Below are 56,437 nucleotides of genomic sequence, written 5' to 3' on the forward strand. Positions count from 1 at the left end.
GTCCGGGCGGTGGAGCGCAACTCCGCGGTCGTCCCGGTCACGCCGGAGGCCCGCGGGGCGCGGCTGCTGTCCCGGCTCTCCCCCAAGACTCTGCGGGCGCTGGCCCGCGTGGACCCGCCGCTGTAGCCCCGCCGCCGGCTCACCACCGGCACCCTGCTGGCAGCACCGATCCCCACGCCGACACCGCCGATCTTCTCCGAAGGAGGACGCACCGCCATGAGTTACGCGATCAAGCCGCGCCGGGTCACGTTCGACTGGAAGCAGACCCCTCTGCACTGGATTCCGGGCGAGCCGACCGCGACGCACGTCATCAATGTGCTGCATCTGCTGCTGCCCGCGGGGGAGCGGTGGTTCGTGAAGGTGTTCAAGGAGGCGCTCCCCTACGTCAGTGACGAGCAACTGCTCAAGGACGTCAAGGGGTTCATGGGCCAGGAGGCCACCCACAGCGTGCAGCACGCGTATGTACTGGAGCACCTGGCCGAGCAGAATCTCGACACCAGCGGCTACACCAAGCACGTGGAGTGGATGTTCGACGTGCTGCTCGGCGAGAAGCCGCCGTGGGGCGCGCCGGTCACCCGGCGCGAGTGGCTGCGGTTCCGGCTGTCGCTGATCGCGGCGATCGAGCACTTCACCGCCGTCCTCGGCGACTGGATCCTGGACGCCGACGCGCTGGACGAGGTGGACACCGACGAGGTGATGCTGGACCTGCTGCGCTGGCACGGCGCGGAGGAGGTCGAGCACCGGGCGGTCGCGTTCGACATGTACCAGCACGTCGGCGGGGGCGGCGTGGGGCGGTATCTGCGGCGCGCGGAGGGCATGGCGTTCGCGTGGCCGACGCTGTTCTATCTGTGGGTGGTCGGGGCCCGCTACCTGATGCGGCACGACCCGGGGCTGGTCAAGGGCAAGTACCTGTTCAGGAACCACCGCGCCGCCGCCCGCCGCGGCCTGCTGCCGTCCTGGGCCGCGCTCAACGGGGCGATGCCCAGGTACCTGCGCCGGTCGTACCATCCGTCACAGGAGGGGTCGCTGAGGAAGGCCGTCGAGTATCTGGCCATGTCCCCCGCGGCCAGGGCCAGCGAAAGACCGGCGGGCCGCACCGCGGCCTCCTGACCACCGAGGAGTACGGAGGAGTGTGGGCGTGACCACCGCCGCCGAGCAGCGCGCGTACCGGATCGAGGACCTGTCCCATCTGAGCGGGACGACGGTCCGTACGATCCGCGCCTACACCGATCGCGGGCTGCTCCCGAAGCCGGAGCGCCGCGGCCGGGCCAATGTGTACGACGACACGCATCTGGCTCGGCTGCGGCAGATCGCCGATCTCCTGGAGCGCGGCTACACGCTGGCCAGCATCAAGGAGCTGCTGGCGGCGTGGGACGCGGGCACCGGCCTCGGCGGAGTGCTCGGCCTGGTCGGGGAGGTGGACCGGCCGTGGTCGGACGAGACGCCCGCGCGCATCAGCCTGGCCGAGCTGATCGAGGCGTTCGGCGGGACGGCGGATCTGACGGCCGTCGAGGAGGGCCTGCAACTGGGCATCCTGGAGCCGGTGCCGGGCAGCGACGAGGAATTCCTCGTACCGAGCCCCCAGGAGCTGGCGGTCGCCGCGGAGCTGCACGCCGCCGGTGTGCCGCTGCCCGCGATCACCGGCCATCTGCGGGAGCTGCGGGTCCAGGTCGAGCACATCTCGGAGCGGTTCCTGGAGTTCACCACGGAGTACGTCTTCGAGCGGTTCCTGCGCCACCCGCCGACCGACGAGGAGGCCGAGGAGGCGGCGGCCCTGGTCCGGCGGCTGCGCCCGCTGGCCCAGCAGACCGTGGACGCGGAGCTGGCACGCGCCATGCGGATGCTCGCCACCGAGCACGTACGCCGTCACCTCGGCGACGCCGTGCTCCCCGCGCCGCCGCCGCGCCCGGCCGCCGAGCCGCCCTCGCACGTCCCGGTGCCGCTCCCGGCGGCCACGGTCGCCGCGGTCCGGGAGCTGGTCGGGCCCGACCACGTACCGGAGTTCGTGACGGCCGCCGCCGACCGGGAGATCGCGGCCCGCCGCATGGACGCCCTGACCGACCGGCGCCCCGACGACCCGACGCACTGACGACCTTGCACACTGACCACCCGGCGCGCGGATCAGGCCAGTTGGGCGGGGGCCTCCAGGGCGATCCGCTCGAAGGCGGCGGGGTCGGTGTCGAAGTCGCTGTCGGGGATGGGCCAGTGGATGACCATCTCGTCGATCCCGGCCTCCGCGTGGCGGCCCGCGAAGTCCACGAAGGCGTCCACCGACTCCAGCGGGCGCCCCTGGTCAGGGGTGAAGCCGGTCAGCATCACCTTCGGCACCTTCAGCACGTCCCGCCCGGCCTGCGCACACGCCGCGCCCAGCCGTTCCACCTGCCCGCGTACCGCCGCCAGCGACTCCTCCGGCGTCCCCGTCTCGTACAGCGCCGGGTCCCCCGTCGTCACCCACGCCTGCCCGTACCGCGCGGCCAGCCGCATCCCCCGCGGTCCCGTCGCCGCCACCGCGAACGGAATCCTCGGCCGCTGCACACACCCCGGAATCGTCCGCGCCTCGTGCGCCGAGTAGAACTCCCCCTCGTACGACACCTGGCCGTTCGTCAACAGCCGGTCCAGCAGCCGTACGAACTCCCCGAACCGATCCGCCCGCTCCCGCGGCGACCACGGCTCCTGCCCCAGCGCCGTCGCGTCGAACCCGCTCCCCCCGGCACCGATCCCCAGCGTCACCCGCCCCTCGCTCACGTCGTCGAGCGTCATCAAGTCCTTGGCGAGCGTGACCGGGTGCCGGAAATTCGGCGACGTCACCAGGGTGCCCAGGCGCATCCGGCCGGTGACCGCGGCAGCGGCGGTCAGGGTCGGCACCGCGCCGTACCACGGCTTGTCCCGGAAGCTCCGCCAGGACAGATGGTCATACGTATAGGCGGTCCCGAACCCCAGATCCTCGGCCCGCCGCCACACCTCCCGCCCCTCGGCGGCCCAGCGGTAGATCGGCAGAATCACAACACTCAGACGCATATGAGCGACCCTATGTCGAACTGTGTCCGCGAGCTGGCAGGGTTGACGGCATGGAACCCCCCGCTGGAGCCGTCGACTCGAAAATCCAGATCGCGGACAGTTTCGACGTTCCGTTGTTCGTACGGCACAGTTCACCGCTGGCCCCGGCTCCTCGCCCCAATCCCGTTCAAGTCAGCCATGTACACAGTGCCTGGCCCACCCCTGGAGGGATTGCACCCGACGGCGCCTTTCTCGTCCGTACGACCTGGAGGGATCTCCTGGACGCCGCCACGACAGTGGGCAGGGACATCGCCCCGTGGCTGACCGCCGTGCCACACCTGGCGCGTCACGAGATCACCTCTCGAAGGCATCCTCTAGCGGCCTACTTGATCCGCCAGCGGACCATCGGTTCTCCGGGTCAGGGCTCCGGGCAGGAGATCGTACCCAGCGTTGTCTATACGCACGGAACCGAAGACTCAACGCGTTCGGCGTTCGGTTACCACATCGGCATGACGATGGCCGAATGGGCCTGCCGCGGTCTCATGGGTCTGGGGCCGACGACTCACGCGGAGAGTGCTGTGCCACCGGGGGCCACCGAGGAGTGGAAGAAACAGAAGAGTCTCCCGGATCTCTTTGGAGCGCATCCGGTGACGTCGGAACTCTGGCTGGTGGAGGCGAAGGGCGGCCGTCGCCTCCCGGTGAGCGCACGAAAGAAGGGCGCGCGGCAGTTGGCCGTTGAGGCGGTACTGCCGAGTCCGTACCGCAAGATCCTGTGCGGAACCAGCCTTGAGCGCCGGCTCTTCATGATGATCGACATTGAAAAAGATCTCCGGGCCGATGCCGCAGCCGCAGCCGCCGTGCCATCGAGCAGCGTGGACGAGGCCGATGAGGAGGCCTTGCGGAGGGATGACGACGTGTTGCTCGACCTGGCCAGGTCCAGACTGCTCACTTACCTCGCACTCAGCTCTCTACCCCGCGCCGCGCTGCGGCTGGCTCCGGTCGGAGCGGGAAGCGGTCGACGAAGTACGGCGGCAGCTGGGCTCGTACGACTGCTGGAGCGCGACAGCGGGACCGCGGAGCTTCGGCGGCAACTCGGACCCGACGCCATGACCGAAGCGGGCATTCGCAGGCACGAAGGCGTGGACATGTTGATCGCGAGGCTTCCCGGCTCGGATCTCATGCTCGGTCTGTCGCGACGACTGTACGGTGCCTGCCGCGCAATCGCTGAGGAAGAACGGGCCTTGGTCCGCCGCACCCAGGAGAAATTTCCCGAACTCCGCACGATCGAGGGCCTCCGGCCGGGGCGCAGTGAGATCGCTCTGAGCGACAGTCTCTACGAGCGACGAGTACGCGATCGCTCCGAATACCTGACCATGGCACGCAACCGGGAGCGGAGCAGGCTCGGTCAAGCGGCGCGCCGTGGCTTCGCCGATGGGGAGGAAACGTCGTGGCTGCAACTGACGGACGTGTCACCCCGACTCGTACTCCCGGACGCAAATGGCTACCTCGAGGCCGCCACGCCGGACACCTATCTGGCGGTGGAGCGCGAATCCATTGACGAGCAGACGGCCTGACCGCGTCGGCGGACGGACGCTGTCGCAGAGCCCCACCATGCGCATACCATAGTATGCTCGGACCATGGCTGATACGACGCGCATCACCGTGACTCTGCCCACTGAACAGGTGACAGAGCTGAAGAAGCTCACTGACAACGTCTCCGGTTACGTCGCCGAGGCAGTGGCCCGACAGATCCGGCATCAGCTGCTCGGCGCGGATCTGCGCAACCACGAAGAAGAGCACGGGGCCTTCAGTGAAGAAGAAGTGATGGAGGCCCGCGAACGGATTTTCGGCGCGGCGGAGTCCGCGGGTGGCGCGAGCGCCGCGTGAACCAGCACATCGAGACTGTCGTTCTGGACAGTGAAGGGCTGTCCGCATGGATCGCCCAGGACCGGAAGATCCTGACCCTGTTCAAGGTGTTCCACGAGATGGGCGCGGATCTGGTCATCAGTGCGAACACCATCGTGGAGGTCAGTCACTCGCGCGTGAACATGCCCCGCCTGCAGTGGGCCCTGTCCAGGGTCAAGGTGGAGCCGGTCACCGAGCAGACGGCCAAGGCGGCGGCGAAGCTGCTCAAGGCCGCCGGGCTTCACGGGCACAAATACGCGATCGACGCGACCGTCGCGGAAACGGCCCTACGGCAGACCGGCCCGGTCGCCATTCTCACCTCCGACGTCGACGACATGACCCGGCTCTGCGGTGAGCACGTCAGGCTCATCAGCCTCTGACCGTCGTTTCCGCAGGTCAGCTCGTGATGCATGAACGCGGCTTGGCCGACGTCACCAGGGTGCCCAGGCGCATCCGGGCGGTGACGGCGGCGGCGGCGGTCAGGGTCGGCACCGCGCCGTACCACGGCTTGTCCCGGAAGCTCCGCCAGGACAGATGGTCATACGTATAGGCGGTCCCGAACCCGAGGCCGGGCGCGTCAGGAGGGGCGGGGGCGGAGGGGTTCGTACCAGAGGGTGGACGGACTCTTGGTGCGGGGACGGGTCTGCTGTACAAATATGACCCATGAATCACGATCTTTTGGTGCGACGCCTGGTCATCGACCTGTGCCGACGCCCGGTTTCGTGTTGTCGCTGATCACGCGTCTCTGACGCCGCCCGCCGTTCGGTCCTCGACCCGGCGCGGCCCCTTTCCCGAACTTCGTTGAGCCCACCCCGTCGTGGGGCGTTCGGCTCTGCCCTTTTCCCCTTCTGCTCTCGCTCGGGGACAGTCGCCGCTGTCGCTTGACGTCGACCGCGCCTGCCCTGGCACCCCCATGGAGGCAGTCCGTTGTCCGCCACCTCACGCCTGCCAGAAGCCGGTCCCGCCGCGATATCCGACGAGCCGACCGATCCGGCCGAGCCGCCGGGGCGCGGCCGTCCTCGCGCGAAGGGCGTCTGGGCGCGCGTACGCCGTCTCGCGCTGCCGCTCGGCTCGCTCCTGCTCTTCCTCGTGCTGTGGCAACTGCTGGCGGCGAGCGGGAAGTGGAGCGAGGCGCTGGTGCCGCCCCCGGCCAAGGTGTGGGACGCGTTCATCGACGTGTCCACGACGCACGACGGGGTGCGGGGCTACAACGGCACCACTCTCATCGACCACTTGGCCATCAGCCTGCGCCGCATCGCGATCGGCGGCGGTATCGGCATCGCCCTCGGAGTGCTGTTCGGCCTGCTCATGGGCACGGTCGGCTGGGTGCGCTCGCTGTTCGAACCCTGGATCACCTTCCTGCGGACGCTGCCGCCGCTGGCGTACTTCTCCCTGCTGATCATCTGGCTGGGCATCAACGAGGAACCGAAGATCACCCTGCTGGCCATCGCCGCCTTCCCGCCCGTGGCGGTGTCGACCACCGCGGCCGTCGCCGCCGCGCCGCGCGGCCTTGTCGAAGCGGCCCACGCGCTCGGCGGGTCGCGGTGGGACGTCATGCGGGACGTCATCGCCCCGTCGGCGCTGCCGGAGATCCTCACCGGCGTCCGGCTGGCGGTCGGGGTCACGTACTCCTCCCTCGTCGCCGCCGAGCTGGTCAACGGGCTGCCCGGCATCGGCGGCATGGTCAAGGACGCCGCCAACTACAACAACACGCCGGTGGTGCTCGTCGGCATCTTCACCATCGGCGTCTCGGGGCTCGTCATCGACGGTCTGCTGCTGTGGCTGGAGCGCAGCGTCGTGCCGTGGCGCGGCCGTTCCTAGTTCCCGGCCGCCCGCCCGCCCCCGTCCGTGGCCCGGTCCCTCGCAGCCAGCAGCGAGCAGCCCGCGGCTCCGGGCCCCCGTAACCCGCGACCCGCGACCCGCAACCCGCAACCGGTACCCCGTACGCCCTTCGCCCCGCCCGTCCCCTCCTCGCACAGAAACGGCTCCCCATGTCTGCCTGGAAGCACCGAGTTCCCGTCGGCACCGCCGCCCAAGGACCCTCGCGCCGCCTGCTGCTCGGCGGTGCGCTGGCCGCCGCGGCCTCCGTCGCCCTCACCGCCTGCGGCTCGGACGGCGGCAGCTCGTCCGGCGGTTCCAAGCGGCTGCGCATCGGCTACTTCGCCTTCCCCAGCGGCGACTTGCTCGTGAAGAACCACAAGCTGCTGGAGAAGGCGCTGCCGGACTACAAGATCACCTGGATCAAGTTCGACTCGGGCGCCAGCGTCAACCAGGCGTTCCTGGGCAAGTCCCTCGACATCGGCGCCCTCGGCTCCAGCCCCTTCGCGCGCGGGATCTCCGGCTCCTCGCCGATCCCGTACAAGGCCGCGTTCATCCTCGATGTCGCGGGCGAGAACGAGGCGTTGGTGGCCCGCAAGAGCACCGGCATATCCGATGTGGCCGGTCTCAAGGGGAAGACGGTCGCGACGCCGTTCGCCTCCACCTCGCACTACAGCCTGCTGGCGGCGCTGGACGCGGCGGGCCTCAAGGCGTCGGACGTCAAGCTCGTCGACCTCCAGCCGCAGGCGATCCTCGCCGCGTGGCAGCGGGGGGACATCGACGCCGCGTATGTGTGGCTGCCGACCCTGGACGAACTGCGCAAGACCGGAACGCAGTTGATCAGCAGCAAGGAGATCAGCGCGGGCGGCAAGCCGACGCTGGACCTGGCCGTGGTCTCGGACGCGCTGATCGCCAAGGACCCGCACGCGATCGACGTGTGGCGCAAGGCGCAGGCGCAGGCGCTCGGGCTGCTCAAGTCCGACCCCGAGGGCACGGTCAAGGCCGTCTCCGCCGAGCTGAACATCAGCGCGGACGACGCCAGGAAGCAGCTCGCGCAGGGCGTGTTCCTCACCCCCGACGAGGTCGCCTCCGCCGCGTGGCTGGGTACGGAGGGGCAGCCGGGCAAGCTCGCGACGTATCTCACCGGCACCGCCCGGTTCCTGGCCGACCAGAAGCAGATCGACGCCGCGCCGTCCGAGGACGTCGTCGGCAAGGCGCTGTATCTGAAGGGGCTGCCCGATGTCCTCAAGTGAGACGGCGAGCGGGACCGTTGGCCGGACGGCCGACAAGACCACCGGGCCCGAGGCTGCCGCGGCTGCCGACGCCCCCCGCTCCGACACCACCCGCTCCGACGCCAACCGCTCCGACACCGACCGTGCCGACGCCACACCCGCCGCCGGGGTCATCGCGCTCGACCGCGTCACCCACCGGTACGGCAAGGGCGAGGAGGCGGTGACGGCCGTGGGACCGGTCGATCTGACCGTGCCCGCGGGCGAGTTCCTGGTGCTCGTCGGCGCGTCCGGCTGCGGCAAGAGCACGCTGCTGCGGCTGATCGCCGGATTCGAGCGGCCCGCCCACGGCTCGGTACGGGTGTCGGGCGTCGAGCCGCTGCCCGGCAAGGCGGCCGGCGTGGTGTTCCAGCAGCCCCGGCTCTTCCCGTGGCGCACGGTGAAGGGCAACATCGACCTGGCCCTGCGCTACGCCGGGGTCGACCGGGACCAGTGGCCCCGGCGCCGTGCGGAACTCCTCGCGCGCGTCGGCCTGGAGGGCACCGAGAAGCGGCGGATCTGGGAGATCTCCGGCGGCCAGCAGCAGCGCGTCGCCATCGCCCGCGCCCTGGCCGCCGACCACCCGCTGTTCCTGCTGGACGAGCCGTTCGCGGCGCTCGACGCGCTGACCCGCGAACGGCTCCAGGAGGACGTACGCCTGGTGACCGCGCAGACCGGGCGGACCACCGTCTTCGTCACGCACTCGGCGGACGAGGCGGTCTTCCTCGGCACCCGCATCGTGGTGCTGACCAAGGGGCCGGGCACCGTGGCCCTCGACCTGCCGATCCCGCTGCCGCGCGGCGACATCGACGCCGACGCGCTGCGCGACAGCGAGGAATTCGCCGAGCTGCGCGCCCGGGTCGCGCACACCGTGAAGGCCGCGGCGGCCTGATCCCTGGTCCCCGGTCCTCACGACCTCTCCATCCACGACACCCGCGCTCCGTATCGACGACATCCGCGACATCCGCGATACCCGCGACACCCGCGACACCCACACCATCCGCGACAGAGGAGGAACCACAGGTGAGCATCACCAGCGAGCAGCCCGCCGTAACCGACGCCGACCGTCCGACGACGTCGTCAAGGCCGTCCCCGTCATCAACGCCGTCCCCGTCGTCCCCGTCGCCGAGGGCGACCCCGTCGTCAACGGCGTCCCGTCTGCCGATCACCCCGCTCGGCCCGCGCTTCGGCGCGGAGATCCACGGCATCGACCTCGGCCGGCTGGACGACGGCCAGGTCACCGCGATCAGGGCGGCCCTCGTGGAGCACAAGGTGCTCTTCGTCCGGGGCCAGGACATCGACGACGCGGCGCAGATCGAGTTCGGCCGCCGCCTGGGCGAGGTCACCACCGGGCACCCGATCCACGACTCCGGCGACGTGGCCCCCGAGGTGTACGCCGTCGACAGCCAGGACAACGGCTTCGCGGACGTCTGGCACACGGACGTGACGTTCGTACGGCGCCCGCCGGCGATCTCCGTACTGCGCGCGGTGCTGCTGCCGCCCAACGGCGGCGACACGACATGGGCCGACAGCCAGCTCGCCTACGAGTCGCTGTCGCCGGGGCTGCGGGCGTGGGCCGACTCGCTGACGGCGGTGCACGACGGCACCCGCGAGTTCGGGTACTACCTGGCCCAGCGCAGGAAGGGCCGGGGAAACGTGTGGGAGGGAGAGGAGTACACCGAGCTGAAGCCGGTGGAGCACCCCGTGGTGCGGGTGCACCCCGAGAGCGGGCGCAAGGGGCTCTTCGTCAACCCGGGCTTCACCTCGCATGTTCTCGGGGTGTCGGACCACGAGAGCCGGGGGCTGCTCGACATCCTCTACGCCCACCTCACCAAGCCCGAGCACCTCGTACGCCACCGGTGGAGCGCCGGTGACGTGGCCCTGTGGGACAACCGCAGCACCGCCCACTACGCCAACCGCGACTACGGCGACCAGCACCGCGTCATGCACCGCATCACGTTGAGCGGGGACACGCCGGTCGGCCCCGTAGCAGGAGCCGGAGCAGGAGCCGGAGCAGGAACCGGAGGCGTGGGCTGACGGGCGGCACCGGGAAGTCCGCTCCGGCCCGCGCCGCCCGCGCCTCACCCGCCCCGCTCCCCCGCCCCCGGGCCTCGGACCCCGGGGGCGGGGCTGACCGCGCCGATCACCTCTGCTTATCATCAGGTGTAGACATCACATGTAGACATCGGCTGTAGGCATCGGTCCGCCCCTGTCGGGCGCACGCATCACACGGTGCCTCAGGGCCCGGGCGCGAGGAGCACGATGGAGTCGGCACGGTCGCGGGCACTGGTGCCCTGTCTGGCGTTCATATGCCTGGTCACCGCCGTGATCGGCAGCCTCGGGGCACCGCTCATCCCGTCCATCGCCTCGATGGACCACGTGTCCGTGACCGACGCGCAGTGGTCGCTGACGATCACCCAGCTGGTGGCGGCGGTGGCCACGCCCGTGATGGGGCGGCTCGGTGACGGGCCGCACCGCAGGACCGTCGTCGTCGGCACCCTCGCGCTGGTCGTCGTCGGCTGCGTGCTGGCGGCGCTCCCCCTGGGCTTCGCCGCGCTGCTCGTCGGCCGCGCCCTCCAGGGCATCGGTCTCGGGCTCACGCCGCTGACCATCGCCGTGGCCAGGGACGTACTGCCCGCCGCCCGCGCCGTTCCGGTGATCGCCCTGCTGTCGATCACCGCCGTGACGGGGGTGGGCCTGGGCTATCCGCTCACCGGTCTGATCGCGCAGGGCGGCGGCGTCCGCGCGGCGTACTGGTTCGGCGTGGCCGTCAGCGTGCTCGGCCTCGCCGCCGCCGCGTGGGTCGTCCCGGCCGCGCGGCATCGCGCCCGCGTCCGGCTGGACGGGGTCGGCGCGGTGCTGCTGGCCGTGGCCACCGCGTCGCTGCTGGTCGCGATCAGCGAGGGCGAGAGCTGGGGCTGGGCCTCGGCGCGCGTGGACGGCATGATCGCCGCGTCCGTCCTGCTCTTCGCGGGCTGGGTGTGGTGGGAGCTGCGTACGGATCATCCGCTGGTCACACTGCGGCTGGTACGTGACCGGGCGGTGCTGACCGCGAGCGTCGCGGCGGTGCTCGCGGGCGTCGGCATGTACCTGCTGCTGTCCACTGTCACCAGGCTGGTGCAGACGCCCGCCACCACGGGGTACGGGCTGGGCCGGACGGTGGTCGTGGCCGGTCTCGCCCTGACGCCGTTCTCCCTGGGCAGCTTCCTGGCCAACCGGCTCACCCCGGTACTGGTCCGCCGGATCTCGCCCCAGCGGGTCCTGCCGATGAGCTGCCTGGTGCTGCTCGCCGCGATGGCCCTGTTCACCGCATGGCGCGGGAACATGGCGCAGATCATGGCGGTCATGTTCGTCGCGGGCCTCGGCGTCGGGGTCATCTTCGCGGTCGTGCCGGGCTTCCTCGTCCGCGCGGTGCCCGCGCACGAGACGGGCAGCGCCATGAGCTTCAACCAGGTGCTGCGCTACATCGGTTACGCGGTCGGCAGCGCGCTGAGCGCGGCCGTGCTCGAAGCGCACACCGCGGAAGGCGCGGCGTTCCCCACGTCTGGTGGGTACAGTGCGGTGGGGCTGCTGAGCTGCGGCGTCTGGCTCGCCGCCGCCGTGGTGGCGGTGGCCGTGCCGTGGCGCCGACGCGGTTCGTCGGCACGGCCCGGCCCGTCGGCACGGCCCGCGGTGGCGGCCCAGACGCGCCCCCGGGTGCGGGCGCGGCCCGGCGAACACGACGACCTCCACGAACTGGACGGAACGGCCGCGGAATGAGTGGAACGACACCGGCCGACGAACGGCCCGCCGGGGCGGCCCAGCACCGGCGCGACGCGGCGGGCAGCCGCGAACGCCTGCTGAAGGCCGCGGGCGAGCTGTTCGCCGAGCACGGGTACGACCGCACCACCGCGCGGGCCATCGGCAGCCGCGCCGGGGTCGATCCGGCGATGATCGCCCGCTACTTCGGCGGCAAGGCCCAGCTCTACATCGCCACGCTGCGCACCAACGACGGCCCGGACGACATCGTCGACCTCCTCGACCCCGACCGTCTGGCGACCATCCTCGACCGCACCCGGCGCCACGGGCCCAACCCCGTCTACCAGGTCGCCGTCCGCCCCCACGAGGACCCGGCCGGTCAGCAGGCCACCCGCGCGGAGCTGCACCGCCGTGTCGTGGACCCCCTCCACCGGCGCCTGCTCGCCGAGGGCACCCCCGATCCCGCCCTGCGCGCCGAACTCATCGCCGCCGCCTTCATCGGCGTCGTCCTGGCCCGCGGCTCCGGCGCCTTCACCCGCCTCCCCGCCCTCCCCGACGCCGAGCTCCGCACCCTCCTCCTCCAGATGCTGACCCCCCAAGCCCCGAGCCCGGACCCCGACTCCGACCCGGACCCCGACCCAGATCCCAACGCCGCCCGCTAGGGGAGGGCCGGGAGGGCGAAGAGGCGGGCGGCGTTGTCGTGGCAGACGGCGCGGAGCCAGGCGGCGCCGAGACCGGTGGATTCCAGGGCGTGGAGGGCGTGGGCGTAGGGATAGGGGATGTTGGGGAAGTCCGTGCCGAGCAGGACGCGGTCGGCGAGGGCGGACAGGCGGGGCAGGGCCGCGGGCGGGAAGGGGGCGGCGGACTCGCTGAAGTCGGTGAAGGCCATGGTGGTGTCGAGCAGGACCCGCTCGTGCCGCTCGGCGAGGCCGAGGAAGTCCTCGTACTCCGGCATTCCCAGGTGGGCGACGACGAGCCGCAGCCGCGGGTGCCTGGCGAGCAGGGCGGCGACGGGGGCGGGGCCGGTGAAGGGGCCGGGGACCGGGCCGGAGCCGCAGTGGGTGACGACGGGAACGCCGGTGTCGGCGAGCAGGCCCCAGACGTCGTCGAGCAGCGGGTCGTTGGGGTCGTAGCCGCCGACCTGGAGGTGGCACTTGAAGACGCGCGCGCCCTGGGCGAGGGCGCGGCGTACGTCGTCGGGGGCGCCGGGCTCGGCGAAGAACGTCGCGGTGTGCAGGCAGTCCGGGGTGCGGGCGGCGAAGTCGGCGGCCCAGTCGTTCAGCCAGCGCGCCATGCCGGGCTTGTGCGGATAGAGCATCGAGGTGAAGGCCCGTACGCCGAAGCCGCGCAGGGTCTCGACACGCCGCCGCTCCTCCTCGCGGTACGCGATCGGCCAGGCGCGGCCGACGAGCGGGCCGGCCGCGTCGAAGTACGCCCACACCTTGGCCATGACGCGCTCGGGCATGAAGTGGGTGTGCACGTCGATGAGGGCGTCGAGGCCCAGGGCCTGGCGGAACGCGGCGACCTCGGCCTGTTCGCCGCGCCGGGGCGGCTCCTCGGGAGGGGACACGCCGCCACCTTATCCAGCGCCTCAGGACCGGCCGCGGCCCCGTCGGTGCGGGGCGGCACAGGACCCCCTTGGTCCGAATGAGTGGCGTTTATGTGTATATCCGCGAATCCGGGGTGCGGCTCCCACGATTCCGTGCCGTCTTCCTCATGATCGGAGAAGTCAGATTTCCGCACCAAGGAATCGAGAGGTCATGAACGTCTTCAAGAACGTCACCGCCTTCTGGAGCGCCTTCGTCGGCGTGCTCCTCAAGCTCGTCGCCGGGCTCGGCTTCGCCACTCCGGCCCGCACCGCCCGCGTCCACACCGCCGCCGACCAGGCCGCCGCCGTCCCGGCCGCGGCCGTCGCCGCGGCGAACGGTACGGGCGCCACGCCGACCCCCACCAGGACACCGTCCTGCGCCGCACTGCTGCCGGCCCCGCGCCCCAGCAGCCGCTCGCTGCCGCCCACGATGAAGCAGCGCATCAGGGCCGAGGCGCACGGCTCCTCCCCCTCCGCCCGCAGCATCGCCCCGGACACCGGCGAGGCCCTGCCGTACCCCGCCAGTCCGGCCCTCGCGGACCACGCCCTGACCAGCACCGCGGACGAAGCGGTGCTCGTCCGCTGAGCCGGACCGCGTACGTAGATCCCGTAGGTGGTCCCCGCACGGAGATCCCGCACGGAGATCCCGCAGGAACTTCCGGGACGCAGTCCCCGCACGAACCCCCCTTCCGTACAAGCTTCTTGTACGACCAGCACCGCACCGACCCCACAGATTTCTGCGCCCACAAGCGCAGCGCTCACCCTCGTCGCACCAGCAGCCGCACCAGCAGCCGCGCCGGCGGCCGCACCAGCCAGTCGTACCGTCAGCCGTATCCGCTGCCAGTCCGTCAGCCCGTACCCCTGCCGTGATCGCGTGACCCGCGCCCCTGTGACGCCCCCGGGAGCGATGGGATCAAGCCGGAATCGCGGCCGAAACGGGCTCGGCTGAGCGGGTATCCGCACCTTTGTGCGGGCGGGGCAAGGATGCGCAAGGATGGGCCCGTGACCTCAGCCAATGAGCCCAGCGGGCAGCATCGATCAGCGGACGTGTCGTCCGCCGCCTCCTACACCGCCCCTCCGCCGCGGCTGATCGCCACCGACCTGGACGGCACGCTGCTGCGCGACGACAAGACGGTGTCCCCGCGTACGGTCGCGGCGCTCGCCGACGCCGAGGCCGCGGGCATCGAGGTCTTCTTCGTCACCGGGCGCCCCGCACGCTGGATGGACACCGTCGCGGCCCACCTCGCGGGGCACGGCATGGCCATCCTGGCCAACGGCGCCTCCGTCTGGGACCTGCACAAAGGCGAGTTGATCGAGGCGTTCCCGCTGCCGGAGGACGACGCCCTCGCTGTCGCGCACGCGCTGCGCGCCGCCGTGCCCGGCACGACCTTCGCTGTCGAACGCGCCGACACCTTCTACCGCGAGCCGGACTACCCCCGCGTCATCGAGCCGGACTTCGGCCCCACGGCCCCGATCGAGGAACTGCTCGCCGTGTGCGACCCGCGCCAGCCGCTGCTGAAGCTGCTCGCCAAGCACCCGTCCATCGACCCGGACGAATTCCTCGCCATCGGGCTGAGCGTGGCGGGACAGCACGGCGAGATCACCCGGTCCAGCGACAGCGCGCTGCTGGAGATCAGCGGCGAGGGCGTCAGCAAGGCCACGACGCTGGCGCGATGTTGCGCCGAGCGCGGGGTGTCCGCCGCCGAGGTCGTCGCCTTCGGCGACATGCCGAACGACCTCGCGATGCTCGGATGGGCCGGTACGTCGTACGCCGTCGCGAACGCCCATCCCCGCGTCCTGGCCACGACCACGCACCGCACCGAGTCCAACAACGACGACGGGGTCGCCCGCGTCATCGAGCGGATCATCGCCGCCCGGCACGCGGACAGGCCCTAGCTTGTACGGGGACGGCCAGTCGCACCGCACCGCCCGGTCAGTCCGTACGCAGCGGCGCCTCCCACCGCACCGTCGTGCCCGCGCCCTCGGGGCCCGGCCCGAACTGGCTCGATCCGCCCAGCGATTGGGCGCGGCGGGAGAGATTGCGCAGGCCGCTGCGGCGGCCGGCCGGGGGGATGCCGACGCCGTCGTCGGTGGCGGTCAGGCGGACCGCGTCGCCGCCGCCGGGAAGGGTGGCGGTGGCGTCGAGGGTGATGTCGATGCGCGAGGCGCGGGCGTGCCGGAAGGCGTTGGAGAGGACTTCGCGCAGCGCCGCGACGAGGTTCTTGGCGGTGGGCTCGCCCACCAGCGCGTCGACCGGTCCGATGAAACGTACGGACGGCTGGAAGCCGAGCGGGACGGCGGCGGTGCCGACCTCGCGCAGGACGCGGGCGCGCAGTCCTGAGGGGGCGTCGTCGGGCGCCTGCTGGAGGGCGTAGACGGCGGTGCGCACCTCCTGGATGGTGGCGTCGAGTTCGTCGACGGCGTGGCCGATGCCCTCGCGCACCTCGGGGGTGCGGGCCCTGCGCCCCGCGCCCTCCAGCATCATGCCGGTGGCGAAGAGCCGCTGGATGACGAGGTCGTGCAGGTCGCGGGCGATACGGTCGCGGTCCTTGTAGACGGCGAGGCGTTCGCGGTCGCGCTGCACGTCGGCCAGGACGAGGGCGAGCGCGGCCTGGGCGGCGAACTGGGTGGCCAGTACGCGTTCGGCCTCGGTGAACGGACGGCCGCCGGGCTCGCGCGGCAGCGCGAGGATGCCGATGACACGGTCGTTGCTCCGCAACGGGAGCATCATGGTCGGCCCGAAGCGTTCCGCCAGCCGCGTGGTGGTGCGCGGGTCGGAGGCGGCGTCCGCCACGAAGACGGCCTCGCCGTTGAGGAGTTGGGCCGCGATCGGATTCTGCGGCGGGATGACGGTGCCGACCATGCCGGCCGGCTCGGCGGCGGAGGCCGCGACGACCTCGAGGCCGCCGTCCCCGGCCCCGTTCTCGTCGAGGCTCGGCAGCATGACCAGCGCGGCGGCGGACTCGGCGAGCTTGCGGGCCCACACCGCGACGACGTCGAGCGCGTCGCTGGTGCCGTCCCCGGTGAGCAGGGCCGTGGTGACGGCGGCGGCGCCGCTGATCCAGTGCTCGCGCTGCCGGGTGGCCTCGTACTGCCGGGCGTTGCCGATCGCGATCCCGGCCTCCATGGCGAGGATGCGCAGCATGGCGGTGTCCTCGTCGGTGAACTGCCGGCCGCCGCGCTTCTCGGTGAGGTAGAGATTGCCGAAGATCTCGGTGTGGACGCGGATCGGGACGCCCAGGAAGCTGCTCATCGGCGGGTGGCCGGGCGGCAGGCCCACCGCGCGGGCGTCGTCCGACAGGTGGGCCAGCCGCAGCGGCACCGGGTGCCGGATCAGCTCGCCGAGCAGCCCGGTGTGGCCGTCGGGCAGCGCGCCCATCCGCTCGGCGTCGGCCTCGTTGATCCCGTACGTGATGAAGTCCGCGAGTCCCGAGCCGTCCGCGTCGAGGACGCCGAGCGCGGCGTAACGCGCCCCGGCCAGCTCGGCCGCCGTCTCCACGATGCGGCGCAGCGTGGTGTGCAGCTCGATGCCGGTGCCGACCGAGACGACCGCTTCCAGCAGTTCCGGCAGCCGGACGGTGATCTGGGAGGCGATGCCCTGGAAGCTGAGGGTGGTCGGCTCGGGGGTCTCCCCGTCGCCCGGAGCGTCTCCGGAAGAGGTCGGTCCCGCGGGGGGTGCCGCGCCGTAGGCCGGGGCGTATGCCGGGGCGTCCTCGTCGTTCGGGGCCGCCCCGGCCGTCTCCTGGCGCGCTTCCTCGGGCGTCCCGCCGGGCGTCTCGCTGTCTGAGGCCATGAGCCGAGGTTATTTGGTGGCGTATGTCCGGGAAAGTCAGGCGGTGCCCGTGCCCACGAGCGAACGCGGTCCCGAGGCGGCGGCCGTGGCCCCCGCCAGAGCCGTGTCCGCGAGCCGTTCCCGCTCCAGGGTGCGGCGGAACGGCCCCTCGGCCGCCGCCAGTTCCTCGTAGCCGCCGCGCTGCACGACCCGTCCCCGCTCCAGCACCACGATCTCGTCGACCGCGCCGCCCGCGAGACCGGCCAGCCGGTGGGTGATCAGCAGCGTCGTACGGCCGCGCGTGGCGGCCAGCAGATCGGCGGTCAGGGCGTCGGCGGTGGCCAGGTCGAGGTGTTCCGCGGGCTCGTCCAGGACGAGGACGGGGAAACGGGCGAGCAGCGCGCGGGCCAGGGCCAGGCGCTGGCGCATGCCGCCGGACAGCCGGGCGCCGTGTTCGCCGACGAGGGTGTCCAGGTCGATGTCCAGCCGGGCGGCGGCCAGCGCCTCCCGGAGTTCGCCGTCGTCCGCGCCGGGGCGGGCGAGCCGCAGATTCTCCCGGACGGTGCTGTCGAAGACGTGCGCGTCCTGGGCGCACAGGCCGACGAGGCGGCGTACGTCGTCGCCGTCCAGGCCCGCCGCGTCCTGCCCCGCCAGCGTGTACGTGCCCGACTCGGTGTCCAGGAACCGCAGCAGTACGTGCGCGAGCGTCGTCTTGCCCGCGCCCGAGGCGCCGACGACCGCGATCCTGCGGCCCTCGGTGAGGGTGAGGCCGACGCCGTCCAGCGCCGGTGCGTCCTGGCCCGGGTGGCGGGCCGTCACCTCCCGTACGACCAGCGGGAACGGTGACGCGGGCGGGGGCGCGGGCCGCTCCGGCTCGCGTACGGGCAGCGGCGCGTCCAGCACCTCGCTCACCCGCGCCGCCGAGCGCCGGCTCCGCTGCCGCTGCTGGGCCGCGAGCGGCATCCCGGCGACGGCCTCGAAGGCGGCCAGCGGCGTCAGCACCAGCACGGCCAGCGCGACGCCCTGGAGGTGGTGGCCGCTGACGGCCCGGACGCCGACGTACGCGCACGCCGTCACCGTCACCCCGCTGACCAGCGCGGTCAGTCCGGCGCCGAGCGCGGTCGCGGCGGCCGAACGGGCCGCGATCCGGGTGAGCGTACGGTCGGCGCGCGCGGCGTCGGCGCGGCGGCGCGGGAGGGCGCCCGCCACGGTCAGTTCGGCGGTGCCGGTGAACAGGCCGAGGACGCGGGCGGACAGTTCGCCTCTGGCGGGCGCGAGGCGCGCCTCGGTGCGGCGGGCGACGGCGGCCGACAGCGCGGGGACGGCCACGCCCGCGGCGAGCAGCCCGCAGGCCAGGATCAGCCCGGCGGCGGGCAGCAGCCAGCCGGTGAAGGCCGCGGTCGCCACGGACACGAGGCCGCCGGTCAGCGCGGGCAGCAGCCACCGCAGATAATGGTCCTGGACGGCGTCCACGTCCGCGACCAGGCGCGAGAGCAGGTCACCGCGGCGCGTCCCGCCGAGTCCCGCGGGCGCCAGCCGCTCCAGCCGCCGGAACACCGCCACCCGCACCCCGGCCAGCGCCCGGAACACCGCGTCGTGCGCCACCAGCCGCTCGCCGTAACGGAACACGGCCCGCCCGATCCCGAACGCCCGCGTCGCCGTCACGGCCACCATCAGATACAGCACCGGCGGCTGCTGCGACGCCCGGCTGATCAGCCACCCCGACGTCGCCATGAGCCCCACGGCCGACAGCAACGCCGCCGCCCCCAGCCCGACGGCCCCCACGAACCGCCCCCGCGCCCCGCCACCACGAACGCGAAGCGCCTCCGGCCCGGACCGCCCCACCACCCCCACAGCCGCCCGCCGCACCCGCAGCCCCACCCGCCAGAGAACCCCGCCATCCGCCACCACAGGCGTCGCCGTCGCCGCCGCGCGAGCCGCCGCCGCGACCGGCGTGGGCTCGGACGGGGTGACGTCCCCCGCCGAGACCACCGTGCCGCCAGGCACCCGGCCCGTCGCCGCCGACGCCCCGTCCCCCGCCGCGGTCGGGTCGCCGTCGACGGCGGAGATGCGGGGCGGGCGGAGGGAGAGGACTTTCGTGGCGAGGGGGAGGAGCGCGGGGCGGTGGGCGATGAGGAGGACGGTGCGGGTGGCGGTGAGGCGGTGGAGGGTCGTGACGATCTCGGCCTCGGTGGCGCCGTCGAGGTTGGCGGTGGGCTCGTCGAGGAGAAGCAGGGGGCGGTCGGCGAGGAAGGCGCGGGCCAGGGCGATGCGCTGGCGCTGACCCGCGGAGAGGTTCGCGCCGTCCTCGGTGAGGACGGTGGCGGGGGAGACGAAGGAGAGCGCGTCGGCGTCGGCGAGCGCGGTACGTACGGCGGCGTCGTCGGCGTCGGGCCGGGCGAGCCGTACGTTGTCGGCGACGGTCCCGGCGAACAGGTGCGGGTGCTGGGGGACCCAGGCGATCCAGCGGTGCCAGTCGGCCGGGTCGATCGCGGCGAGGTCGGTGTCACCGACCAGAATCCGCCCCTCGGCGGCGGGAACGAAGCCGAGCAGCGCGTTGAGCAGGGTCGTCTTCCCGGCCCCGCTGGGCCCGGTGACGGCCACCGTCTCACCCGGCGCGAGGGTGAACGTCGTCGCGGCCAGCGACCCGCCCTCCCGTACGACCAGCCCCTCGACCGTGATCGCGGCACCCCGCGGATCCGGCGCGGCGGCCCGCCCCCGTACCGCACCCGCCCCGGTCCGCGGCGAGGTCTCCAGCACCTCGAAGACCTGCTCCGCCGCCGCCAGCCCCTCGGCCGCCGCGTGGTACTGCGCGCCCACCTGCCGCAGCGGCAGATACGCCTCGGGCGCGAGGATCAGCACCAGCAGGCCCGTCCGCAGGGACAGCTCGCCGTGGACGAGCCGCATGCCGATCCCGACCGCGACCAGCGCGACGGAAATGGTGGCGAGCAGTTCGAGGACGAAGGAGGACAGGAACGCGATCCGCAGCGTCTTGAGCGTGGCCCGCCGGTACTCGCCGGTGATGGCGCGGATGTTGTCGGCCTGCGCCTTGGCCCGGCCGAAGACCTTGAGCGTGGGCAGCCCCGCGACGACGTCGAGGAAGTGCCCGGACAGCCGGGCCAGCAGCTTCCACTGCCGGTCCATCCGCTCGCGGGTCGCCCAGCCGACCAGCACCATGAACAGCGGGATCAGCGGCAGCGTCACCGCGATGGTGGCGGCCGAGATCCAGTCGGCGGTGACGATCCGGGCCAGCACGACCGCGGGCACGACCACCGCGAGGCCGAGCTGCGGCAGATACCGCGAGAAGTAGTCGTCCAGCGCGTCGATCCCGCGGGTGGCGAGCGTGGTCAGCTCACCGCTGCGCCGCCCGGTCAGCCAGCCGGGGCCCAGCGCGGTGGCCCGCTCCAGCAGCTGCCCGCGCAGCTGCGACTTCACCGCCGCCCCCGCCCGGTGCGCGCACAGCTCGGTGAGCCAGCCGACCAGCGCCCGCCCGACGGCGACCGCCACCAGCCACGCGAGCGTCCCGCGCAGCTCCCCGACACCCTCCCCGTCCCGGAACCCGCCGACCACCACATCGGCGATCAGCACCGCCTGGGCGATGATCAGCCCCGCCCCGGCCAGCCCGAGCAGCACCGCCCCGGCGAGGAAGACCCGGGTCGTACGCGCGTACCGCAGCAGTCGCGGATCGACAGGTTTCACGTGGAACATCTCCCTTCGGTCAGTGACCGGCTGTCAGCGATCGGCCCTCAGTGATCGGCCCTCAGTGACCGGTCGCGTCAGTGACCGGTCGCCGCGCCCGCGATGTGCTGGGTGCCGATGCGCTTGCGGAAGACCCAGTACGTCCAGCCCTGGTAGAGCAGGACGAGGGGCGTGGCGATGCCCGCGCACCACGTCATGATCCGCAGCGTGTACGGCGTGGAGGAGGCGTTGGTGACGGTCAGGCTCCAGGCGTCGTTCAGCGAGGACGGCATGACGTCGGGGAAGAGCGTCAGGAAGAACATGGCGATGGTCGCCGCGACCGTGACGCCGGACAGCGCGAACGACCAGCCCTCGCGTCCCGCGAGATTGGCGCCGAGGGCCCCGACCAGAGCGACGACGGCGACGATCAACGCGGGCAGGCTGCGGCCGTCGCCGTGCGCGGCCTGGGTCCAGGTCAGGAAGGCCAGCGCGAGGAGCGCGGTGAGCACGCCGACGCGGGTGGCCAGCGCGCGGGCCCGGTCGCGGATGTCGCCGAGGGTCTTGAGCGAGGCGAAGACGGCGCCGTGGAAGGTGAAGAGGCTCAGGGTGACGAGTCCGCCGAGGATCGAGTACCCGTTGAGCAGGTCCCAGAAGTTGCCGACGTACTCCTTGTTCGCGTCGATCTTCACGCCCCGCACGATGTTCGCGAAGGCGACGCCCCAGAGCAGCGCCGGGACCAGGGAGGTCCAGAAGATCGCGTTCTCCCAGTTGCGCTGCCAGCGCTCGTCGTCGCGCTTGGCGCGGTACTCGAAGGCGACGCCGCGCACGATCAGGCAGACCAGGATGATCAGCAGCGGCAGGTAGAAGCCGGAGAAGAGGGTGGCGTACCAGTCGGGGAAGGCCGCGAAGGTCGCGCCGCCCGCCGTGAGCAGCCACACCTCGTTGCCGTCCCAGACCGGGCCGATGGTGTTGATCAGGACCCGCTTCTCGGTACGGTCGCGGGCCAGCAGCTTGGTCAGGACGCCGATCCCGAAGTCGAAGCCCTCAAGGAAGAAGTAGCCGGTCCACAGGACCGCGATGAGGACGAACCAGACGTCGTGCAGATGCATGTCGCACTCCTCTCAGTCAGTACGGAACAGTCGGTACGGAACAGTCGGTACGGACGCTCAGTACGAGAAGGCCATCGGGCGGTCGGCGTCCGCGCCGTCGTCGTCGCCGCCGATCCGGGTGGGGGAGCGGCGGTCGTCGTCGGTGAGCTCCGGCGGCCCCGCCTTGGCGTACTTCAGGAGCAGCCGCACCTCGACGACGGCGAGAGCCGCGTAGAGGAGGGTGAAGACGATCAGGGAGGTGAAGACCTCGCCGGTGGAGACCGTGGGGGAGACCGCGTCGCGGGTGCGCAGCACGCCGTAGACCACCCAGGGCTGGCGGCCGGTCTCGGTGAAGATCCAGCCCCAGGAGTTGGCGATCAGCGGGAAGGCCATGGTCCACAGGGCGATCCACCAGTACCAGTGCGTGAGCCGGGGGCCGATCTGCCCGTTCCTGGTGAGCATCAGGTGCGGGACCTCGTCGTCGCCCGTGCGGTGCGCGGGCGCGAGCCAGAACTTGCGGCGGGTGAGCCACAGGCCGGCCGCGCCGACGCCGATCGAGACGACGCCGAAGCCGATCATCCAGCGGAAGCCCCAGTAGGCGACGGGGATGTTGGGCCGGTAGTCGCCGGGGCCGTACTTCGCCTGCTCTCCCTTGTTGACGTCGTTGATGCCGCCCACGTAGGCGTTGAAGTTGTCGGTGGCCAGGAAGGACAGCAGGTTCGGAATGTCTATGGCCACCTTGTTGTGGCCCTTGTTGACGTCGCCGACCGCGAAGATCGAGAAGGGCGCGCCCTTCTGGCCGTCCCACAACGCCTCGGCGGCGGCCATCTTCATCGGCTGCTGCTTGAACATGACCTTGCCGAGGGTGTCGCCGCTGATCGCGGTGAGCGCGCCCGCGACGACGGCGACGACCAGGGCGAGGCGCAGCGAGGAGCGCATCACGGAGATGTGCTGCTTACGGGCCAGGTGGTAGGCGGCGATCCCGATCATGAACGCGGCGCCGGTGAGGAAGGCGGCGGACATGGTGTGGAAGAACTGCGCCAGCGCGGTGTCCTGGGTGAGCACCGCCCAGAAGTCGGTGAGTTCCGCGCGCTTGGTCGTCGGGTTGTAGCGGTAGCCGACCGGGTGCTGCATCCAGGAGTTGGCGGCCAGGATGAAGTACGCGGACAGGATCGTCCCGATCGAGACCATCCAGATGCAGGCGAGGTGGATCTTCTTCGGCAGCTTGTCCCAGCCGAAGATCCACAGGCCGATGAAGGTGGACTCGAAGAAGAAGGCGATCAGTGCCTCGAAGGCGAGCGGGGCGCCGAAGATGTCGCCGACGAAGCGCGAGTAGTCCGACCAGTTCATGCCGAACTGGAACTCCTGGACGATGCCCGTCACCACGCCCATGGCGATGTTGATCAGGAAGAGCTTGCCCCAGAACTTGGTGGCCCTCAGGTACTTCTCGTCGCCGCTGCGCACCCACGCGGTCTGGAGTCCGGCCGTGAGCGCGGACAGCGAGATCGTCAGCGGCACGAAGAGGAAGTGGTAGACGGTCGTGATGCCGAACTGCCATCGGGCGACGTCCAGTGGACCCATTGCGAGTTGCACGATCCGTCTCCTTTTCTCCTACAACCCGATCAGCTTGTGAACGTGAATACATTCACAAGCTCAGTATTACGCACAGCAGTTCGCCCCCTGCAACCGGGGGGTCGCAAGGGGCGAAAGCGCAGGTGGGAGTGGGTTTCGGGGGATCGTGCCGACGGGCGCGCCGCCGCGTCACAGCTCCTTGCGGAAGCTTTCGGCGGTCCGCAGCAGCAGATCGTTGGCCTCGGTCTCGCCGATGGTGATCCGTACGCCCTCGCCCGCGAAGGGGCGGACGGTGGTGCCGGCCCGCTCGGCCGCCGCCGCGAAGTCCGTGGTGCGCTCCCCCAGCCGCAGCCAGACGAAGTTGGCCTGCGTCTCGGGCACCGTCCAGCCCTGCGCGGTCAGCGCCTCGACCACCCGGGTCCGCTCGGTGACCAGGCCCGCGACCCGCTCCAGCAGCGCCGGCTCCGCGCGCAGGCTGGCGACCGCCGCGTCCTGCGCGAGCTGGCTCACGCCGAAGGGCACCGCCGTCTTGCGCAGCGCAGCCGCCACCGGCTCGTGCGCCACCGCGAAGCCGATCCGCAGGCCCGCCAGGCCGTACGCCTTGGAGAAGGTCCGCAGCACCGCCACATTCGGACGGTCCCGGTACAGATCGATTCCATCGGGAACATCGGGGTCGGTGATGAATTCGCGGTACGCCTCGTCCAGCACCACCAGGATGTCGGACGGCACCCGGTCGAGGAATCGTTCCAGCTCGGCCCGGCGCACCACCGTGCCGGTCGGATTGTTGGGATTGCAGACGAAGATCAGCCGCGTGCGGTCGGTGACCGCCGCCGCCATCGCGTCCAGGTCGTGCACCTCGTCCGCGTCCAGCGGCACCTGCACCGGCAGCGCGCCGCTGATCCGGGTGATGATCGGATACGCCTCGAAGGACCGCCAGGCGTAGATCACCTCGTCGCCGGGGCCCGAGGTCGACTGGAGCAACTGCTGGGCCACGCCGACCGAGCCGGTGCCGGTCGCGACGTGTGCCTCGGGCACGCCGAAACGTCCCGCCAGCTCGGCGGTCAGCGCCGAGCAGGCCAGGTCGGGATAGCGGTTGAACGTGGCCGCGGCGGCGGTGGCCGCCTCCAGCACACCGGGCAGCGGAGGGTACGGGTTCTCGTTGGAGGACAGCTTGAAGGCGGGCCCGGCCTGGGCACCGCTCTCGTCCACGGCCGGGGGTCGCCCGGGCTTGTACGTGGGGATGCCGTCCAGTTCCGCGCGCAGCTTGGGGGTCATGGCCACACCCTACGAGCGCCCGCGCCCCCTGTGGAGGTGCGGTACCCGCGATCGACTGTCGATACCGGGTCTGAGCCGCCCATGGGGGCACCCCCGGACGGAGTCCGGGGGAGAGAAGGCGGCCAAAAAAAGGCACCCCGCGTCCCTCGTAGGAGTGAGTTGACGTCACTCCTGTCGGTGGACCAATGGACGGGCATCGGCCGCACCCGCGCCGGTATCACCCACAAGGCACGCCCTGCCGCCTGCATATTCCACCTTGCATACGGAGTTCGATCTTGCAGAAACCTATCTTCTGGGGGGTAGAAACGGCAGGCGCCGACCGGACCAGCGCCGTCCTAATATCGGCAGGCCATGACAGCAGCAGGGAACCACCAGGCGAGCCGGCCCATCGGACGCCGGCTTGAGCGGGCGGGCATCAGGGACGTCGCCGCCGCCGCCGGAGTCTCGATCACGACTGTCTCCGACGCACTCAACGGCAAGGGCCGACTGCCCGACGCCACCCGCCGCCATGTGCGCGAGGTCGCCGACCGGCTGGGCTACCGCCCGTCCGCCGCCGCCCGCACACTGCGCACCGGCAGATCGGGCCTGATCGGCCTGACCGTGACGACCTACGGCGAAGAACCGTTCACCTTCACCGAATTCGCGTACTTCGCGGAGATGGCCAGGGCCGCCACCTCCGCCGCCCTGGCCCGCGGCTACGCCCTGGTCATCCTGCCCGCCTCCTCCCGGCACGACGTGTGGGGGAACGTGGCGCTGGACGGCACCGTCGTCATCGACCCCTCCGACCACGACCCGCTGGTCGCCGAACTGGTCAGGCAGGGCGTCCCGGTGGTCAGCGACGGCCGCCCGGCGGGCAGCGTGCCCGTGCACGCCTGGGTCGACAACGACCACGAGGCCGCCGTCCTCGGCATCCTCGACCACCTCGCCGCCGCGGGCGCCCGCCGGATCGGCCTGCTCACCGGCACCACCACCGACACGTACACCCGGCTGTCCACCACCGCGTATCTGGAGTGGTGCGAGCGGGTCGGCCAGGAGCCGGTCTACGAGTCGTATCCCGCGCACGACCCGCGGGCGGGCGCGGTCGCCGCCGACCGCTTACTGGCGCGGCCCGACCGCCCGGACGCCGTCTACGGGCTCTTCGACCCCAACGGCACCGATCTGCTGGCCGCCGCCCGCCGTTACGGCCTGCGCGTGCCCGACGACCTGCTGCTGGTCTGCTGTAGCGAGAGCACCGTCTACGCCAGCACCGAACCGCCGATCACCACGCTGTCGCTGAAACCGCGCCGGATCGGTACGGCGGTCGTGCAGTTGCTCATCGACGCCATCGAGGGCGTCGGCGGCGCGCATCCCGTACAGCAGGTGATGCCGACCGAGTTGATCGTCCGCACCTCTTCGCAGCGGCGCGCGCACCGCACGACGGTCAGTCATCCGCGGGGGCCCGCGGGCGGCTGAGGAAGAGCGGCCGTCCGGCCGGAGGGCTCCGCCGGGCACCCCCGCGAGTGATCGGCCGAACGGGTGACCGAGCCCCCGCCGACGGCCGGAAGACGAATCGTGCGGGCGTACGAGGGAGCTAAGGGATGGTTTGTCTGCGCCCTGCGAAAACCAGGTGCCTGGGTATGTCACAACGCGACAGCGTCATTCCTATGATGGGCGGATGGCGGCGCGATCGTGGAGGGGTCGATGACTCAGGGGGCAGGTCAGGGACCCGAGCCCGGGACTTCGGAAGGCTGGCGTCCCGAGGCGTCCGCGTACGTGTCCGGGCACGAGCCGACGGCCGGTTTCGGCACGGCTCCGGCGTTTGAGCCGACGGTCGGATTCGAGCCGCGCGGCGGCTACGGGGAGACGTCCGGCGGGTACGGCGGGGCCGCGGCTCCGGCTCCGGCTCCGACGGAACCGGCTCCCATGCTGATCGATTCGGCTCCGGCTCCGGCCGGCACGGCACCGGCGGTCCCGGCCGCCGCGCCCGTACCGCCCGTGCCGTCGGCGACCACCGGCGGGGCGGGTGTGGCACCGGCGTACGAACCGGCCCGCGCCGCCGTACCACCGGTGCCGCCCGCGTACGACAGCGCGCCGCCCGCACAGCGGCCCGCCGCGTACGAGCCGACGCGACCCGACGCGCCCCTGGTCCCCGCGGAGTACACGCCGACCGCCCACGACCTGCCGGTGATCACCGCGGACGGCGCGGCGGGCGACCGGCCGGGACCGCTGTACGTGGTCGGCGATGTGCACGGCTATCTGGACGAGTTGCTGGCGGCGCTCGGCGAGTGCGGCCTGGTCGACGAGGAGGGCCACTGGGCGGCGGGCAGCGCCCGGCTGTGGTTCCTCGGCGACTTCACCGACCGCGGCCCCGACGGCATCGGCGTCATCGAACTGGTCATGCAGCTCTCGGCGGAGGCCGCGGCGGCGGGCGGCTACTGCCGTGCCCTGATGGGCAATCACGAACTGCTGCTGCTCGGCGCGCACCGGTTCGGCGACACCCCCGTCAACTCCACGGGCGGCACCGCCTCCTTCCTCGCCGCCTGGCGGCTCAACGGCGGCCAGCCGACCGACATGGACCGTCTCGAGGACCGCCATCTGACCTGGATGTCCCGGCTGGACGCGGCCCACGTCACCGACGGCCACCTGCTGGTGCACTCCGACACCACCGCGTATCTGGACTACGGCAGCAGCGTCGAGGAGATGAACGACACGGTCACCGGCGTGCTCCAACGGGGCGACGCCGACGAGTGCTGGGACCTGTTCCGCAAGCTCACCAAGCGGTTCGCCTTCCGCGGCGACGGCGGGCCGCGGGCCGCCCGCGAACTGCTCGGCACCTACGGGGGCAACCGCGTCGTGCACGGGCACAGCCCGATCCCGTACCTGCTCGGCGAGGTCGGCGGCGAATATCCGGCCGACGGCGAGGAGCGGGTGCACACCGTCAACGGACCGATGGTCTACGCGGAGAATCTGGCGGTGGCGATGGACGGCGGCGTCACGATGGACGGACGGCTGCTGGTCGCCCAACTGCCGCTGGTGGGTTAGCGGGTCCGTCGCGCTCCGCGCGGCGGGCCGGGCATGTCGCCCGGCGGGTCAGGCACTTCGCCGTGCCGGCCCGGCGTTTCGCGGACCGGCCCGCTCCGGAAGGCACGGGCGGGGAGCGCGCCGGGGCTTCCCTCGCGGCGTCTTTGGGGTGGCGTGTCGGTGTCCGGCACATTTCGCGCCGTCAGATTTCCTGGTTGCACCCTGTCACGGTCTCGCCTCCCCGCTCTACCATCGCTGTATCCGTAGGCACGCCGCTCTCCGCGTACTCGGCCGACCGGGCCGGTTCCCCTCGGGGAACACCGGCCGCGCTCGGGGAGTCGGAGCATCGGGGGATGCACATGACCAGCGCTCCACACCTGCTCACCGAAGACCGCCCGGACTTTGAACGCGCGCTGGACGAGGCGCTGCGCACGGTCCTGCGGGATCACGGACCCGACCGTGAGCGGGCCCTCGGGCCGGACGGCGGGGACGTGGCGGAGAGCCGCCCCGCCTCGCGGCGGACGAACCACTCCAACGGTCACTCCGCCCTGAACAGCGAGCAGTTGCGCACCCTGGCGCTCGGCGCGGCCGAACTCATCGCCGACGCGGCGGCCGCCGAGTACGAGACGTACCGCGGCGTCCGGGAGGCCGCCCGCGAGTCGGCGCGCGCCCGCGACAACCGGTCCTTCGGCTACGCGGCGATGGGCGTCGCGGAGGGCGCGGGCTCCGGCGCGGGCCTGATCGCCGTCCTCGCCGTCCTGACGCCGCTGCTCGCGGGCGCCGCCGCCGTGATCTTCCTGCTGATCGGTTACGCGCTGCGCGCGATGGCCCCCGAGCCCGCCATCGCGTCGCCGCTGCGCACCGCGGGCTGGCTGTTCGCCGCCGTCACCGCCGCGTCGATACTGCTCGGCGCGGTCGGACTGCTGCTCACGGCGCTGCGCGACGGCTCCTCCGCCATACACGACTCGCCCGACGCGCTGCCGCCCGAGGTCGCCGACGCGCGCGACGCCTGGTACCGGGCGCTGCTGGAGCGCGGGATGCTGCCCTTCCTGGAGGACGCGGCGGCCGGCGCGGCGCTCGCCCCGACCAGCGCCCACGAGCCGCCGCACGGCCCGGCGGTGAGCCCGGTGCCCGGCCCCGCCACCGGGCAGGACCTCAGCCGCATGCCGCGACTGGGCTACTCCCGCCCGGACTTCAGCAGCCCGGCACCCGACCCGGCCGCGCCGCTGCCGCCCGCCGCGCCGCGCTTCTCCGGTCCGCGCTACAGCAGTCCCGACTTCACCAGCCCGGACTTCGGCGGCCCCGACAACACGCCCGAGTAGGGGCCGGTCCTGCGCAGCGTCGGGACGGCGGGGCCCGCCGTGCCGGGCGCCGTCGTCACGGACGCCGCCGTACCGGGTGCTGTCCCGGCGGGCCCCGCCAGGCCGGGCGCCGTCACGGCGGGCATGAACATCAGCACTCGGCGCCGGGGATCGTGCGCCGGGGACGACACGAGCATGCGCACCCGCTGGACGTAACCGCCGGCCGGTGGCCGCAGCAGCCGTACCTGGCCGTCGTGGTGCAGCGCGACCCGGGTGGACTCGCTCTCCGCCTGCCACAGCCGGGCCAGTTCGGGGTCCTCGCGCAGTTCGGCGATGACGCGGAGCAGTTCCTGGTCGGGCCCGGTCTGCGGCTGATGGTGCGCGGTCTGCGCCTGGAGCCGGAGCTGGCGCAGGAACGCCGTCGCCCAGCCGGTCCGCCACTCGGCGCACAACTGCCGCGCGTACGGCGCGAAGAGCACGAAGCGCAGCAGATTCGCGGGCGGCGGCTGGCCCGCGGGCTCGAAGAGCTGGCGCCACGCCTGGTTGGTCTCCAGAATCCGCCACGCGCCGTCCACGGTGAGGGCGGGGACCTGGAGCGCGTGGAGGTACGACGTCCAGCCGGTGACGGCCTCGGGGTCGGGTTCCGCCGGGCCGCGCGGCGGGTAGCCGCCGGTGACGATGAACCACAGCTCGTCCCGCTTGCGCGAGTCCAGCCGCAGCGCGTTGGCGAGGCTGTCGAGGCGGTGGGCGGGGATGGGGCGTCCGCAGCCCTCCCAGTCCTGGTAGAGGCGCGGTGATATGCCCAGGCGCTGGGCCACCGCGTGCTGGCTCAGGCCCGGCGGGCGGTAACCGTTGTGGCCCGTGATGGGCTCGGGTTCGCCCACGAAATTTCTGCGGGCCTCGCGCAGGAACTCCTGGATCAGCGGTGGGTCCTCGTCGGAACGACGGTCCATGGCTTGTCCCCCGGATCTTCTCGGCTGCCGCGTCCTTGGGGGTGAGGGGTCACCCGGCGTCCGCGGCCTGCGATTTCGCGCCCCCGCTCATGCTAAGCGGGGATGCTCGCGAGCCGCCGGAATCGCCTTGTCCACATCGGGCACTGTCGCAAGTGCGACACACTTCGGTGGTGGGGTGGTGGGGTGGTGTGCTGGTTCACCAGTACGGTGGGGTGGTCGCGCAGGGTGGTCGCGCGGATGCGGCGGTCACGCGGATGCGGTAGGTGTCGAGGGTGCGGTGGGCGTCCCGGATGCGGTGGGCGTCCCGGATGCGGTGGATGGACGGTGGCGGCGCACGGCCGTACGGTGCGGCCCGCGGGAGGACGGTGCGGCCGGTCAGAGGTCGTCCGGGTCGAGCAGCCGGGCCAGCTTCAGGCCGACCTCGAAGCGGCTGGAGACCTGGAGCCGTTCCATCAGCTTGGTCATCACGCGCTGCACGGTGCGCCGGGCGACGCCCAGCGTCCTGGCGATGCGGTCGTCACTGTAGCCGTTGGCCATCAGCCGGATGATGGTCCGCTCCTGGTCGGTGAAGTCCGTGGCGGCGCCGGGGTCGTCGTCACTGTCGGGGGCGGGGGTGGCTTGGCCGCCGCGCGCCATGTGCGGCATCGGCTTCGCCCGCAGCCAGTAGTCCTCGTAGACCGAGACGTACGAGCGGGCCAGCACCGCGCCGCGCACCAGCGTCATCGACGACCGTACGTGCGGGACGCCCGGCAGGACGACGGTGTGCCGGTCCACCACCAGCAGGTCGTGCGGGCCGTGGTCGATCAGCCGGACGCCGACGCCCACGTCGGTCAGGTCGTTCAGATACTTGCTGTACTTCGGGATCTGGAGCAGCGAGCGCGGGTACAGGGCGCGGACCCGCACCCCGCGCCGTACCATCGCCGCGTCCCCGGCCAGGGAGTGCTCCAGCACCGCCATGTCCTGCGGCATCGGGCCCGGGTGCAGCGAGTCCACGGACTCCCGCGCGGTGGCGTCGATGTCGGCCAGCGCGCTCAGCCGGGTCTCCAGGTCCTCGAAGTTCTGGACGACCACCTGCTCCTGGAGCCGCGCCGCCGCGGGTCGGAACACCGTCAGCAGCGCCTGCGTCGTCTCGCTGAGCTCCGCCGCGTTCCGCAACTGCGCCGCGGCCGTGCCCAGATACGTGTCCATCGCCACCGCCAGCGCGGCGTCCGGGTCGACGGTCTCGACCCGCCCCTCCACCAGCCGGACCAGCCCCATGCCCTTCAAGGTCCGCAGCCCCGACTCCAGCCGCCCCTCGTCCAGCCCCACCAGCCCCGCCAGCCCCGCGTACGGAGCCCCACCGCCGTTCGCCACCGCCGTATAGATCACGACGGCGGACTCGATATCCCGCCCCTCACCCCTCGCCTGCCCCATCCCCTGCCCTCTTCCCCACCCACCACCCGACCCGCCCGATTCTCCCCCACCCCCCTTTTCCCCCAACAGCCCGTCCACCAGGTCTTCACCGAGGTGCCCCTCGTGCTGTTCGCCGAGCAGCGCCAGCCAGCCCGCCGCAAGCTGCGCCGCAAGGCCGGAGCCGCCTCCGCCGGCCTCCCGTAGGCACGCGGAAGCGGCCGTACACAAGCCGAGGGCCCCGACATATCGCGCCGGGGCCTTCGGCTTCAGGCTAGTGCGTGGCCGGTGCCCGAAGCGGCCGTCAGGGATCGGGGCGGGCTCAGGCAGCCGCGACACCGAGGGACACCAGGACGATCTGGACCGCCACCGCCCCGGCTCCGGTCCACGACCAGCGGTCGTACGGCGCTGTCGTGCGGTTGATCCGGCAGGTGGGAACCTCCCCGGCAAGCGGCAACCCACCCGCCGTCACGCCCATGGCGAGAAAGGCACCGCACGCGACGGCCCCTGCCAGAGCGCCCCCGGTGCGCAGCAGGCCGGGTGCGACGAACGTCATACCGACCCAGCCGAGCATGGCGGGCGGCGAACAGGCCAGCGCCCCGGCCAGCAGTCCCGCCTCGGGACGGTCCCGCACCAGCCGAACCGTGGCGCGCAGGGCCTCGTCCCGTGCCGAGGGCCGTTCGTACGGAACGCAGTTCGGACAGCGCACGTCCTCACCGCACTGAACGCACAGCACGAGGGCGTTGCCGCAGTCCTCGCACGGGTCGCCCGCCTCGTACGACGGTTCCCGTGCCCGTAGCCGCAGTGCTTCCCGCAGGCTCACCGGGGCACCTCGTCAGCGGTGTCGTCGGCGCACACGGCCCAGACGAGTTTCCCGACGCCTAAGCGTTCACTCACTCCCCAGCGTCCGGCGGTCAGTACGTCGACCAGGGCCAGGCCGCGCCCGGATTCGGCGTCCACGGACGGCTCCCGGGCTTCGGGCCGGACGCTGTTGGCGTCGTGCACCTCGATCCGCAGCGCGCCGTCCGTCAGCCGCTCGTACCGGGTCTCGACCAGCCGGTCCTCCGGCCCCCGCGCGTGCCGCACGGCATTGGTGAACAACTCCGACAGGACAAGTACGGCGGTGTCCGCCAGTCCGGTCATGCCCCACGCGTTCACCGCCAGCCGGAGTTCGTGACGCGCCCGGCCCACGCATCGAGGGCTACGTGCCCATCTCTTCACGAACACCGAGTCCGAGGCGCGCTCCCACTCGCGACCCGGCGTCGATTCGTCGTCTCCACCGGTCAATTCCGTGTCACCCATGCGGCGAGCGTCGCCGAGTTCATCAGGACGGAGGAACCTCCACCATTCCCCACTTTGGGACGTCCCATGTCGGATAGAACGTCCCTAGCGCCGTCCCACGTCAGAGGGAGAGACTGCGATGCCGAACGAGAGATTGCGCGCCACCATGGCAAGCGGCGGTTGGACGTACGCCGCACTGGCAGCGAAGACCGACGTCGACCCCAAATCCGTTGAGCGCTGGGTCAACCTCGGCCGCACCCCGCGCCGGGCGACAGCCATGCTGGCGGCGGAGACGCTAGGAGAAGACGTGCACGCGCTATGGCCAACGCTCCGCCAGCCACGGGCCGCACGGGCGGTCAGCCCGGAACTGGTGGCGCTCTACGATCAACGCGCCGACGTCCCCGTATCAACGATCGTGGACGTGCTGTCGCAGGCACGCGAGCAGATCGACGTACTGGTCTACGCGGCCGTCTTCCTCCACGAGGCGTACCCGCGCCTCAACGACCTCCTGCGGGAGCGAGCCGCCGACGGCTGCACCGTCCGGATCGCGGTCGGCGACGCCGACAGCCCCAACGTCCGACAACGCGGCCGGGAAGAGCGATTCGGCCACGGCATCGAGTCCCGTTGCCGACTCGCCCTCATGCACTACCGGCCCCTCATCGGGACTCCGGGCATCGACATCCGCACCCACGGGACCACGCTCTACAACTCCCTCTACCGCGCGGACGACCAGGTCGTCGTCAATGCCCACGTCTTCGGGGTGAACGCGTACAGCGCTCCCGTCTGGCACCTGCGGCGGCACGGCGACGGCAGCCTGTTCGACACCTACGCCGACAGCTTCGACGCCGTATGGGCCACGGCGCGGCCCGCGCCTCGGGAACACTGACGCCATGGCACGCACCGAGTTCTACGACGATCCGGACGCCCCCGCACCGAACAGTCTCGTCGTCGCCGCGTCCGCCGTCGTCACCGACGAGCAGGGTCGCATCCTGCTCCAGCGGCGCCGCGACAACGGCTTGTGGGCGCTGCCCGGGGGCGGCATGGAGATGACCGATTCCCTGCCCGGCACGGCGGTGCGCGAGGTCAAGGAGGAGACGGGCCTGGACGTGGAGATCACCGGGCTCGTCGGCACGTACACCGATCCGCGCCACGTGATCGCGTACACGGACGGCGAGGTACGCCGACAGTTCAACGTCTGCTTCACCGCCCGGGTCATCGGCGGGGAGCTGGCCGTCTCGGACGAGTCCACGGAAGTGCGCTTCGTCGCGGCCGGGGAGGTGGACGAGCTGCCGATGCATCACACCCAACGCCTCCGGATCGCCCACTACTTGGAGGGCCGGGAGCGGCCGTATCTGGGGTGAGGGCCCCGGCACCGGGGTGCCGGGGCCCTCGGGTGTCAGTCCGTCAGCGGCAGGTACACGCGGTTGCCGGCGGCGGCGAATTCGCGGGACTTCTGGGCCATGCCCAGCTCGGCCTCGGAGGCGGAGGCGGAGGCGGAGGCGGGGGCGACGGGGCCGCCGTGGTCGCGGCGGATGTCGTGGGAGATCTTCATCGAGCAGAATTTCGGGCCGCACATGGAGCAGAAGTGGGCGGTCTTGGCGGGCTCGGCGGGGAGCGTCTCGTCGTGGAAGGCGCGGGCGGTGGCGGGGTCGAGGGCGAGGTTGAACTGGTCTTCCCAGCGGAATTCGAAGCGCGCGTCGGAGAGGGCGTCGTCCCACGCCTGGGCGCCCTCGTGCCCCTTGGCGAGGTCGGCGGCGTGGGCGGCGATCTTGTAGGTGATCACACCGGTCTTGACGTCGTCGCGGTCGGGCAGCCCGAGGTGTTCCTTGGGGGTGACGTAGCAGAGCATCGCGGTGCCCCACCAGGCGATCATCGCGGCGCCGATGCCGGAGGTGATGTGGTCGTAGGCGGGGGCGATGTCGGTGGTGAGCGGGCCGAGCGTGTAGAACGGGGCCTCTTCGCAGATCTCCTGCTGGAGGTCGATGTTCTCCTTGATCTTGTGCATGGGCACGTGCCCGGGGCCCTCGATCATCGTCTGCACCTGGTGCCGCTTGGCGATGGTGTTCAGCTCGCCGAGGGTGCGCAGTTCGGCGAACTGCGCCTCGTCGTTGGCGTCCGCGATGGAGCCGGGGCGCAGGCCGTCGCCGAGCGAGTACGTGACGTCGTACGCGGCCAGGATCTCGCACAGTTCCTCGAAGTGCGTGTAGAGGAAGCTCTCCTGGTGGTGCGCCAGGCACCACGCGGCCATGATCGAGCCGCCGCGCGAGACGATGCCGGTCTTGCGGCGGGCGGTCAGCGGGACGTAGCGGAGCAGCACGCCCGCGTGCACCGTCATGTAGTCGACGCCCTGCTCGGCCTGTTCGATGACGGTGTCGCGGTAGACGTCCCAACTCAGCTCCTCCGCTCGGCCGTCGACCTTCTCCAGCGCCTGGTAGAGCGGGACGGTGCCGATGGGGACGGGGGAGTTGCGCAGCACCCACTCGCGGGTGGTGTGGATGTTGCGGCCGGTGGACAGGTCCATGACCGTGTCGGCGCCCCAGCGGGTGGCCCAGGTCATCTTGTCGACCTCCTCCTCGATGGAGGAAGTGACCGCCGAATTGCCGATGTTGGCGTTGACCTTCACCAGGAACCGCTTGCCGATGATCATCGGCTCGATCTCCGGGTGGTTGATGTTGGCGGGCAGTACGGCCCTCCCCGCGGCGATCTCGTCCCGGACGATCTCGGACGGGACGTTCTCGCGCAGCGCGACGTACTCCATCTCCGGCGTGATCTCGCCCCGCCTGGCGTAGGCGAGTTGGGTGACCGGCGCTCCGGTACGGCCCCGGCGGGGGAGCCGGGGGCGGCCGGGGAAGACCGCGTCGAGATTGCGGAGCCCGCCGCGCGGCGAGGTGTGCTTGAGGCCGTCGTCCTCGGGGCGGACCGGCCGTCCCGGGTACTCCTCGGTGTCGCCGCGCGCGATGATCCAGTGCTCCCGTAGCGGGGCGAGCCCGCGCCGGACGTCCGTCTCCACGGAGGGATCGGTGTACGGGCCCGACGTGTCGTACAGCGTCACGTCGTTCCCATTGGTGAGGTGCACCTGCCGGACCGGCACCCGCAGGTCCGGCCGCGATCCGACGACGTACGACTTGTGCCAGCCGATGTCCCGTACGGGACCGTCCACTTCGGTACGGTTCGAGCCGTCCGCTTCCGTACCGTTCGAGGCGGCCGACTCCATACGATTCGAGGCGGCCGACTCCGTACGGATCGAGCCCTCCGCTTCCGTACGATTCGAGCCGACCGACTCCGTACGGGCGGATTCGTCCCCGTCGGATCCAGGCGTGTGCGCGTCCTGCATGGTCATGAGACCCACTCCCTACGCCGGCATTACCCGGTAACAGGTTCAGCGGTCGGCGCAGCGTTCGTCCCGGCGGTCATGCCGTGCCGGCAACAGGTTCAGCGCCCTCTCAGCCCGGTGCTCCGAGCTCCCGCGTTTGCAAAGGTGCCCCCACGGTAGCGGTTCGGCGAGGACAGGCACCAGGGATCTTGCGATGATCAGCCCGTGGAAGAGCCCCCGCAGAGCCCAAGTCCCGGCCCCGGACGCGGCCACAGCCCCGGCCCCGGCCCCGGCGCGAGCCACGGGCACAGTCACGGACACAGCCACAGTCATGGCCACGGCCACGGCCCCGTGCCGCCGGTCTCCCAGCACCTGCGCAAGGTCATCGCCGCGATCCTGGTCCCCTTCGCCGCCGCCGTCGTCGTCGGCCTGATCGTGCTGTGGCCCGGCGGCGCGCCCCAACACGCCCGCAGCGGCGTCGGCTTCGACCAGCAGACCCGGCAGGGCAAGGTGGTGCGACTGGTCGACGTGTCCTGCAAGGCGGAGAACCCGGGCCAGTCGTCGTCGGCCGCGAGCGACACCTGCCAGAAGGCCACCATCGAGGTCGAGTCGGGGCCCGACAAGGGGACGACCTTCACCGAGATCGTGCACCCCGACCAGTCCCGCCGCTACTCCAAGGGCGAGGGCGTGGTCCTCGCGTACGCGCCCAACGCCCCCGCCGGGCTGCGCTATTCGGTCACCGACGTGGACCGCGGCTTCCCGCTCGCGCTGCTCGCCGGGATCTTCGCGGTCGCGGTGATCGTCGTCGGACGGCTGCGCGGTCTGATGGCCCTGATCGCACTGATCGTCTCGTTCGGGATCTTGACCCTCTTCATCCTTCCGGCCATCCTCCGCGGCGACAATCCGCTGCTGGTGGCGGTGGTCGGCGGCAGCGCCATCATGCTCATCGCGCTGTACATGTGCCACGGCGTCAACGCCCGCACCTCGGTGGCCGTCCTCGGCACGCTCTGCTCACTGCTGCTGATCGGCGTCCTGGGCTCGGTCTTCATCGACTGGGCGCGGCTGACCGGCAACACCTCGGACGAGACGGGCGTGATCCACAGCCTCTATCCCGGCATCGAGATCAAGGGCGTCCTGCTCGCGGGCGTCATCATCGGCTCGCTCGGCGTGCTCGACGACGTCACCGTCACCCAGACCTCGGCGGTGTGGGAGCTGAAGGACGCCGATCCCGGCGCGAATTGGCGCAAACTCTACGGCGCCGGAATGCGGATCGGCCGCGACCACATCGCCTCGGTGGTCAACACCTTGGTGATGGCGTACGCGGGCGCCGCGCTGCCGCTGCTGCTGCTCTTCTCGATCGCGCGCAGCGGCGTCCTGCGGGTGGCCAGCAGCGAACTGGTGGCGGAGGAGATCGTCCGCACCCTGGTGGGCAGCATCGGCCTGGTCGCCTCGGTGCCGCTGACCACGGCCCTGGCGGCGCTGGTGGTCAGCGCCGACCGGCACGAGAGGAGCGGCGGCAAGAACGGTGACGACAACGGCGGCAAGGGCGCGACCGGCCCCGCCGGACCTACCAGTCCCGCCCCGACCCGGAGGAGCCACCGCCGCCGGTGACCCGCTTGACGACCAGCACCAGCGCCCCGACCAGGACCACGAACACGATCACCTTGAAGAGCAGTCCGAAGACGATGCTCACCAGGCTGGCGATCAGCGAGCCGAAGACGATCAGCGCGATGACCGGGATGGCCACCCACTTCACCCACCACGGCAGGCCCTTCAGCAGCTTCTCCATGATGTCCTCGGTCTCCTTCTCCTTCTCGGGACCTGGCGGTGTTCCGCCGATACTTCGACTGTAGGGCCACCGATGCCTCCGGCGGAGGGCCAGGAGGCCGGATACGACCCTGAACGCACCCTTAGGGCTCCGGGGGTGAGAAGACCACCATGACCCTGAGGTCCTCGGTGATGTGGTGGAAGCGGTGCGGGGTCCCGGCCGGTACGTAGACGACGCTGCCGCGACCCACGGTGGTCGTCTCCTCCCCCACGGTGATCGCCGCCCGGCCGCTGACCACCAGGTAGATCTCGTCCTGGGCGTGCGGCTGCTGGGGGTCGTTCTCCCCGGCCTTGAGCGCGTAGAGCCCGGCCGACATGGTGCGTTCGCGCAGGAAACGGAGATACGCCCCCTCGTTGGCGGCCCGCTCCGCGTCCAGGTCGTCCAGCCGGAACACCTTCATCGCGTACTCCCCTTGTCCGGACTCCGTCCGGTACTTGTCCGGTCTCTTGCTTGCGTGATCAGGTCTGCGACGATCACACCATGAAGAATTTCATCGTCAAGACCTTGGCGAACGCCGGTGCCCTCGCGGTCGCCGTCTGGCTGCTCAAGGACATCACGCTCACCGGGGACAGCACCTGGCACAAGGTCCTCACCCTCATCCTCGTCGCCCTGGTCTTCGGCGTCGTCAACTGGCTCGTGAAGCCGGTCGTGAAGGTTCTGTCCTTCCCGCTGTTCATCCTCACCCTCGGGCTGATCACCCTGGTGGTGAACGCCCTGATGCTGCTCCTGACCTCCTGGCTGGCCGACAAACTCAGCCTCGACTTCCACGTCCACGGCTTCTGGACCGCGGTGCTCGGCGGTCTGATCATCAGCATCGTCTCCTGGGCGCTGGCCGTCGTCCTTCCGGACGACGAGTGACCAGTCACCACCCTGAGAAGGGGACCGAGCAGGGGGCGGCACAAGGGGCCGGGCGGGAGACCGACCAGGGGGCCGACCAGGGGGCCGACCAGGAGACCGGGCGGGGGACCGACCAGGGGGCCGCGGGACACGAAGCGGCACAGCGGGCGGCCGAACGGCATCAGGCCGCCCGGCCGGAGGCCGCTGGCGACAGCACCCGCAGCGTGCACGCGGGACGGCCCCCGGCGACCGCGTACGAACCCTCGCTCCCCGGCCCGGTCTTCGTCTCGCACTACCACCTGCCGGGCGAGGCCAGCGGCCCGTACACGTACGGCCGGGACGAGAATCCGACCTGGGAGCGGCTGGAGGCGGCCGTCTCGGAGCTGGAGTGCCCCGGCGACCCGGCCGCCGCGACGCTCGCCTTCGCCTCCGGCATGGGCGCGGTCGCCGCCGTGCTGTTCTCCCAGGTGCGGGCGGGCGACACCGTGGTGCTGCCGTCCGACAGCTACCAGGCGACGCGCTCGCTGCGGGAGCGTCTGGAGTCGTACGGCGTGACGGTACGGCTCGCGCCGACCGTCGGCGACGGGCAGCTCGCGGCGCTGGAGGGCGCGCGGCTGCTGTGGCTGGAGACGCCGTCGAATCCGGGCCTGGACGTGTGCGACATCCGCCGGCTGTCGGACGCCGCGCACGCGGCGGGCGCGCTGGTCGCCGTCGACAACACCCTCGCGGGGCCGCTCGGGCAGCGCCCGCTCGCCCTGGGCGCGGACTTCTCCGTGGCCAGCGGCACCAAGGCGCTCAACGGGCACGGTGACCTGCTGATGGGCTACGTCACCACGCGCGACGCCGGGCTGAACGCGAGCGTGAGGCAGTGGCGCAAGACGGTCGGCGCCATTCCGGGGCCGATGGAGGCGTGGCTCGCCCACCGTTCGCTGGCGACGCTCGCCCTGCGCGTGGACCGGCAGTCCGCGAACGCGCTCACCCTCGCGAGTGAGCTGCTGAACCGCGCCGAGGTGACGGACGTACGTCACCCGGGCCTGCCGTCCGACCCCGCGCACGCCGTGGCCGCCACCCAGATGCGGCGCTTCGGCGGCGTCGTCTCCTTCACCCTCCCCGACCGCGCGCACGCCGAACGCTTCCTGGCCGCGCTGCGCCTCACCTCAGAGGCCACCAGCTTCGGCAGCGTCCAGAGCACCGCGGAGCGCCGCGGACGGTGGGGCGGCGACGCCGTGCCACCCGGCTTCGTCCGCTTCTCGGTGGGCGTCGAGGACCCCGAGGACATCGTGGCCGATGTGCTGCGCGCACTGGACGAAGCGGCGTCTTCATAAGGGTGAGCGCGTGGTCGTCCGCGCGCTCAGGCGCGTCTTCGTCAGGGTGAGCGCGTGGTCGTCCGCGCGCCGAGGCGCGTCTTCGTACGGGTGAGGGCGCGCGGGCGCACGGCGGCACGGCGGTGGCACGGCGGCGGAGGGGTGCGCTCCGATTCGCCGGGGCGGCGCCGGGAATTGTGCGGTGCGGCGAGTTTGCCGCCGCGCGCACTGCGGCAGATGTCCACCATGCCCCCGGACACGCATGACGGCCCCACCACCCGGCCGGTGGTGAAGCGCACGGCCCGCGCCATCGTTCTCGACGGCGACCGGCTCGTGCTGATCAAGCGCACCAAGCCCGGCCTCGCCCCGTACTGGCTCACGCCGGGCGGCGGGGTCGAGGACGACGACGCGAGCGTGGTCGCGGCCATGCACCGCGAGGTCGACGAGGAGCTGGGCGCCAAGGTCACCGATGTGGTGCCCGCCTTCGTCGACACCGTCGAGCACATCGCGGACGACGGCTCGCACGGGGTGAAGGTGCAGTACTTCTTCGCCTGCCGCCTGGAGTCGATGGACCTCGACCAGCGGCACGGCCCGGAGATCGACGAGCCCTGCGGGGAGTACGAGATCGTGCGCGTGCCCTTCAGCCGCATGGGCCTGGCCTCGGTCGACATCGTGCCGCTGACCCTGCGGCACTACCTGGACGCGAACATCGAAGGGGTGCTGGGCCTGCTCGGCCCGGACCTCGGCTGACAGCCGTGAGGGGACCGGCGGCCGGTCGCGTCAGTCCCCCGCCGCGACCAGTTCCTGCACGAGGTCGTGCCGTATCCGGTGCGACGGCATCCCGATCCGCACCAGCGTGTCCACACTGCTGCGGATCATCCCGGGCGGCCCCGACAGATACGCGTCGTACGCCTCCCACGGCCCGTGCGCGCGTACGGCGTCCGGCAGCGGCCCGGACAGCGCGTCGCTGGGGGTGTCGGCGACGACGGTGCGGACCGACAGCCAGGAGTGCTCGCGCTGCATGCGCAGCATCGTGTCGAGGTCGTAGAGGTCGCTGGTGCGGCGGGCGCCGTAGAAGACCTCGACCGGGCGCCGCCGCCCGTGCCGGGCGACGTCCTCCACCAGCGCCTTGATCGGCGCTATGCCGGTGCCGCCGCCCAGGCAGAGCATGCCGTCGTCCGAGGCGTGGTCGGCCACCATCGAACCGGAGGGCGGCCCGAGCCGTACGACGTCACCGGGGCGGGCCCTGCCGACCAGCGCGTTGCTGACCCAGCCCGCCGGGACCGCGCGGATGTGGAAGGTCAGCAGGCCGTCGTCGCGGGGCGCGGCGGCGAAGGAGTAGTTCCGCCAGATCCGCGGCCACCACGGGGTCTCCACCATCGTGTACTGCCCGGCGAGAAAGGCGTACGGCTGGTCGGGCCGTACGGTGACCACCGCGACGTCGGGGGTCCGCAGCTCGTGGCCGACGATCTCGGCCTGCCACCAGGGCGGCGCGTGCCGTTCGTCCTCGGCCGCCGCGTCGATCATCGTCTGCGAGATCGCGGCGTACGCGCGGACCCACGCCGCCTCGGTCTCCGGGCCCCACACCGCCGACGCGTACCGGGCGAGCGCGCCGAGCAGCGCCTCGCCGACCGCCGGGTAGTGCTCGGCGCGGGTGCCGTACTTGCGGTGCCCACGGCCCAGGTGCGACAGGTAGTCGCCGAGCGCCGCCGGGTCGTCGATGTGCTCGGCCGCCGTCAGCAGCGCCTTGACCAGCCGGTCGCGCTGCGCGTCCATCGCGGCGGGGAACAGGTCGCGCAGCTCGGGGTGGTGGATGAAGAGCAGCGCGTAGAAGTACGAGACCGTCCGGTCCGCGACCGGCCCGATCTCCTCCATGGTGCGGCGGATGAGGAGCGCGTCGGGCGACGGGGACCCGGCCGGGGAGGCCATCGGGGAGGCGGGCGTCTCGGGTCCGGGCATCCGCGGTACGGGAGGCGGTACGAACGCGGGTGCTGGTGCGGGTGCTGGTACCGGTACGGGTGCTGGTGCCGGTACGGGTGCTGGTGCCGGTGCTGGTGCCGGTGCGGCCGTGAACGCCGACGCCGGTATCGACGCCGGTGTGTACGCGGACGGCTCGGTCGGCGCCGAAGCGCGCGGCTCCGGCTCGGGTTCCGGCGATGGTCCCGGCTCCTGCCGCTGCGCGGCGGCGGGCCGCGTCATGGGGGCGGCGGGCTCCTGCCGGGGCTGGGCGATCTTGCGGCGCCGCCCCCTGGGCTGCGGAGACGCCGGTGAGGCCGGGTCGGTGGTCTTGGCATCCATGATCACGTGGCCCCGAACTCCCGGTGGTCGATCCTTCGCCCAGCTCGCCTGCGGTGCCGTGTGAGCGTGCCACGCTGCGTGAGGGCACCGGACGAATAGCGCGAAGCGTCACCACTGGAGAAACGGTTTCGCGTACTATCCGCCGCGCCGTCCCCGGAGTCCGTGTCTCCAGGTCTCCACGGGGTCCCGTCCCGCCGTCCCCGATAGGTCCGCTACGGGATCGTCCCGTAGCGGACCTATTTTGCTAGTCTCGACGCATGACCGCAGAGACAGCAGCGACCGCAGAGGCCGTGACCACCGCAGCGCACCTCCCCCTGTCGGCGCGGACCGCCGACATGTCGTACCTGCTCCAGCACACCGCCCACGTACTGGCCACCCAGATGTCGGCGGCGCTCGCGGAGATCGGCATGTCGCCGCGCGCCCACTGCGTGCTGGCGCACGCGCTGGAGGCCGAGCGGACCCAGGCGCAGCTCGCCGAGCTGTCCGACCTGGACAAGACCACGATGGTCGTCACCGTCGACCAGTTGGAGCGGGCGGGGCTGGCCGAGCGGGTGCCGTCGGCGACCGACCGGCGCGCGCGGATCATCAAGGTGACCCCGGCGGGCGAGAAGGTCGTGGCCGAGGGCCAGGAGATCGTCGACCACGTGCACGAGGACGTGCTCGGCGCGCTGCCGGAGAGCGAGCGCACCGCCTTTGTCTCCGCGCTGAACCGGCTGGTCAACGGCCATCTCGCGACCCCCGCGGGCGCACCGGACGGCGGCCAGGGAGTGCGCCGCCCGCGCCAGTCCCGCAAGTAGCCCGCCCCGCCGCGGTCCGCCCCCGACCCCGCAGCGCAGCGCGCCGCACCGCACCGCGCCGGTCCGCTCCACCGCCGGGCACGCACCCGCAAGGTAAGCCCGTAAGAGATAGTCTCCAACAAAACCATCTGCTACGGTCACTCCTGGTATCCCTTTCGCCAGGAGGCGACCTCATGCCACTCCGTCCCCATGCCGCCGGATCGTCGCGCGGCGCGGCTCTCGCGGTGCTCAGCGCGGGCACCCTGATGATCATCCTCGACGGCACGATCGTGAATGTGGCGCTGCCGTCCATCCGCCGTGACCTGGGCTTTTCACAGTCGAGCCTCGCCTGGGTGGTCAACGCCTACCTCATCGCCTTCGCCGGGCTGCTGCTGCTCGCCGGCCGCCTCGGCCACCTGTTCGGCCGCCGCAGAATCCTGGTCACCGGGCTGGCGGCGTTCACCGTCGCCTCGCTGCTGTGCGGGTTCGCGGACTCCGCGGGGCTGCTGATCGCGGCCCGCTTCGTCCAGGGCGCGGCCGGTGCGATGGTCTCGGCCGTCAGCCTCGGCATGGTCATCGCGCTCTACCCCGACGCCCGCGGCCGGGCCCGCGCCATGGGCGTCTACAGCTTCGTGCAGTCCGCGGGCGGCGTCCTCGGCCTGCTCGTGGGCGGCATCCTCACCCAGGCCATCAACTGGCACTGGATCTTCTTCGTCAACCTCCCCATCGGCTCGGCCGCCGCTCTGCTCAGCCTGCGCCTGCTGCCCGACGACCGCCCGGCCGCCGTACGCGAGCCCCGCGAGTCCCGGGAGCCCGATGGTGAGTCCCGCGAGTCCCGTGGTGAGCCCCGCGAGCCCCGCGCCGGGAGCGCGCGTCCCGGGGTCGACGCGCCGGGTGCCGTCCTGGTGACCGCCGCCCTGATGCTGGGCGTCTACACCATCGTCGGGACCACCGGCCGGGGCTGGACGTCCCCCGCCACCGCAGGACTCGCGGCGCTGTCCGCCCTGTTGCTGGCCGGGTTCCTGGTCCGTCAGACCAAGGCGGCCGAGCCGTTGATGCCGTTGCGGATCTTCCGCTCCCGGATCGTCTCGGGCGCGAACGTGGTGCTGGCGCTGATGGTCGCGGGCGGCTTCGGCTTCCAGTTCATGACCAGCCTCTATCTCCAGCAGGTGCTCGGCTACGGCCCGGTGCGGATCGGGCTCGCGCTGGCGCCGACCGGCGCGATGATCGGCGTGATGTCCCTGCTGCTGTCCGCCCGGCTCGGCGCCCGCTTCGGCCAGCGCGCCGTCCTGCTGCCCAGCCTGCTGCTCTTCGCGGGCGGCTTCCTCATCCTGGCGAGGGCCCCCTCCGCGCACGCCTCGTACCCCGCCGACATCCTCCCGGCGATCCTGGTCTTCGGCGTCGGCTTCGGCCTGGCCATGCCCTCCCTGATGACGCTGGGCATGTCGGAGGCGACCCCCGCAGACTCCGGGCTGCTGTCCGGCGTCTTCAACACCGCCCAGCAGATCGGCGGCGCGCTCGGCCTCTCCGTACTCGCCGCCCTGGCCGCCGCCCGCACCGACCGGAAGCTCGCCGCGGGCCACTCCGTACCGGCCGCCCTGACCAGCGGCTACCACCTGGCCTTCGTGGTCGCCGCCGGACTGCTGGCCCTCGGCGCCGCGGTCGCCGCCGTCCTGCTCAGGCCCCCGTCCTCGGACGGCTCGAAGGACAGCACGCAGGACAGCACGCGGAACGGCGCTCAGGACGGCACTCAGGACAGCGCTCAGGACGGCGCTCAGGACGGCGCCGACCGCACTCCCGAGGCCAACGGCCTCAGCGCACCGGCCAGTTCCCCTGCCCGGAACCGGAGCCAGGACCGGGACCGGGACCGGGGCCAGGGCCAGGGCCGCCCGGCAGCGGCGCCGAAGGGTCGTACGGCACGCGTGTGAACACGAAGGACCCCAGGTCGAGATGGCCGACCGAGCCGTCAGCGCGCCGCACCGGCCGCAGCGTCTCGCCCGCGTAGTACCCCTCCAGGCCGGTCCAGGTGCCGTCGGATTCCGCGCGGAAGCGCGCGCCGCGGCCCCGGCCGGTCAGCGGCGCGAGCGCGAGGTCGCCGGAGGCGTGGACGCGCAGGCTGTAGCCGGACGTGCCCCAGTACCAGGGGCCCGCCAGGTCGAGCAGCGCCGGGTCGAGCGCGTCGGCGGGCCGCCAGGGCGCGGGCAGGCCGGGCTCGGCGTCGGCGGTGATCGCCAGCAGGTCGGCGGCGATGGTGCCGATCGCGGGCCCCGAGGTGGAGTTGGCCATCGCGAGCGCGCCCACGCCGTCCGCGACGCTCACCCACACGGTGGCCAGGAAGCCCGGCATCGAGCCCGTATGACCGGCGAGCGGGCGGTCGCCGTGCCGGGTGAGCTGGAGCCCGAGGCCGTAACCCGAGTCGGGGTCGGCCGCGTCCGGCGGCGCGGCGGGCGCGCGCATCTCGGCCAGTGTCGCCGCGGCCAGCACGTCCGGGTGCCCGGCCGCGAGGAAGCCCGCCCAGCGCGCCAGGTCCTGGGCCGTCGACCACAGTTGGCCCGCGGGCGCCATCAGTCCGGTGTCCTGTACGACCTCGGGCCGCATCACGTCGGCCCACGGGTGGACGGCGAAGCCCCCCGCGGCCGGGGCCTGCGGCAGCGCCGTCGTACGCGGCATGCCCAGCGGGTCGAGCACTTCGGCCTTCAGGGCCTCGGCCCACGGCACGCCGCGTTTGGCCTCCACCAGGGCGCCGAGCAGCGCGAATCCGGGGTTGGAGTAGTGGTAGCGCCGTCCGGCCGGGTGTTTGACGGGGGCCGGGCCGAGGACGTCGGCCAGTTCCGGCCGCAGGTCGCCGGGGGTCCGCTCCCACCAGGGGCCCGGCGTCTCGGAGGCCAGGCCGGAGGTGTGGGTGACGAGTTGGCCGATCGTCAGACCGGCCACGTCCTCCGCGTCGTCCGGCAGGTCCGGCAGGTGCCGCGCCAGCGGATCGGTCAGCTCCAGCAGCCCCTCGTCACGCAGCCGCATCACCAGCACCGCCGTGAACGTCTTCGTGATCGAGCCGATCCGGTACTGCGTGTCGGCGTCCGGCGCGTGCCCGTCGATCATGCTGCGCGAGCCGAACCAGACCATCCGCCCGTCCCGTACGACCGCGCCGACGATCGACGGCGTACGGCCCTCGGCCTGGCCGACCGCGATCCGGCGCAGCAGGGCGCGGCGGGTGGCGGGCAGCAGTTCGCCGTCCGGCGCGGCGGGCGCGGGGCCGGGCGTCGGCAGCGCGTACGGGGCGGGGGCCGCGGGCCGGGGCCGGTCGGGGGACTGCGGTGGGTGCTGGGAATCGGTCGTCACTCGGCGCGCGCCTCTTGTCTCGGTACGGGGGTCCGGGGCGGGCCCGGTGGCCGGATCCGTGCGCCCGGCCGACCTGGACTCCCCTACGGACGGTCGCCGTTACGGTAATCGGCGGTGCCGAAGCGGAGCGACACAATTGACATCCGCATCCCGCGCAGCAGCGGGATCAGATGCGAGACGGGCGCGATGGCGTACGGGCCGCGACCGCGCGGCAGGCGCAGGCTGCGGACCTCGGCGATGCGCGGCGAGGCGGTCGCGACCTTGCGGTACTCCTTGCCGTCCATGCCCCACAGCCAGCGCGGCGCGCGATAGCCGGGGCGCGCCGCGCTCCCGCCCGCCTCCGTCCCCACGTCCGGCCCCGCGTCCGGCCCCGCGTCCGGCCCCGCCTCCGTCCCCGCCTCCGGCCCCGTCCCGCCCGCGTCCGCGTCCCTGCGCGCCTCGGCCCGCGCCTGGGCGTCCGCCCGGGCCCGGTCGTCGGCCTGGGCCTGGCTGCGGGCGACCATCCCCCGGGGGAGGGCGTCGAAGAGCATCCAGCCGCCGGGGAAACGTTCCGCGCAGGCGGCGATCAGGCGTTTCACGTCGGACGGCGGCAGATACATCAACAGGCCCTGGGCGGTGACCAGTACGCCCTCGGAGTCGTCGACCTCGTCCATCCAGCCCAGGTCCAGCGCCGAGCGCGCCAGCGAACGGCGCCGTGGCGGATCGTCCGGAAGCAGAACGTCTCGGACCTCGACCGTCTGCGGCAGATCCACCGTCAGCCAGCGCACCCGGCCGTTGTCCACCCGCCAGAACTGCGTTTCGAGGCCCTCGCCGAGCGCCACCACCGTGCCGTCGGGGTGTTCGGCGACGAAGCGCCGTACCTCGTTGTCCAGGCACCGCACCCGCAGCGCGTGCCACTGCGCCATGCCCGAGCCGCCGAACCGCTCGAAGGGGTAGTCGATACGGTCGACCAGCTCCACCGCGAGCGGGTCGTCCAGCAGCCGCGCCCCCGGCCGCCGGGCCTCGGCGGCCCGGTGGTACAGATTCCACAGCAGCGTTTCCGGTACGCCCTCCAGCTCGACCTTGAACCGGCCGACGCCGCCGGTCCCGCCCTCGTCGCCGCCGGCCGCCCCGCTCCCGTCGCCGTCCCGGCCGTCTCCGCTCACGCCACCACCGACGTCGTCGTTGTCGTCCATCCCCTTACGATCCCACTCGCCGCCGCGCCCGGCCGTGCCCGCCACGGCGGTACTTCGCAACCCCGTTGCCCCCGGCCCGCGTTGGGCCCGCTTGAAGAAAGCGGCGCCGTCCGGTCACGGCTGCGCGGAACCTTGACAGCGGTTTTCGCCAGGCGTAGACATCACGTCGGCCAGAGAGCGCTCTCACAGCCGTCCGGCGAGGCGGCGGGACAGCGCCCTCGGGCGCCGCACGACCGCACCGCCGTACCAACCGCACGCGCACGACCGCACCTCCGCACAGCCGCACCGCGCACGAACGCCGATCGTGGCCGCGAGACCGGGGTCGGTGCCGCACACCGCAGCAGGGCACCACCGACGTCCACCCCCCAACCGGAGGCTCGCGCGTACGCGGCGCACCTCGCCGCACGCTGGCCGCGTGCTTGTCACGTGCTTGTCACGTGCGTGGCCGCGCGCTCGCCACGCGCGGATCTCCGCAAGGACGGCGGTACGTGCCCTCGTTGTCGGTTTCTCACCTCTCGCGCCCGTGCTCGCGGGCTTCCGCGAGCCGTCATCCGACACGTAGACACGTAGGAGCACACATGAGGGTCACCCCACGAGGGCTCTCCGCGCACCGTAAACGTTTCCGGTTCCCTCTCGCACGGTCACCGCAGGGCGTCCTGCTGATGGCGCTGGTGCTGATCGCCTCGGCGTATCTGTCCCTGGCGCCCACCTCCTCGCACGCGGCGACGCCGACCCTGCTCTCGCAGGGCAAGCCGGCGACCGCGTCATCCGTCCAGGACGCGTTCGCCGCGAGCGCCGCCGTGGACGGTGACACCGGTACCCGCTGGTCCAGCGCCGCGTCCGATCCGCAGTGGCTCCAGGTCGACCTGGGCTCGTCGCAGCCGATCACGCAGGTCGTCCTCAACTGGGAGACGGCGTACGGCAAAGCCTTCAAGATCCAGGTCTCGGACAACGCGACCGCCTGGACCGACGTCTACTCCACCACCACCGGCACCGGCGGCATCCAGACGCTCAGCGTCACCGGTACCGGCCGCTACGTGCGGATGTACGGCACCCAGCGCGCCACCCAATGGGGTTACTCGCTCTGGGAGTTCCAGGTCTACGGCGGTTCCGGCGGCGGTACGCCCCCGGCGACCTGCGGCACCACGACCGCCGCGCTCGGCAGGCCCGCCACCGCGTCCTCGACCGAGAACGCCGGGACCCCCGCCTCCGCCGCCTTCGACGGCAACGCGGGCACCCGCTGGTCCAGCGCGGCCTCCGACCCGCAGTGGGTCCAGGTCGACCTCGGCTCGTCGCAGACGCTGTGCGGCGCGCAGTTGACGTGGGAGACGGCGTACGCGAAGGCGTATCAGATCCAGGTCTCGACCGATGGTTCCACGTGGAACAACGCGTATTCCACGACGACCGGGGCCGGTGGCACCGAGAATCTGTCGTTCAACGCGACCGGCCGCTATGTGCGGATGTACGGCACGCAGCGGGCGACGCAGTACGGCTACTCGCTGTGGGAGTTCACGATCCTGACGCCCGGTGGCAGTACGACCTCCCCGCCGCCGAGCGGGGGCAACGGCAACTGCCCGTGGGTCGGTTCCACGGCTCCGGTGGCCACCCGCGTCCAGCAGGTCATGGCGCAGATGACCACCGCGCAGAAGGTCTCGATCCTGCACGGCAACAACAACGCGACGCCGTACATCGGCAACATCACCGGTGTACCGTCGCTGTGCATCCCGAACATCGGCCTCCAGGACGGGCCGCACGGTGTCGGTGACGGCCTCGGCGGCGTCACGCAGATGCCGTCGGCGAACGCGTCCGCGGCGACGTGGGACGACGCGCTGGAGCAGCAGTACGGCGCGGCGATCGGCGCGGAGTTCGCGGGCAAGGGTGTGCAGGTGGCGCTCGGCCCGACGCTGAACATCGTGCGCGACCCGCGCTGGGGCCGGGCCTTCGAGACGTTCAGCGAGGACCCGTACCTCAACGGGCGGCTGGCGGCGGCCGACATCCGGGGCATCCAGAGCCAGGGTGTGATGGCCGAGATGAAGCACGTGGCCGTCTACAACATCGAGAATCCGGCGGGGACGGTCGTCGTCGACAACCGGACCATGCAGGAGCTGTATCTGCCCGCGTTCCAGGCGGCGGTGCAGCAGGGCTCGCCGGCGGCGGCGATGTGCGCGTACAGCGTCGTCAACTCCGTACCGGCCTGCCAGAATCCGGCGCTGATGAACGTCGGGCTCTACCAGCAGGCGGGCTTCGGCGGCTTCATCACCAGCGACTGGGGCGGCGCGCACTCCACCGTCGAGTCCGCCAACGCCGGTCTGACGGTGGAGATGCCGAACGGCTACTTCTACGCGGACTTCCTCGCGCAGGCGGTCGCCAACGGGACGGTCAGCCAGGCCACACTGGACACGATGGTGAGCAGGCTGCTGACGCAGTTCTTCGCCTTCGGCCTCTTCGACAAGGCGCCCAGCGGTTCGCGGGACGCCGTCGTCACCACCCCGGCGCATGTGGCGACCGCGCTCCAGGGCGCGGAGGAGGGCACCGTACTGCTCAAGAACAACGGCATCCTGCCGCTGTCCACCGCCACCACCCACTCGATCGCGGTGATCGGCTGGGACGGCGGCGCGGGCGTGCAGTCCATCGGCGGCGGCAGTGCGACGGTGACCAGTTCCGGCACGGTCTGGCCGATCACCGGCATCCAGAACCGGGTCGCGGGCACCGGCACCACCGTGCAGTACAACGACGCGTCGAATCTCGCGTCGGCGGTCACGCTGGCCCGCTCCTCCGATGTCGCGATCGTCTTCGCCAGCGACAACTACGGCAACGAGGAGCACGACACCACCACGCTCGACCTGCCGCCGGTCGGCAACGCCCAGACCAACCAGAACGACATGATCGCCCAGGTGGCGGCGGCCAATCCGCACACCATCGTGGTGCTCAACAACAGCTCGGCGATCAACATGCCGTGGCTGAACCAGGTCGCGGGCGTCTTCGAGGGCTTCTATCCGGGCCAGCAGATCGGCACGGCGATGGCGGCGCTGATCTTCGGTGACGTCAACCCGTCGGGCAAGCTGCCCGTCACCTTCCCGAAGTCGCTCGCGGACGTGCCCGCGCACACCCCGGCGCAGTGGCCGGGGACCAACGGCACGGTGCAGTACAGCGAGGGGCTGAAGGTCGGCTACAAGTGGTACGACGCGCAGAACATCGAGCCGCTGTATCCGTTCGGCTTCGGCCTGTCGTACACCACCTTCTCCTTCTCCGGGCTCCAGGTCGGCGCGCTGTCCGGCGGGAACGCCACCGTGCGCGCGACGGTGACCAACACCGGGACGCGGGCGGGTACCGAGGTCGCGCAGCTCTACGTGGGCGACCCGGCCTCCACCGGCGAGCCGGTCCACCAGCTCCGCGGCTATCAGCGGGTCACGCTCAATCCGGGCCAGTCGCAGACGCTGACCTTCACGGTGTCCACGCACGACCTGGCGTACTGGAACACCGGCACCAACGGGTGGACGACGGCGGCGGGCAGCTACCAGATCCTGGTGGGGGACTCGTCGCGGAATCTCCCGCTGAGCGGCACGCTCAGCGTGCCGACGCAGGTGAACGCGGCCGCGGCGCGGGTGGGGGGCGGCGACGCCTCGTACGCCGTGCCCAATCCGCACGGCATGAGCAGCCCGCTGCACACGGCGGTGGACTGGGCGCTGGACCGGAAGGCCCCGAGCGGCACGGCCTTCTCGGCGACCGGTCTCCCGCCGGGGATCTCGCTCAGCTCGGCGGGGCGGTTCACGGGCGCGGCCACTGAGCGGGGTACGTACACGGTGACGGTCACCGCCCGTACGTCCTCGGCTGCGGCGTCCGCACCGGTGACGTTCGTCTGGACGGCCACCTAGCCGGTTCCGTTCCGGCTCCGGTGCCCTCCCGCGGGGGCGCCGGGGCCGGGACCTCCCCGGTGAGCATCGCGGTCGGGGGCGACCACGCCTGCGTCCGCAGCTTCGAGACCGCGCTCAAGACGCGCCGCCCGCGCCGGCCCTAGCGCGAGATGTGGGCCTCGATGCCGTCGAGGAGGAAGTCGAGGCCGAGGCGGAAGGTGTGGTCGGCGTCGAGGTGGGCGGCGTCGTGGATCACGGTGGACAGGGCGGGGAAGCGGCCGGTGGCGAAGGTGCGTTCCAGGTAGGGGCCCAGTGCGGCCTGCCAGCGCTTCTCGTCCAGGCCCGTGGTCCGCTCCGCGCGGCGGGCGGCGATCTCGCGGCGGACGGCGCCGGTCACGTAGGCGTCGACCGCGGTGACCACGGGCATGACGGCGTCCACGTGGACCCCGTCCAGTGCGGCGACGACGGCCTCGCCCCTGGCCAGCGCGTGCGGGCCGAGTTGTGGCCGGCCGCCGAGCAGGTCGGCGAGCCACTCGTGGTCGTGGGCGGCCTGCCGGGTGGTCTCGGCGAGCGAGCGCAGGACCTCCCGCCAGGTGTCCCCGACCGGCCGCATCTCGGCGTGGATCGCGTCGACCATCAGGTCGAGCAGTTCGTCCTTGCTCTCGATGTAGCCGTACAGCCGCATCGGTCCGACGCCCAGCGCGGTGGCGACCTTGCGCAGCGACACCGCGTCCAGGCCGTCCGCGTCGGCCAGCTCGATCGCGGCGCGGACGATCCGCTCCCGGTCCAGGGGGGCCGGTACGGGTCGATTCGGCGGCTCCGGCCGCTCCCACACCAACATGCCGCATACGGTACATCGCATTGTCACGATACAGTGTATCGACTCGTACGGTGTATCAAAGGAACCGAAGGGGACACCCATGCCAACGACCACCACCCCGACCCCGAGCCCGACTGCGACCGCGGCCGCGGCCGTCGCCATCGTCGGGGCCGGCCTCGGCGGCCTGGCCCTCGCCCGCGTGCTGCACGTCAACGGCATCGACGCCGTCGTGTACGAACGCGAGGCGTCACGCGCCGCGCGCGGTCAGGGCGGCATGCTCGACATCCACTCCGGGCAGCGGGCGCTGCGCGAGGCCGGGCTCATCGACCGATTCCACGCGATAGCCCGCGGCGAAGGCCAGGACATGCGCCTGCTCGAACCGGACGGCACCCTGCTGCTCCAGGAGGACACCCCCGAGGACGCCCCGCTCGACCGCCCCGAGGTCGACCGCGCCGATCTGCGCGACCTGCTGCTGGACTCCCTCCCCGAGGACACGGTGCGCTGGGGCCACGCGTTCACCTCCGCCGCCGACGGCCTGCTGCGCTTCGCCGACGGCGGCAGTACGACGTACGACCTGCTGGTCGGCGCGGACGGCGCGCAGTCCCGGGTCCGCCCCCTGCTCACCCACGCTCGCCCGGCGCACATCGGCCAGAACATCGTCGAGCTCGGCATCCCCGACATCGACCGCACGCACCCCGACCTCGCGGCCATGGTCGGGCGCGGCAACTACTGGGTGCTCGGCGGCGGACTGTCGCTGGCCGCACAGCGCAACGGCGACGGCCGCGTCCGTATCGGCCTGAGCTTCTACAACACCGACGAGGACTGGTTCGTCACCAGCAAGATCCCCTTCGACGACCCCGCCGCCGCCCGGGCGCGCCTGATCGACCTGCTCCCCGGCTGGCACCCACGGTTCACCGCCCTGATCGCGGCCTGCGACGACACCGTCGTGCCACGGGCGATCACCACCCTCCCGGTCGGCCTGACCTGGCCGTCGACACCGGACGTCACGCTCATCGGCGACGCCGCCCACCTGATGCCACCGGTCGGCGAGGGCGCCAACATGGCCCTCCTCGACGGCGCCCTCCTCGGCCTCGCCCTGGCCGCGCACCCGGAGGACATCCCCCGCGCCGTCGCGGAGTACGAACACGAGATGTTCGCCCGTACCGGCGCCGCCGCCCGCGAGTCGGCCCGCGTCCACGACATCCTGACGTCGCCCGACGCCGGCCGGAGAATGCTCGCGTTCTTCCAACCGGCCTGACCGCCCGGCAGGGCTCAGCCCGCCAGTCGCGCGAGGGCCAGCGCGTGCGCGCGGTCCAGGGCGTCGGCGGCGGCGCAGGGGACGTCCGGCCGCACACCGGTGCCCTCCCAATTCGTGCCGGAGACGGGGTTGACCGCGCGGCCCACGGGGATGGTGGCCTCCAGGTGCGGGTGTACGGTCCAGCCGTTGCACGGGTGCGCGCCGCCGCGGGTGCGCTCGCCGACGACGACGGCGCGGCCGAGCTGTTGCAGGTCGTAGGCCAGCTCCTCGGCGGCGGAGAAGGTGCTCTCGCTGGACAGCACGTACACCGGGCCGCTGCCGCCGAAGCGGGCGCCGGGGACGTGGGGCAGGCTCCAGGACTGCTCGCCGCGCTCGCCGTTGCGCTCGCCGCCGCGCTCATCGCCACCCCCATCGCCGCGCTCATCGCCGCGCTCATCGCCGCGCCAGTACATGGTGTTGAGGTGGGTGCGCTCGTCCAGCAGGTAGCTGCACACGAAGGCGACCGTGTCCGGGTCGCCGCCCCGGTTGGCGCGAAGGTCCACGATCAGCGCCTGGGCGCGGGAGGCCAGGGTGAGCGCGGCGCCCAGCGGTTCCGCGGCCCACTCCAGCGGGAACAGCATCGGCCCAAGCGTCAGTACGGCGACGCCGCCGTCGAGCAGCTCCAGCCGGGGCACACCGCCCAGCGAGGTGTCGAAGTCCCGGCGCATGGCGGCCAGGCCGGCCGCCCCCTGCTCCGGGGAGACCGGGTCGGCGTGGTGCTTCAGCCTCAAGTGCCGGTCGCCGTTGACGGACTGGAGGTCCGCGGTGACCAGCCGGGCCAGCTCCTCGGCGTCGTCGACGCCGTACGCGCCCTCGGCGAGACGCCGTCGCAGCAGGGCGGCGAGCTGCTCGGCCGTCTCGGGGAAGACGTAGTGCTCGGTGAGCAGCCGGGCCGTCTCGTCGATGACAGGGGCCGGGTGAAGGTTCGTCGGAATCGTCATGGCAGGGAGTAGAGCACCGTCCTTGCGAAAGCGTCAAAGACTTTAGACACTTTCGGTATGTCCGATCAGCCGACCTACCCGCCGCCTCCCGAGGACGTCCTGGAGATCAGCGCGCCCGAGCAGTTCGCGGCGCTCTCCCACCCCTTGCGCCAGCGGCTGCTCTTCGCCCTGGGCCAGCGGCCCGCCACCGTCAGCCGGCTCGCGGCCCAACTCGACGCGAAGAAGGGCAACGTGGCCCACCACCTCAAAGTGCTCCGCGAGGCCGGGCTCGTCCACATCGCCGAGACCCGCCAGGTCCGCGGCGGCACCGAGCACTCCTACCAGCGCACGGCCCGCCGCATGCTCGTCGCCGAACCCCAAGCGGCAGGCACCGCCGCGATGTTCGCCGCCGTCGCCCACGAACTGGACCGCTCACCCGTCGCCCCCCACCTGACCCTCCGCCACCTCCGCCTCAGCCCCGCCCAGGCGAAACACCTCGGCGACACCCTCACCCAACTCGTCGACGAGACCCCCGAAAACACCGAATCCCAGCCCGTCCACGGCGTCCTGGTAGCCCTCTACCACCACACCCCGCCCACCCCATAACCAACCCCGCCCCCGCCACCCGCCGCCCACGAAGAGGCTCACGGACGGTCAGGCCGCGTCGATGGCCTTTGTCGAAACCGAAGTCACCCGCAAACCGATGATGCAGCGGGTGTACCAATCCATCGCAACAGTCAACTCCGCCTGCATCCACCGCAGTGTCACCGGGTCGAGCGCGAACACGTCCGGCCGCGTGGTGTCCATCAGCACGTACTCGCCCGGCCGCGTGGGCCGCAGCTTCCCGTACGGTCCTCCGATCGGCCGGCGATGTCCCGATTCCGTTTCGTGCTCAGCCGGAACAGCGGATGGCGGCCCTCCAGTTCTCGGAGGATCCGGAACACGGTTGCCCGGCTCGGCCGCGGCACCACCTCCGTGCCGAACCGGGCGATCACCCTCGATAGGGCATGACCTACGGCCCCATCCGCCGTCTCACGCTGTGTCGGACGCTCAGCGTCTCAGCTCCACGTCGGAAGTCGCAGGCGGCGCCGGCCGCCGGACTCCACATCAGGTGAAACGCACGGTCAGCCTCTCGTTCGGCGCGTTCGACTCGTCTTCCGCGGCAGCTCGAACCAGGACGGACGCGATTGCCTCGAACGCTTCATCGCCCATGCGGTCACGACTGACTGCTGCGTTCTCCCAGACAATCTCGACTGGGCGCTCAACATCCTTGCTCAGACGGTCCCACAGAGCGCTCAGGTTGTGCCCGTAGTACGGACCGAAGTCCAGAGGCCCGGCAAGAAGCCGGTGCAGGTCCGCGTGGCTTCCGATCTGTGCCCCGTCAATGGCGACCCGCATGCTTCCTCCACTTCTTCGGCCGGCCGAGCGACTCTACGAACACCCGGCACCCCTGCAGGCACCGCGCTCCGCTGAACTGCGGTGTCTCACGGTCGATGTCGGATCCGACTTCCATCCGACATCGACCGTGAGATTCCGACACGAAATCTGAGACCCTACAGCGTTGTAGGTTCCCACGGCCGGTGTCATCTGCCGCGCCTCTGACCTGGTCAGTTCTCGGGCATCCCACGCCATGTCATCCGCTGGAATCCCAGTTCCGTGTCATTTACCTAGGCTGCCCGGCGGAGTGGGAGGAAGACTCGCCGCCCAGAAGGCGGTCATGCTGCGGCTGTGGCCCTCCATGCAGCGGTGACTCCAAGCGCACGGTGCCGTCGCCGACGGTCTACCGCCCAAAGGCTCTCCACACTCACCGGCGGCCAGCCGTCCTCATCTGTCTCCAGCCGGAAGTGGACCTTTATGTGGTCGTCCTTGATGTTCGTCACCGCATCATCATCCACAGCCGCCATGCCTCGGGAGGCCGTCGAACGTTCCAGGCCTACAACACCTCGGGCTCGCCGGTCACTGCAGCGGCGATAAGCGCCACAAGATTGTCGGTCCAGCAGTCGGACTCCTTGGTGGCGACTTCAACACCGCAGCCAATACACATGAGGTTAGG

At 72.0% G+C, this 56,437-nt stretch carries 49 protein-coding genes, 2 pseudogenes and 1 riboswitch (1 of these 52 only partly in view); of the genes and pseudogenes, 29 read left to right on the top strand and 22 right to left on the bottom strand.

Translation table 11 applies throughout. The features are described 5' to 3' along the window. The 3 genes from ABZX65_RS10070 to ABZX65_RS10080 all read left to right on the top strand — a co-directional run. A protein-coding gene (locus ABZX65_RS10070) for an SDR family oxidoreductase (RefSeq protein WP_355336605.1) crosses the window boundary here: on the top strand, window positions 1-126 show its final stretch. It extends 1,791 nt beyond the left edge of the window; the window shows 126 of its 1,917 coding nt (coding positions 1,792-1,917); the start codon falls outside the window, past its left edge; its stop codon occupies window positions 124-126. A 90-nt stretch (window positions 127-216) separates the two neighbouring features. Next, on the top strand, window positions 217-1,110 hold the full coding sequence (locus ABZX65_RS10075; protein WP_355336606.1) for a metal-dependent hydrolase: 894 nt from the start codon (window positions 217-219) through the stop codon (window positions 1,108-1,110). 28 nt (window positions 1,111-1,138) lie between these two features. Next, window positions 1,139-2,089, top strand: coding sequence for a MerR family transcriptional regulator (locus tag ABZX65_RS10080; protein ID WP_355336607.1), 951 nt, complete (start codon window positions 1,139-1,141; stop codon window positions 2,087-2,089). Window positions 2,090-2,121: 32 nt separating this feature from the next. On the opposite strand, the gene ABZX65_RS10085 is transcribed toward ABZX65_RS10080, so the two are convergent. Next, complete coding sequence (locus tag ABZX65_RS10085; RefSeq protein WP_355336608.1) at window positions 2,122-3,018, bottom strand: LLM class flavin-dependent oxidoreductase; 897 nt, start codon at window positions 3,016-3,018, stop codon at window positions 2,122-2,124. Window positions 3,019-3,506: 488 nt separating this feature from the next. Between ABZX65_RS10085 and ABZX65_RS10090 the strand changes: the two genes are divergently transcribed. The 3 genes from ABZX65_RS10090 (at window position 3,507) to ABZX65_RS10100 (ending at window position 5,282) form a co-directional block, all read left to right on the top strand. Beyond that, window positions 3,507-4,571, top strand: a complete 1,065-nt coding sequence (locus ABZX65_RS10090; RefSeq protein WP_355336609.1) for a hypothetical protein — start codon at window positions 3,507-3,509, stop codon at window positions 4,569-4,571. 64 nt (window positions 4,572-4,635) lie between these two features. Then, window positions 4,636-4,884, top strand: a complete 249-nt coding sequence (locus tag ABZX65_RS10095; protein WP_355336610.1) for a hypothetical protein — start codon at window positions 4,636-4,638, stop codon at window positions 4,882-4,884. After that, the gene (locus tag ABZX65_RS10100; protein ID WP_355336611.1) at window positions 4,881-5,282 is read left to right on the top strand and encodes a PIN domain-containing protein; all 402 of its coding nucleotides are present in this window, start codon (window positions 4,881-4,883) and stop codon (window positions 5,280-5,282) included. The genes ABZX65_RS10095 and ABZX65_RS10100 overlap by 4 nt, the downstream gene beginning before the upstream one ends. A gap of 46 nt (window positions 5,283-5,328) precedes the next feature. Here the strand turns inward: ABZX65_RS10100 and ABZX65_RS10105 are convergent. After that, window positions 5,329-5,469, bottom strand: a pseudogene (locus ABZX65_RS10105) (LLM class flavin-dependent oxidoreductase); the annotation flags it as partial. Between the two features lie 492 nt (window positions 5,470-5,961). Between ABZX65_RS10105 and ABZX65_RS10110 the strand changes: the two are divergent. The 6 genes from ABZX65_RS10110 (at window position 5,962) to ABZX65_RS10135 (ending at window position 12,388) form a co-directional block, all read left to right on the top strand. Beyond that, window positions 5,962-6,723: an ABC transporter permease gene (locus tag ABZX65_RS10110; RefSeq protein ID WP_355336762.1), complete on the top strand. Its 762-nt coding sequence runs from the start codon at window positions 5,962-5,964 to the stop codon at window positions 6,721-6,723. A gap of 170 nt (window positions 6,724-6,893) precedes the next feature. Then, window positions 6,894-7,973, top strand: a complete 1,080-nt coding sequence (locus ABZX65_RS10115) for an ABC transporter substrate-binding protein (protein ID WP_355336612.1) — start codon at window positions 6,894-6,896, stop codon at window positions 7,971-7,973. Next, on the top strand, window positions 7,960-8,880 hold the full coding sequence (locus ABZX65_RS10120) for an ABC transporter ATP-binding protein (RefSeq protein ID WP_355336613.1): 921 nt from the start codon (window positions 7,960-7,962) through the stop codon (window positions 8,878-8,880). Before ABZX65_RS10115 ends, ABZX65_RS10120 begins: the two co-directional genes overlap by 14 nt. 266 nt (window positions 8,881-9,146) lie before the next feature. Further along, entirely contained in the window at window positions 9,147-10,025 is an 879-nt protein-coding gene (locus ABZX65_RS10125) for a TauD/TfdA family dioxygenase (RefSeq protein ID WP_355336763.1), read from the top strand. 225 nt (window positions 10,026-10,250) lie between these two features. Beyond that, complete coding sequence (locus ABZX65_RS10130) at window positions 10,251-11,747, top strand: MFS transporter (RefSeq protein ID WP_355336614.1); 1,497 nt, start codon at window positions 10,251-10,253, stop codon at window positions 11,745-11,747. Next, the gene (locus ABZX65_RS10135; protein ID WP_355336615.1) at window positions 11,744-12,388 is read left to right on the top strand and encodes a TetR family transcriptional regulator; all 645 of its coding nucleotides are present in this window, start codon (window positions 11,744-11,746) and stop codon (window positions 12,386-12,388) included. The genes ABZX65_RS10130 and ABZX65_RS10135 overlap by 4 nt, the downstream gene beginning before the upstream one ends. Here ABZX65_RS10135 and ABZX65_RS10140 read toward each other — a convergent pair. Then, window positions 12,385-13,296 (bottom strand): amidohydrolase family protein, encoded by a 912-nt coding sequence (locus tag ABZX65_RS10140; RefSeq protein ID WP_355336616.1) that lies wholly within the window; start codon window positions 13,294-13,296, stop codon window positions 12,385-12,387. The two genes, ABZX65_RS10135 and ABZX65_RS10140, sit on opposite strands and share 4 nt — an antisense overlap. A gap of 190 nt (window positions 13,297-13,486) precedes the next feature. On the opposite strand from ABZX65_RS10140, the gene ABZX65_RS10145 reads away from it, so the two are divergent. Then, the gene (locus ABZX65_RS10145; protein WP_355336617.1) at window positions 13,487-13,900 is read left to right on the top strand and encodes a DUF6344 domain-containing protein; all 414 of its coding nucleotides are present in this window, start codon (window positions 13,487-13,489) and stop codon (window positions 13,898-13,900) included. A gap of 416 nt (window positions 13,901-14,316) precedes the next feature. Then, window positions 14,317-15,210 (top strand): HAD family hydrolase, encoded by an 894-nt coding sequence (locus ABZX65_RS10150; RefSeq protein ID WP_355336618.1) that lies wholly within the window; start codon window positions 14,317-14,319, stop codon window positions 15,208-15,210. A 37-nt stretch (window positions 15,211-15,247) separates the two neighbouring features. Here ABZX65_RS10150 and ABZX65_RS10155 read toward each other — a convergent pair whose 3' ends face one another. From ABZX65_RS10155 to hisC, 5 genes are all read right to left on the bottom strand, one after another. After that, window positions 15,248-17,107, bottom strand: a complete 1,860-nt coding sequence (locus ABZX65_RS10155) for a GAF domain-containing protein (protein WP_355336619.1) — start codon at window positions 17,105-17,107, stop codon at window positions 15,248-15,250. A 36-nt stretch (window positions 17,108-17,143) separates the two neighbouring features. Further along, entirely contained in the window at window positions 17,144-20,785 is a 3,642-nt protein-coding gene (cydD, locus tag ABZX65_RS10160; protein WP_355336620.1) for a thiol reductant ABC exporter subunit CydD, read from the bottom strand. 77 nt (window positions 20,786-20,862) lie between these two features. Beyond that, a complete protein-coding gene (cydB, locus tag ABZX65_RS10165) occupies window positions 20,863-21,873 on the bottom strand; it encodes a cytochrome d ubiquinol oxidase subunit II (protein ID WP_355336621.1) in 1,011 nt (336 codons plus the stop codon). Between the two features lie 57 nt (window positions 21,874-21,930). Beyond that, complete coding sequence (locus tag ABZX65_RS10170) at window positions 21,931-23,445, bottom strand: cytochrome ubiquinol oxidase subunit I (RefSeq protein ID WP_355336622.1); 1,515 nt, start codon at window positions 23,443-23,445, stop codon at window positions 21,931-21,933. A gap of 168 nt (window positions 23,446-23,613) precedes the next feature. Then, the gene (gene hisC / locus ABZX65_RS10175) at window positions 23,614-24,699 is read right to left on the bottom strand and encodes a histidinol-phosphate transaminase (RefSeq protein WP_355336623.1); all 1,086 of its coding nucleotides are present in this window, start codon (window positions 24,697-24,699) and stop codon (window positions 23,614-23,616) included. A 351-nt stretch (window positions 24,700-25,050) separates the two neighbouring features. Here hisC and ABZX65_RS10180 point away from each other — a divergent pair, with 351 nt between their 5' ends. The 3 genes from ABZX65_RS10180 to ABZX65_RS10190 all read left to right on the top strand — a co-directional run bounded on the left by ABZX65_RS10180 (window position 25,051) and on the right by ABZX65_RS10190 (window position 29,021). After that, a complete protein-coding gene (locus tag ABZX65_RS10180; protein WP_355336624.1) occupies window positions 25,051-26,151 on the top strand; it encodes a LacI family DNA-binding transcriptional regulator in 1,101 nt (366 codons plus the stop codon). 450 nt (window positions 26,152-26,601) lie between these two features. Then, window positions 26,602-27,720, top strand: a complete 1,119-nt coding sequence (locus ABZX65_RS10185; RefSeq protein WP_355336625.1) for a metallophosphoesterase — start codon at window positions 26,602-26,604, stop codon at window positions 27,718-27,720. Between the two features lie 332 nt (window positions 27,721-28,052). Next, window positions 28,053-29,021, top strand: coding sequence for a hypothetical protein (locus tag ABZX65_RS10190; protein ID WP_355336626.1), 969 nt, complete (start codon window positions 28,053-28,055; stop codon window positions 29,019-29,021). Here the strand turns inward: ABZX65_RS10190 and ABZX65_RS10195 are convergent. From ABZX65_RS10195 to ABZX65_RS10210, 4 genes are all read right to left on the bottom strand, one after another. Further along, on the bottom strand, window positions 28,961-29,953 hold the full coding sequence (locus ABZX65_RS10195) for a helix-turn-helix transcriptional regulator (RefSeq protein WP_355336627.1): 993 nt from the start codon (window positions 29,951-29,953) through the stop codon (window positions 28,961-28,963). The genes ABZX65_RS10190 and ABZX65_RS10195 overlap by 61 nt on opposite strands. Before the next feature lie 375 nt (window positions 29,954-30,328). Continuing rightward, window positions 30,329-31,366, bottom strand: coding sequence for a LuxR C-terminal-related transcriptional regulator (locus tag ABZX65_RS10200; RefSeq protein ID WP_355336628.1), 1,038 nt, complete (start codon window positions 31,364-31,366; stop codon window positions 30,329-30,331). Between the two features lie 298 nt (window positions 31,367-31,664). Then, the gene (locus tag ABZX65_RS10205; RefSeq protein WP_355336629.1) at window positions 31,665-32,165 is read right to left on the bottom strand and encodes a hypothetical protein; all 501 of its coding nucleotides are present in this window, start codon (window positions 32,163-32,165) and stop codon (window positions 31,665-31,667) included. Continuing rightward, on the bottom strand, window positions 32,162-32,533 hold the full coding sequence (locus ABZX65_RS10210) for an ATP-binding protein (RefSeq protein ID WP_355336630.1): 372 nt from the start codon (window positions 32,531-32,533) through the stop codon (window positions 32,162-32,164). Before ABZX65_RS10210 ends, ABZX65_RS10205 begins: the two co-directional genes overlap by 4 nt. Window positions 32,534-32,762: 229 nt before the next feature. Between ABZX65_RS10210 and ABZX65_RS10215 the strand changes: the two genes are divergently transcribed. Both ABZX65_RS10215 and ABZX65_RS10220 read left to right on the top strand, forming a co-directional pair. Further along, entirely contained in the window at window positions 32,763-33,509 is a 747-nt protein-coding gene (locus ABZX65_RS10215) for an XRE family transcriptional regulator (protein ID WP_355336631.1), read from the top strand. Between the two features lie 4 nt (window positions 33,510-33,513). Next, the gene (locus ABZX65_RS10220; protein WP_355336632.1) at window positions 33,514-33,984 is read left to right on the top strand and encodes an NUDIX domain-containing protein; all 471 of its coding nucleotides are present in this window, start codon (window positions 33,514-33,516) and stop codon (window positions 33,982-33,984) included. Window positions 33,985-34,019: 35 nt separating this feature from the next. Here the strand turns inward: ABZX65_RS10220 and thiC are convergent, their stop codons facing one another. Then, the gene (thiC, locus tag ABZX65_RS10225; protein ID WP_355336764.1) at window positions 34,020-35,837 is read right to left on the bottom strand and encodes a phosphomethylpyrimidine synthase ThiC; all 1,818 of its coding nucleotides are present in this window, start codon (window positions 35,835-35,837) and stop codon (window positions 34,020-34,022) included. Between the two features lie 118 nt (window positions 35,838-35,955). Continuing rightward, window positions 35,956-36,101, bottom strand: a riboswitch (TPP riboswitch). Between the two features lie 60 nt (window positions 36,102-36,161). Between thiC and ABZX65_RS10230 the strand changes: the two genes are divergently transcribed. Further along, window positions 36,162-37,547 (top strand): YibE/F family protein, encoded by a 1,386-nt coding sequence (locus tag ABZX65_RS10230; protein WP_355336633.1) that lies wholly within the window; start codon window positions 36,162-36,164, stop codon window positions 37,545-37,547. Here ABZX65_RS10230 and ABZX65_RS10235 read toward each other — a convergent pair. Both ABZX65_RS10235 and ABZX65_RS10240 read right to left on the bottom strand, forming a co-directional pair. Then, window positions 37,504-37,725 carry a DUF5326 family protein gene (locus tag ABZX65_RS10235; protein ID WP_355336634.1) on the bottom strand — a complete coding sequence of 74 codons (222 nt, stop codon included), beginning with the start codon at window positions 37,723-37,725 and terminating at the stop codon, window positions 37,504-37,506. The genes ABZX65_RS10230 and ABZX65_RS10235 overlap by 44 nt on opposite strands. A gap of 121 nt (window positions 37,726-37,846) precedes the next feature. Further along, on the bottom strand, window positions 37,847-38,164 hold the full coding sequence (locus ABZX65_RS10240) for a cupin domain-containing protein (protein WP_355336635.1): 318 nt from the start codon (window positions 38,162-38,164) through the stop codon (window positions 37,847-37,849). 80 nt (window positions 38,165-38,244) lie between these two features. On the opposite strand from ABZX65_RS10240, the gene ABZX65_RS10245 reads away from it, so the two are divergent. From ABZX65_RS10245 to ABZX65_RS10255, 3 genes are all read left to right on the top strand, one after another. Beyond that, window positions 38,245-38,622 (top strand): phage holin family protein, encoded by a 378-nt coding sequence (locus ABZX65_RS10245; RefSeq protein WP_355336636.1) that lies wholly within the window; start codon window positions 38,245-38,247, stop codon window positions 38,620-38,622. Then, window positions 38,619-39,926 (top strand): cystathionine gamma-lyase, encoded by a 1,308-nt coding sequence (locus ABZX65_RS10250; protein ID WP_355336637.1) that lies wholly within the window; start codon window positions 38,619-38,621, stop codon window positions 39,924-39,926. The genes ABZX65_RS10245 and ABZX65_RS10250 overlap by 4 nt, the downstream gene beginning before the upstream one ends. Before the next feature lie 225 nt (window positions 39,927-40,151). Then, a complete protein-coding gene (locus ABZX65_RS10255; RefSeq protein WP_355336765.1) occupies window positions 40,152-40,655 on the top strand; it encodes an NUDIX hydrolase in 504 nt (167 codons plus the stop codon). Window positions 40,656-40,685: 30 nt separating this feature from the next. Here the strand turns inward: ABZX65_RS10255 and ABZX65_RS10260 are convergent, their stop codons facing one another. Further along, window positions 40,686-41,993: a globin domain-containing protein gene (locus ABZX65_RS10260; RefSeq protein ID WP_355336766.1), complete on the bottom strand. Its 1,308-nt coding sequence runs from the start codon at window positions 41,991-41,993 to the stop codon at window positions 40,686-40,688. Here ABZX65_RS10260 and ABZX65_RS10265 point away from each other — a divergent pair. From ABZX65_RS10265 to ABZX65_RS10275, 3 genes are all read left to right on the top strand, one after another. Further along, window positions 41,974-42,267 carry a hypothetical protein gene (locus ABZX65_RS10265; protein WP_355336781.1) on the top strand — a complete coding sequence of 98 codons (294 nt, stop codon included), beginning with the start codon at window positions 41,974-41,976 and terminating at the stop codon, window positions 42,265-42,267. The genes ABZX65_RS10260 and ABZX65_RS10265 overlap by 20 nt on opposite strands. Before the next feature lie 271 nt (window positions 42,268-42,538). Then, window positions 42,539-43,000 carry a MarR family winged helix-turn-helix transcriptional regulator gene (locus ABZX65_RS10270; protein WP_355336767.1) on the top strand — a complete coding sequence of 154 codons (462 nt, stop codon included), beginning with the start codon at window positions 42,539-42,541 and terminating at the stop codon, window positions 42,998-43,000. Window positions 43,001-43,173: 173 nt separating this feature from the next. Further along, a complete protein-coding gene (locus ABZX65_RS10275; protein ID WP_355336638.1) occupies window positions 43,174-44,907 on the top strand; it encodes an MFS transporter in 1,734 nt (577 codons plus the stop codon). Here the strand turns inward: ABZX65_RS10275 and ABZX65_RS10280 are convergent. Then, the gene (locus ABZX65_RS10280; RefSeq protein ID WP_355336768.1) at window positions 44,792-46,204 is read right to left on the bottom strand and encodes a serine hydrolase domain-containing protein; all 1,413 of its coding nucleotides are present in this window, start codon (window positions 46,202-46,204) and stop codon (window positions 44,792-44,794) included. The genes ABZX65_RS10275 and ABZX65_RS10280 overlap by 116 nt on opposite strands. 197 nt (window positions 46,205-46,401) lie before the next feature. Then, window positions 46,402-47,493 (bottom strand): class I SAM-dependent methyltransferase, encoded by a 1,092-nt coding sequence (locus ABZX65_RS10285; RefSeq protein ID WP_355336639.1) that lies wholly within the window; start codon window positions 47,491-47,493, stop codon window positions 46,402-46,404. Between the two features lie 662 nt (window positions 47,494-48,155). Here ABZX65_RS10285 and ABZX65_RS10290 point away from each other — a divergent pair. Beyond that, window positions 48,156-51,368: a discoidin domain-containing protein gene (locus tag ABZX65_RS10290; protein ID WP_355336769.1), complete on the top strand. Its 3,213-nt coding sequence runs from the start codon at window positions 48,156-48,158 to the stop codon at window positions 51,366-51,368. A gap of 139 nt (window positions 51,369-51,507) precedes the next feature. On the opposite strand, the gene ABZX65_RS10295 is transcribed toward ABZX65_RS10290, so the two are convergent. Then, on the bottom strand, window positions 51,508-52,188 hold the full coding sequence (locus ABZX65_RS10295; protein WP_355336640.1) for a TetR/AcrR family transcriptional regulator: 681 nt from the start codon (window positions 52,186-52,188) through the stop codon (window positions 51,508-51,510). A gap of 79 nt (window positions 52,189-52,267) precedes the next feature. On the opposite strand from ABZX65_RS10295, the gene ABZX65_RS10300 reads away from it, so the two are divergent. Continuing rightward, the gene (locus ABZX65_RS10300; protein ID WP_355336641.1) at window positions 52,268-53,425 is read left to right on the top strand and encodes an FAD-dependent monooxygenase; all 1,158 of its coding nucleotides are present in this window, start codon (window positions 52,268-52,270) and stop codon (window positions 53,423-53,425) included. 14 nt (window positions 53,426-53,439) lie between these two features. Here the strand turns inward: ABZX65_RS10300 and ABZX65_RS10305 are convergent, their stop codons facing one another. Then, a complete protein-coding gene (locus tag ABZX65_RS10305) occupies window positions 53,440-54,405 on the bottom strand; it encodes a S41 family peptidase (protein WP_355336642.1) in 966 nt (321 codons plus the stop codon). A 57-nt stretch (window positions 54,406-54,462) separates the two neighbouring features. On the opposite strand from ABZX65_RS10305, the gene ABZX65_RS10310 reads away from it, so the two are divergent. Next, complete coding sequence (locus ABZX65_RS10310; RefSeq protein WP_355336643.1) at window positions 54,463-54,990, top strand: winged helix-turn-helix domain-containing protein; 528 nt, start codon at window positions 54,463-54,465, stop codon at window positions 54,988-54,990. A 57-nt stretch (window positions 54,991-55,047) separates the two neighbouring features. Here the strand turns inward: ABZX65_RS10310 and ABZX65_RS10315 are convergent. After that, window positions 55,048-55,385, bottom strand: a pseudogene (locus ABZX65_RS10315) (transposase); the annotation flags it as partial. A gap of 106 nt (window positions 55,386-55,491) precedes the next feature. Beyond that, window positions 55,492-55,782, bottom strand: coding sequence for a barstar family protein (locus tag ABZX65_RS10320; protein ID WP_355336644.1), 291 nt, complete (start codon window positions 55,780-55,782; stop codon window positions 55,492-55,494). Window positions 55,783-56,437 lie beyond the last annotated feature (655 nt).

Source organism: Streptomyces sp. NPDC003300, assembly GCF_040610915.1.
Taxonomy (GTDB): domain Bacteria; phylum Actinomycetota; class Actinomycetes; order Streptomycetales; family Streptomycetaceae; genus Actinacidiphila.

Bases quoted from the DNA above. Each gene is read 5' to 3' on its own strand.
- ABZX65_RS10135 (WP_355336615.1), top strand. From the start codon at position 11,744: ATGAGTGGAACGACACCGGCCGACGAACGGCCCGCCGGGGCGGCCCAG.
- ABZX65_RS10285 (WP_355336639.1), bottom strand. From the start codon at position 47,493: ATGGACGACAACGACGACGTCGGTGGTGGCGTGAGCGGAGACGGCCGG.
- ABZX65_RS10145 (WP_355336617.1), top strand. From the start codon at position 13,487: ATGAACGTCTTCAAGAACGTCACCGCCTTCTGGAGCGCCTTCGTCGGC.
- ABZX65_RS10195 (WP_355336627.1), bottom strand. From the start codon at position 29,953: ATGGACCGTCGTTCCGACGAGGACCCACCGCTGATCCAGGAGTTCCTG.
- ABZX65_RS10270 (WP_355336767.1), top strand. From the start codon at position 42,539: ATGTCGTACCTGCTCCAGCACACCGCCCACGTACTGGCCACCCAGATG.
- ABZX65_RS10295 (WP_355336640.1), bottom strand. From the start codon at position 52,188: ATGTTGGTGTGGGAGCGGCCGGAGCCGCCGAATCGACCCGTACCGGCC.
- ABZX65_RS10085 (WP_355336608.1), bottom strand. From the start codon at position 3,018: ATGCGTCTGAGTGTTGTGATTCTGCCGATCTACCGCTGGGCCGCCGAG.
- thiC (WP_355336764.1), bottom strand. From the start codon at position 35,837: ATGGAGTCGGCCGCCTCGAACGGTACGGAAGCGGACGGCTCGAACCGT.
- ABZX65_RS10200 (WP_355336628.1), bottom strand. From the start codon at position 31,366: ATGGGGCAGGCGAGGGGTGAGGGGCGGGATATCGAGTCCGCCGTCGTG.
- ABZX65_RS10290 (WP_355336769.1), top strand. From the start codon at position 48,156: ATGGCGCTGGTGCTGATCGCCTCGGCGTATCTGTCCCTGGCGCCCACC.
- ABZX65_RS10190 (WP_355336626.1), top strand. From the start codon at position 28,053: ATGCACATGACCAGCGCTCCACACCTGCTCACCGAAGACCGCCCGGAC.
- ABZX65_RS10185 (WP_355336625.1), top strand. From the start codon at position 26,602: ATGCTGATCGATTCGGCTCCGGCTCCGGCCGGCACGGCACCGGCGGTC.
- ABZX65_RS10155 (WP_355336619.1), bottom strand. From the start codon at position 17,107: ATGGCCTCAGACAGCGAGACGCCCGGCGGGACGCCCGAGGAAGCGCGC.
- ABZX65_RS10245 (WP_355336636.1), top strand. From the start codon at position 38,245: ATGAAGAATTTCATCGTCAAGACCTTGGCGAACGCCGGTGCCCTCGCG.
- ABZX65_RS10075 (WP_355336606.1), top strand. From the start codon at position 217: ATGAGTTACGCGATCAAGCCGCGCCGGGTCACGTTCGACTGGAAGCAG.
- ABZX65_RS10095 (WP_355336610.1), top strand. From the start codon at position 4,636: ATGGCTGATACGACGCGCATCACCGTGACTCTGCCCACTGAACAGGTG.
- ABZX65_RS10180 (WP_355336624.1), top strand. From the start codon at position 25,051: ATGACAGCAGCAGGGAACCACCAGGCGAGCCGGCCCATCGGACGCCGG.
- cydB (WP_355336621.1), bottom strand. From the start codon at position 21,873: ATGCATCTGCACGACGTCTGGTTCGTCCTCATCGCGGTCCTGTGGACC.
- ABZX65_RS10115 (WP_355336612.1), top strand. From the start codon at position 6,894: ATGTCTGCCTGGAAGCACCGAGTTCCCGTCGGCACCGCCGCCCAAGGA.
- ABZX65_RS10320 (WP_355336644.1), bottom strand. From the start codon at position 55,782: ATGCGGGTCGCCATTGACGGGGCACAGATCGGAAGCCACGCGGACCTG.
- ABZX65_RS10130 (WP_355336614.1), top strand. From the start codon at position 10,251: ATGGAGTCGGCACGGTCGCGGGCACTGGTGCCCTGTCTGGCGTTCATA.
- ABZX65_RS10310 (WP_355336643.1), top strand. From the start codon at position 54,463: ATGTCCGATCAGCCGACCTACCCGCCGCCTCCCGAGGACGTCCTGGAG.
- ABZX65_RS10300 (WP_355336641.1), top strand. From the start codon at position 52,268: ATGCCAACGACCACCACCCCGACCCCGAGCCCGACTGCGACCGCGGCC.
- ABZX65_RS10275 (WP_355336638.1), top strand. From the start codon at position 43,174: ATGCCACTCCGTCCCCATGCCGCCGGATCGTCGCGCGGCGCGGCTCTC.
- ABZX65_RS10235 (WP_355336634.1), bottom strand. From the start codon at position 37,725: ATGGAGAAGCTGCTGAAGGGCCTGCCGTGGTGGGTGAAGTGGGTGGCC.
- ABZX65_RS10120 (WP_355336613.1), top strand. From the start codon at position 7,960: ATGTCCTCAAGTGAGACGGCGAGCGGGACCGTTGGCCGGACGGCCGAC.
- ABZX65_RS10305 (WP_355336642.1), bottom strand. From the start codon at position 54,405: ATGACGATTCCGACGAACCTTCACCCGGCCCCTGTCATCGACGAGACG.
- ABZX65_RS10220 (WP_355336632.1), top strand. From the start codon at position 33,514: ATGGCACGCACCGAGTTCTACGACGATCCGGACGCCCCCGCACCGAAC.
- ABZX65_RS10255 (WP_355336765.1), top strand. From the start codon at position 40,152: ATGCCCCCGGACACGCATGACGGCCCCACCACCCGGCCGGTGGTGAAG.
- hisC (WP_355336623.1), bottom strand. From the start codon at position 24,699: ATGACCCCCAAGCTGCGCGCGGAACTGGACGGCATCCCCACGTACAAG.
- ABZX65_RS10215 (WP_355336631.1), top strand. From the start codon at position 32,763: ATGCCGAACGAGAGATTGCGCGCCACCATGGCAAGCGGCGGTTGGACG.
- ABZX65_RS10090 (WP_355336609.1), top strand. From the start codon at position 3,507: ATGACGATGGCCGAATGGGCCTGCCGCGGTCTCATGGGTCTGGGGCCG.
- ABZX65_RS10240 (WP_355336635.1), bottom strand. From the start codon at position 38,164: ATGAAGGTGTTCCGGCTGGACGACCTGGACGCGGAGCGGGCCGCCAAC.